45 protein-coding genes and 1 tRNA gene are annotated in these 42,488 nt (G+C 69.6%); 21 read left to right on the forward strand and 25 right to left on the reverse strand.

Translation table 11 applies throughout. The annotated features are described in order from the left end of the window. Window positions 1–4: 4 nt before the first annotated feature. Window positions 5–385 carry a nitroreductase family deazaflavin-dependent oxidoreductase gene (locus tag DQP56_RS08455; RefSeq protein WP_112684507.1) on the reverse strand — a complete coding sequence of 127 codons (381 nt, stop codon included), beginning with the start codon at window positions 383–385 and terminating at the stop codon, window positions 5–7. 2 nt (window positions 386–387) lie between these two features. Next, entirely contained in the window at window positions 388–771 is a 384-nt protein-coding gene (locus DQP56_RS08460; RefSeq protein ID WP_112684508.1) for a nitroreductase family deazaflavin-dependent oxidoreductase, read from the reverse strand. 85 nt (window positions 772–856) lie between these two features. On the opposite strand from DQP56_RS08460, the gene hemL reads away from it, so the two are divergent. The 7 genes from hemL to DQP56_RS08495 all read left to right on the forward strand — a co-directional run bounded on the left by hemL (window position 857) and on the right by DQP56_RS08495 (window position 8,272). After that, on the forward strand, window positions 857–2,185 hold the full coding sequence (hemL, locus tag DQP56_RS08465; RefSeq protein ID WP_112684548.1) for a glutamate-1-semialdehyde 2,1-aminomutase: 1,329 nt from the start codon (window positions 857–859) through the stop codon (window positions 2,183–2,185). Continuing rightward, a complete protein-coding gene (locus DQP56_RS08470) occupies window positions 2,185–2,787 on the forward strand; it encodes a histidine phosphatase family protein (protein WP_112684509.1) in 603 nt (200 codons plus the stop codon). Before hemL ends, DQP56_RS08470 begins: the two co-directional genes overlap by 1 nt. A gap of 2 nt (window positions 2,788–2,789) precedes the next feature. Continuing rightward, the gene (locus DQP56_RS08475; protein WP_112684510.1) at window positions 2,790–3,398 is read left to right on the forward strand and encodes a TlpA disulfide reductase family protein; all 609 of its coding nucleotides are present in this window, start codon (window positions 2,790–2,792) and stop codon (window positions 3,396–3,398) included. After that, a complete protein-coding gene (locus DQP56_RS08480; protein ID WP_112684511.1) occupies window positions 3,395–4,186 on the forward strand; it encodes a cytochrome c biogenesis CcdA family protein in 792 nt (263 codons plus the stop codon). The genes DQP56_RS08475 and DQP56_RS08480 overlap by 4 nt, the downstream gene beginning before the upstream one ends. Continuing rightward, entirely contained in the window at window positions 4,186–5,874 is a 1,689-nt protein-coding gene (resB, locus tag DQP56_RS08485; protein ID WP_112684512.1) for a cytochrome c biogenesis protein ResB, read from the forward strand. The genes DQP56_RS08480 and resB overlap by 1 nt, the downstream gene beginning before the upstream one ends. Continuing rightward, the gene (gene ccsB / locus DQP56_RS08490; RefSeq protein ID WP_112684513.1) at window positions 5,875–6,852 is read left to right on the forward strand and encodes a c-type cytochrome biogenesis protein CcsB; all 978 of its coding nucleotides are present in this window, start codon (window positions 5,875–5,877) and stop codon (window positions 6,850–6,852) included. 79 nt (window positions 6,853–6,931) lie between these two features. Continuing rightward, window positions 6,932–8,272 carry a MinD/ParA family ATP-binding protein gene (locus DQP56_RS08495; RefSeq protein WP_435673836.1) on the forward strand — a complete coding sequence of 447 codons (1,341 nt, stop codon included), beginning with the start codon at window positions 6,932–6,934 and terminating at the stop codon, window positions 8,270–8,272. A gap of 18 nt (window positions 8,273–8,290) precedes the next feature. On the opposite strand, the gene DQP56_RS24650 is transcribed toward DQP56_RS08495, so the two are convergent. Continuing rightward, window positions 8,291–8,440 (reverse strand): hypothetical protein, encoded by a 150-nt coding sequence (locus DQP56_RS24650; RefSeq protein ID WP_013827471.1) that lies wholly within the window; start codon window positions 8,438–8,440, stop codon window positions 8,291–8,293. A 70-nt stretch (window positions 8,441–8,510) separates the two neighbouring features. Between DQP56_RS24650 and DQP56_RS08500 the strand changes: the two genes are divergently transcribed. Then, window positions 8,511–8,813 (forward strand): DUF4229 domain-containing protein, encoded by a 303-nt coding sequence (locus DQP56_RS08500; RefSeq protein ID WP_435673834.1) that lies wholly within the window; start codon window positions 8,511–8,513, stop codon window positions 8,811–8,813. A gap of 61 nt (window positions 8,814–8,874) precedes the next feature. Here DQP56_RS08500 and DQP56_RS08505 read toward each other — a convergent pair whose 3' ends face one another. Further along, window positions 8,875–9,753 (reverse strand): 1,4-dihydroxy-2-naphthoate polyprenyltransferase, encoded by an 879-nt coding sequence (locus tag DQP56_RS08505; RefSeq protein ID WP_112684516.1) that lies wholly within the window; start codon window positions 9,751–9,753, stop codon window positions 8,875–8,877. A gap of 84 nt (window positions 9,754–9,837) precedes the next feature. On the opposite strand from DQP56_RS08505, the gene DQP56_RS08510 reads away from it, so the two are divergent. Next, window positions 9,838–10,614: an S-methyl-5'-thioadenosine phosphorylase gene (locus DQP56_RS08510; protein ID WP_112684517.1), complete on the forward strand. Its 777-nt coding sequence runs from the start codon at window positions 9,838–9,840 to the stop codon at window positions 10,612–10,614. Here the strand turns inward: DQP56_RS08510 and DQP56_RS08515 are convergent. Beyond that, a complete protein-coding gene (locus DQP56_RS08515) occupies window positions 10,578–12,059 on the reverse strand; it encodes a DUF7937 domain-containing protein (RefSeq protein ID WP_112684518.1) in 1,482 nt (493 codons plus the stop codon). The two genes, DQP56_RS08510 and DQP56_RS08515, sit on opposite strands and share 37 nt — an antisense overlap. A 120-nt stretch (window positions 12,060–12,179) precedes the next feature. Here DQP56_RS08515 and DQP56_RS08520 point away from each other — a divergent pair, with 120 nt between their 5' ends. Then, window positions 12,180–14,000 (forward strand): DUF7159 family protein, encoded by a 1,821-nt coding sequence (locus tag DQP56_RS08520; protein WP_112684519.1) that lies wholly within the window; start codon window positions 12,180–12,182, stop codon window positions 13,998–14,000. Between the two features lie 20 nt (window positions 14,001–14,020). Here DQP56_RS08520 and menE read toward each other — a convergent pair whose 3' ends face one another. The 8 genes from menE to fadD8 all read right to left on the reverse strand — a co-directional run bounded on the left by menE (window position 14,021) and on the right by fadD8 (window position 21,189). Then, window positions 14,021–15,121, reverse strand: coding sequence for an o-succinylbenzoate--CoA ligase (menE, locus tag DQP56_RS08525; protein WP_435673835.1), 1,101 nt, complete (start codon window positions 15,119–15,121; stop codon window positions 14,021–14,023). A gap of 38 nt (window positions 15,122–15,159) precedes the next feature. Beyond that, window positions 15,160–15,462, reverse strand: coding sequence for a DUF3349 domain-containing protein (locus tag DQP56_RS08530; RefSeq protein WP_112684521.1), 303 nt, complete (start codon window positions 15,460–15,462; stop codon window positions 15,160–15,162). A gap of 89 nt (window positions 15,463–15,551) precedes the next feature. Next, window positions 15,552–15,833, reverse strand: a complete 282-nt coding sequence (locus DQP56_RS08535; RefSeq protein WP_112684522.1) for a hypothetical protein — start codon at window positions 15,831–15,833, stop codon at window positions 15,552–15,554. Beyond that, window positions 15,830–17,110: an inorganic phosphate transporter gene (locus DQP56_RS08540; protein WP_112684523.1), complete on the reverse strand. Its 1,281-nt coding sequence runs from the start codon at window positions 17,108–17,110 to the stop codon at window positions 15,830–15,832. The genes DQP56_RS08535 and DQP56_RS08540 overlap by 4 nt, the downstream gene beginning before the upstream one ends. 106 nt (window positions 17,111–17,216) lie before the next feature. After that, entirely contained in the window at window positions 17,217–17,627 is a 411-nt protein-coding gene (locus DQP56_RS08545; RefSeq protein ID WP_112684524.1) for a VOC family protein, read from the reverse strand. 24 nt (window positions 17,628–17,651) lie between these two features. Further along, a complete protein-coding gene (locus tag DQP56_RS08550; RefSeq protein WP_112684525.1) occupies window positions 17,652–18,521 on the reverse strand; it encodes an SDR family oxidoreductase in 870 nt (289 codons plus the stop codon). A gap of 125 nt (window positions 18,522–18,646) precedes the next feature. Further along, window positions 18,647–19,549, reverse strand: a complete 903-nt coding sequence (locus DQP56_RS08555; protein ID WP_112684526.1) for a 1,4-dihydroxy-2-naphthoyl-CoA synthase — start codon at window positions 19,547–19,549, stop codon at window positions 18,647–18,649. Between the two features lie 35 nt (window positions 19,550–19,584). Then, window positions 19,585–21,189, reverse strand: coding sequence for a fatty-acid--CoA ligase FadD8 (gene fadD8 / locus DQP56_RS08560; RefSeq protein ID WP_112684527.1), 1,605 nt, complete (start codon window positions 21,187–21,189; stop codon window positions 19,585–19,587). 165 nt (window positions 21,190–21,354) lie between these two features. On the opposite strand from fadD8, the gene DQP56_RS08565 reads away from it, so the two are divergent. Both DQP56_RS08565 and DQP56_RS08570 read left to right on the forward strand, forming a co-directional pair. Next, complete coding sequence (locus DQP56_RS08565) at window positions 21,355–22,305, forward strand: o-succinylbenzoate synthase (RefSeq protein WP_112684528.1); 951 nt, start codon at window positions 21,355–21,357, stop codon at window positions 22,303–22,305. A 45-nt stretch (window positions 22,306–22,350) separates the two neighbouring features. Continuing rightward, the gene (locus tag DQP56_RS08570; RefSeq protein WP_112684529.1) at window positions 22,351–23,496 is read left to right on the forward strand and encodes an LLM class flavin-dependent oxidoreductase; all 1,146 of its coding nucleotides are present in this window, start codon (window positions 22,351–22,353) and stop codon (window positions 23,494–23,496) included. A 4-nt stretch (window positions 23,497–23,500) separates the two neighbouring features. Here DQP56_RS08570 and DQP56_RS08575 read toward each other — a convergent pair whose 3' ends face one another. Beyond that, the gene (locus DQP56_RS08575) at window positions 23,501–24,169 is read right to left on the reverse strand and encodes a sensor domain-containing protein (protein ID WP_112684530.1); all 669 of its coding nucleotides are present in this window, start codon (window positions 24,167–24,169) and stop codon (window positions 23,501–23,503) included. Window positions 24,170–24,257: 88 nt separating this feature from the next. Between DQP56_RS08575 and DQP56_RS08580 the strand changes: the two genes are divergently transcribed. From DQP56_RS08580 to DQP56_RS08590, 3 genes are read left to right on the forward strand one after another with little or no spacing between them, the layout of a single operon-like run. Then, the gene (locus tag DQP56_RS08580) at window positions 24,258–25,088 is read left to right on the forward strand and encodes an alpha/beta fold hydrolase (protein WP_112684531.1); all 831 of its coding nucleotides are present in this window, start codon (window positions 24,258–24,260) and stop codon (window positions 25,086–25,088) included. A gap of 10 nt (window positions 25,089–25,098) precedes the next feature. Beyond that, window positions 25,099–26,739, forward strand: coding sequence for a 2-succinyl-5-enolpyruvyl-6-hydroxy-3-cyclohexene-1-carboxylic-acid synthase (gene menD, locus DQP56_RS08585; protein ID WP_112684532.1), 1,641 nt, complete (start codon window positions 25,099–25,101; stop codon window positions 26,737–26,739). Then, the gene (locus tag DQP56_RS08590) at window positions 26,736–27,272 is read left to right on the forward strand and encodes a DUF3592 domain-containing protein (RefSeq protein ID WP_112684533.1); all 537 of its coding nucleotides are present in this window, start codon (window positions 26,736–26,738) and stop codon (window positions 27,270–27,272) included. Before menD ends, DQP56_RS08590 begins: the two co-directional genes overlap by 4 nt. A 77-nt stretch (window positions 27,273–27,349) precedes the next feature. Here the strand turns inward: DQP56_RS08590 and DQP56_RS08595 are convergent, their stop codons facing one another. Beyond that, a complete protein-coding gene (locus DQP56_RS08595; protein WP_112684534.1) occupies window positions 27,350–27,988 on the reverse strand; it encodes a DsbA family protein in 639 nt (212 codons plus the stop codon). Between the two features lie 37 nt (window positions 27,989–28,025). On the opposite strand from DQP56_RS08595, the gene DQP56_RS08600 reads away from it, so the two are divergent. Next, window positions 28,026–28,715 carry a demethylmenaquinone methyltransferase gene (locus DQP56_RS08600; protein WP_112684535.1) on the forward strand — a complete coding sequence of 230 codons (690 nt, stop codon included), beginning with the start codon at window positions 28,026–28,028 and terminating at the stop codon, window positions 28,713–28,715. 97 nt (window positions 28,716–28,812) lie between these two features. Here DQP56_RS08600 and DQP56_RS08605 read toward each other — a convergent pair whose 3' ends face one another. From DQP56_RS08605 to menJ, 3 genes are all read right to left on the reverse strand, one after another. Next, window positions 28,813–29,253 carry a nitroreductase/quinone reductase family protein gene (locus DQP56_RS08605; RefSeq protein WP_112684536.1) on the reverse strand — a complete coding sequence of 147 codons (441 nt, stop codon included), beginning with the start codon at window positions 29,251–29,253 and terminating at the stop codon, window positions 28,813–28,815. 5 nt (window positions 29,254–29,258) lie between these two features. Next, window positions 29,259–29,936: a class I SAM-dependent methyltransferase gene (locus tag DQP56_RS08610; RefSeq protein ID WP_112684537.1), complete on the reverse strand. Its 678-nt coding sequence runs from the start codon at window positions 29,934–29,936 to the stop codon at window positions 29,259–29,261. Window positions 29,937–30,060: 124 nt separating this feature from the next. After that, complete coding sequence (gene menJ, locus DQP56_RS08615) at window positions 30,061–31,287, reverse strand: menaquinone reductase MenJ (RefSeq protein WP_112684538.1); 1,227 nt, start codon at window positions 31,285–31,287, stop codon at window positions 30,061–30,063. 15 nt (window positions 31,288–31,302) lie between these two features. Here menJ and grcC1 point away from each other — a divergent pair, with 15 nt between their 5' ends. Further along, window positions 31,303–32,319, forward strand: a complete 1,017-nt coding sequence (gene grcC1, locus DQP56_RS08620; RefSeq protein ID WP_165824948.1) for a nonaprenyl/(2E,6E)-farnesyl/geranylgeranyl diphosphat synthase — start codon at window positions 31,303–31,305, stop codon at window positions 32,317–32,319. A 73-nt stretch (window positions 32,320–32,392) separates the two neighbouring features. Next, window positions 32,393–33,241 carry a zinc metalloprotease HtpX gene (gene htpX, locus DQP56_RS08625; protein WP_112684540.1) on the forward strand — a complete coding sequence of 283 codons (849 nt, stop codon included), beginning with the start codon at window positions 32,393–32,395 and terminating at the stop codon, window positions 33,239–33,241. Here the strand turns inward: htpX and DQP56_RS08630 are convergent. From DQP56_RS08630 to DQP56_RS08645, 4 genes are all read right to left on the reverse strand, one after another. After that, window positions 33,238–34,770, reverse strand: coding sequence for a SulP family inorganic anion transporter (locus DQP56_RS08630; RefSeq protein ID WP_112684541.1), 1,533 nt, complete (start codon window positions 34,768–34,770; stop codon window positions 33,238–33,240). The two genes, htpX and DQP56_RS08630, sit on opposite strands and share 4 nt — an antisense overlap. A gap of 142 nt (window positions 34,771–34,912) precedes the next feature. Further along, a complete protein-coding gene (locus tag DQP56_RS08635; protein WP_112684542.1) occupies window positions 34,913–35,938 on the reverse strand; it encodes an NAD(P)H-dependent glycerol-3-phosphate dehydrogenase in 1,026 nt (341 codons plus the stop codon). 19 nt (window positions 35,939–35,957) lie between these two features. Further along, complete coding sequence (locus tag DQP56_RS08640) at window positions 35,958–37,433, reverse strand: flavin-containing monooxygenase (RefSeq protein ID WP_112684549.1); 1,476 nt, start codon at window positions 37,431–37,433, stop codon at window positions 35,958–35,960. Window positions 37,434–37,477: 44 nt separating this feature from the next. Next, on the reverse strand, window positions 37,478–37,969 hold the full coding sequence (locus DQP56_RS08645) for a YajQ family cyclic di-GMP-binding protein (protein ID WP_112684543.1): 492 nt from the start codon (window positions 37,967–37,969) through the stop codon (window positions 37,478–37,480). A gap of 102 nt (window positions 37,970–38,071) precedes the next feature. Between DQP56_RS08645 and DQP56_RS08650 the strand changes: the two genes are divergently transcribed. Then, window positions 38,072–38,157: transfer RNA gene (locus DQP56_RS08650), tRNA-Tyr, on the forward strand. 91 nt (window positions 38,158–38,248) lie between these two features. Here the strand turns inward: DQP56_RS08650 and DQP56_RS08655 are convergent. The 3 genes from DQP56_RS08655 to DQP56_RS08665 all read right to left on the reverse strand — a co-directional run bounded on the left by DQP56_RS08655 (window position 38,249) and on the right by DQP56_RS08665 (window position 41,201). Continuing rightward, window positions 38,249–39,109: an SDR family NAD(P)-dependent oxidoreductase gene (locus tag DQP56_RS08655; protein ID WP_112684544.1), complete on the reverse strand. Its 861-nt coding sequence runs from the start codon at window positions 39,107–39,109 to the stop codon at window positions 38,249–38,251. Between the two features lie 190 nt (window positions 39,110–39,299). Further along, window positions 39,300–39,731 (reverse strand): pyridoxamine 5'-phosphate oxidase family protein, encoded by a 432-nt coding sequence (locus DQP56_RS08660; RefSeq protein WP_112684545.1) that lies wholly within the window; start codon window positions 39,729–39,731, stop codon window positions 39,300–39,302. Between the two features lie 45 nt (window positions 39,732–39,776). Further along, window positions 39,777–41,201, reverse strand: coding sequence for a serine/threonine-protein kinase (locus DQP56_RS08665; protein ID WP_112684546.1), 1,425 nt, complete (start codon window positions 41,199–41,201; stop codon window positions 39,777–39,779). A 126-nt stretch (window positions 41,202–41,327) separates the two neighbouring features. Here DQP56_RS08665 and DQP56_RS08670 point away from each other — a divergent pair, with 126 nt between their 5' ends. Both DQP56_RS08670 and DQP56_RS08675 read left to right on the forward strand, forming a co-directional pair. Next, complete coding sequence (locus DQP56_RS08670) at window positions 41,328–42,116, forward strand: class I SAM-dependent methyltransferase (protein WP_112684547.1); 789 nt, start codon at window positions 41,328–41,330, stop codon at window positions 42,114–42,116. 21 nt (window positions 42,117–42,137) lie between these two features. Continuing rightward, a partial coding sequence (locus tag DQP56_RS08675; protein ID WP_133258901.1) for a DUF309 domain-containing protein occupies window positions 42,138–42,488 on the forward strand: 351 nt, incomplete at its 3' end.

Below are 42,488 nucleotides of genomic sequence, written 5' to 3' on the forward strand. Positions count from 1 at the left end.
GGCGTCAGGCCCGGTCCAGCAGCAGGGTGTGAGCCACCCCCACCCGCCCGAGCAGTTGGCGCCACGGCGACTTCAGCAGCCCGGCGGCTTCGGCGGTCGGCACCACCCGCGGGTTGGTGACGGCAAAGGTCTTACCACCCATCTTGGCTCGCCCGCCGTTGGCCGCCCGCAGGTTCTTCACCCAGTCCCGGCCGGTGCCGTAGGGCAGCAGCACCGCGACGCCGCCGGCGGTGTGGAACATCGAGACCGGGGTGCGGTACGTCGCACCGGAGCGACGGCCGGTGTGCTCGATGATCGACCACATCGGCACGAAGCCCGAGATCGGGCGGAACAGCGGATTGGTCACCACCCGGTTGAACCGGGCGCGGCGCTCGGAGAACTGCACCCTCAGTCCTGCCTGGTCAGCAGCACCGCCTGCTCGAACGGCAGCCGCGCGAAGACCGCCTGCGCGCGGCCGCGCACGTGCGGCGCCGCCTCGGCCTTGGTGACCACCTGCGGGTTGCTCACCGCAAAGGTCTTGCCATGGCGGCGCATCTTGCCGCCACCGGCGGCGATGATGTTCTTCAGCCAGTCGCGGTCGGGGCCGTAGGTGAGCAGGATCGCGACCCCGTCATCGGTGCTGAACACGCTCAGCGGGGTGCGGTAGGCCTTGCCGGAGCGTCGCCCGACGTGCTCGAGGATGCCGAAAGAGGGCGCCCACCCGGCCCACATCCGCTGGATCGGGTTGGTGACGTGCCGGTTGAACCGGGCCAGCCGTTGCGGTAGTTGCATGATGGTCATCCAACCCCGAGCGCACCGTCACCTCAACCCCCGTCAACTACACCCTGTAGTCGGCGGAGCCGCGCGAGCTGGGACACTGGTCGTCGTGGTTAGTGCGGATCGTGTTACGGCGGCATCCGCGCGGCTGTTCGACCAGGCCTGCGCGGTCACCCCAGGCGGGGTGAACTCGCCGGTCCGCGCCTTCGCCGCCGTCGGCGGCACCCCGCCGTTCATCGAGCGGGCCCAGGGTTGCTGGCTCACCGACGCCGACGGCAACCGCTACGTCGACCTGGTCTGTTCCTGGGGTCCGATGATCCTCGGCCATGCCCATCCGGCGGTCGTCGACGCGGTGCGTGAGGCCGCCGGCGGCGGGCTGTCGTTCGGGGCGCCGACACGCACCGAGACCGAGCTGGCCGCCGAGATCATCGCCCGGATGCCGCCGGTGAGCAAGATCCGGCTGGTCAACTCCGGCACCGAGGCCACCATGAGTGCGTTGCGGCTGGCCCGCGGCTTCACCGGACGCGCCAAGGTGGTCAAGTTCTCCGGCTGCTACCACGGCCACGTTGACGCGCTGCTGGCCGACGCCGGCTCCGGGGTGGCCACCCTGGCGCTGCCGTCGTCGCCGGGCGTCACCGGTGCCACCGCCGCCGACACCATCGTGTTGCCCTACAACGACGTTGCTGCGGTGCGCGGAGCATTCAGCGAGTTCGGCGATCAGATCGCCGCGGTCATCACCGAGGCCAGCCCCGGCAACATGGGCGTGGTCGCGCCGGCGCCCGGCTTCAACGCCGAGCTGCGGGCGATCGCGAGCGAATACGGGGCGCTGCTGATCGTCGATGAGGTGATGACCGGCTTCCGGGTTAGCGCCAGTGGCTGGTACGGGCTCGATCCGGTGGACGCCGACCTGTTCACCTTCGGCAAGGTGATCAGCGGCGGGTTGCCGGCCGCGGCGTTCGGCGGCCGCGCCGAGGTGATGGACCGGCTGGCACCGCTGGGCCCGGTCTATCAGGCCGGCACGCTGTCGGGGAACCCGGTGGCCACCGCCGCCGGGTTGGCCACCCTGCGTGCCGCCGACGCCGACGTCTACGCCGCCCTCGACAAGAACGCCGACCGGCTGACCGCGCTGCTGTCGCAAGCGTTGACCGACGCCGGTGTGCCGCACCAGATTCCGCGTGCCGGCAACATGTTCAGCGTGTTCTTCGCCGAGCAGCCGGTCACCGATTTCGCCGCCGCCAAGGCCAGCCAGACCTGGCGGTTCCCGGCGTTCTTCCACGCGTTGCTGGACGCCGGCGTCTACCCGCCCTGCAGCGCCTTCGAGGCCTGGTTCGTCTCGGCGGCGCTCACCGACGACGCCTTCGAGCGGATCGCCGCGGCACTGCCGCCCGCCGCCCGCGCCGCCGCCACCACCGGAGAGCCGAAACCCTGATGCAGACCCGCGTACACCTGATCCGCCACGGCGAGGTCCACAATCCCGACGGCATTCTCTACGGCCGCATCCCCGGCTTCCGGCTCTCCGAGAAGGGCCGCGCGCAGGCCGTCGCGGCCGCCGAGATGCTGGCCGACCGCGACATCGTCGCCGTCATCGCCTCGCCGCTGCAGCGCGCCCAGGAGACCGCCGCGCCGATCGCCGCCCGACACGACCTGCCGGTCGATATCGACGACAATCTCATCGAGTCCACCAACGTCTTCGAGGGCAAACGGGTCTCGCCCGGAGACGGCGCCTGGCGCAACCCGCGGTACTGGTGGCATCTGCGCAACCCGTTCACCCCGACCTGGGGCGAGCCGTATGCCGAGATCGCCGCGCGGATGGCCACCGCGGTGGACAAGGCCCGGTCCCGTGCCGCCGGTCGTGAGGTGGTGTGCGTCAGCCACCAGCTGCCGGTGTGGACGGTGCGGCAACACCTCAGCGGCAACCGGCTCTGGCACGATCCGCGCCGGCGCCAGTGCGACGTGGGTTCGGTGACCACGCTGATCTATGACGGTGATCGGCTGGTCGACGTCGACTACCGTGTCCCGTCCGGCGGCTGACGATGCGGGCGGTGCTGATCGCCGGGGTAGTGGCGGCCGCCCTGGTCTCAGGCTGCTCGACCGGTGACGACGCCGTCACCCACGGCGGCACCTTCGAGTTCGTCTCGCCCGGCGGCAAGACCGACATCTTCTACGACCCGCCGCAGGAACGTGGGAAGCCCGGCCCGATCTCCGGGCCCGACCTGATGGACCCGTCGCGCACCATCGGCGTCGACGACTTCACCGGCAAGGTCGTGGTGCTCAACGTGTGGGGGCAGTGGTGCGGGCCGTGCCGCACCGAGATCTCCCAACTGCAGCAGGTTTACGACGAGACCCGCTCGCAAGGAGTGGCGTTCCTGGGCATCGACGTCCGCGACCCCGAACCACAGGCGCCCCGTGACTTCATCACCGACCGCAAGGTCAGCTATCCGTCGATCTACGACCCGGCGATGCGCACCATGATCGCCTTCGGCGGCCGGTTTCCGTCGTCGGTCATCCCGGCGACCATGGTGCTCGACCGGCAACACCGGGTGGCGGCGGTGTTCCTGCGCGAGGTGCTCGCCGAAGACCTGCAACCGGTGGTGGCACGGCTGGTCTCAGAAAGCGCTGAAAGCACCGGGGCGCCGCAGTGAGCAGCCTGACCGCGATCGCCACCACCGGCCCGCTGTTGCTGGCCGTCGCGGTGTCGGCGCTGGCCGGACTGGTGTCCTTCGCCTCGCCGTGCGTCGTGCCGCTGGTGCCGGGTTATCTGTCGTATCTGGCGGCGGTGGTCGGTATCGAGGAGCGAGCAGCACCACCCGCCGGCGGCGGCCCGCTGCAAGCCCCACCGGCGGCGAGGTGGCGGGTGGCGGGGTCGGCGGCACTGTTCGTCGCCGGGTTCACCGCGGTGTTCCTGCTGGGCTCGATCGCGGTGCTCGGCATGACCACCACATTGATCAGCAACCAGGTGCTGCTGGAGCGGATCGGCGGTGTGGTGACCATCGCGATGGGACTGGTGTTCATCGGCTTCGTCCCGGCGCTGCAACGCCAGGTCCGCTTCAATCCGCGGCAGCTCTCGACGGTGCTGGGCGCGCCGCTGCTGGGGGCGGTGTTCGCGCTGGGCTGGACACCATGCCTGGGGCCGACCCTGACCGGGGTAATCGCGGTCGCCTCGGCCACCGACGGCTCCGGCGTGGCCCGCGGGGTGGTGCTGGTGATCGCCTACTGCCTGGGGCTGGGCATCCCGTTCGTGGCGCTGGCCTTCGGCTCGGCCAGCGCGGTGGCCGGGCTGGGCTGGCTGCGCCGGCACACCCGGACCATCCAGATTCTGGGCGGGGTGCTGCTGATCGCGGTCGGCTTGGCGTTGGTCACCGGCGCCTGGGGCCACTTTGTGGCCGCGGTGCGTGACGGATTGGTCTCCGATGTCAGGCTGCCGATCTGATGGCTACCTCACCCCCGTCGGCGGGCACCACCACATCACCCCCGCGAGCAGACGCCAACGCCCCCCAAACACCGCGGTTCAAGGGGCTTTCGCGACTGCTCGCGCTGCTGCGCAACACCTGGCGGGCGCTGACGTCCATGGGCACCGCGCTGGTGCTGCTGTTCCTCCTCGCGCTGGCCGCCATCCCCGGGGCACTGCTGCCGCAACGCAACCTCAACGCCGCCAAGGTCGACGAGTACCTGGCGCTGCACCCGGTGATGGGACCGTGGCTGGACGAGTTGGAGGCGTTCGACGTCTTCTCCAGTTTCTGGTTCACCGCCATCTACGTGCTGCTGTGCATCTCGCTGGTCGGCTGCCTGACCCCGCGGACGCTGGAGCATCTGCGCAACCTGCGCGCCACCCCGGTCGCCGCGCCGCGCAACCTGGCCCGGCTTCCCAAGCACGCCGCGGCGCAGCTGGTCGGCGATCCCGACGAGCTCGGGGCCGAGCTGGCCGGGCGGCTGCGGGGCTGGCGGCGCATCACCCGTTCGCATGAAAGCCGTGGCGATCGCAGCGGGGCGCCACCGACAACCACCGTCGAGATCTCCGCGGAGAAGGGGTATCTGCGCGAGTTCGGGAACCTCACGTTCCATTTCGCGCTGCTGGGCCTGCTGGCCGCGGTCGCGGCCGGCCGGCTGTTCGGCTACGAGGGCAACGTGATGGTCATCGCCGACGGCGGTCCGGGGTTCTGTTCGGCGTCACCCGCGGCCTTCGACTCGTTCCGCGCCGGCACCACCGTCGACGGCACCCGGCTGCACCCGATGTGCATCCGGGTCCACGACTTCGACGCCAACTACCTGGACTCCGGGTTGGCCACCGCGTACACCGCGCACATCGAGTACCAGGTCGGCGATGATCTGAGTACCGACCAGTGGCGCCCGTACCTGCTGGAGGTCAACCATCCGCTGCGGGTGGGCGGCGTGCGGGCCTACCTGCAGGGCCACGGCTACGCGCCCACCTTCACCGTGGTCTTCCCCGACGGGCAGACCCGCACCCAGACGGTGCAGTTCCGTCCGGACAACCCGCTGACCCTGCTGTCGTCGGGCGCCATGCGCTTCGACCCGCCGGCCGGGACCTATCCCGATCCGGGCGAGCGGCGCAAACACCAGCTCGGGATCCAGGGGCTGTTCGCGCCGACCGAGGAACTCGACAACAAACTGCTGTCGTCGGCGTTCCCGGCGCTGCGCGATCCCGCGGTGGCCATCGACGTCTATCGCGGTGACACCGGCCTGGACACCGGCCGTCCGCAGGGACTGTTCACGCTGGACTCCCGGCTGATCCACCAGGGCCGGATGACCAAGGTTGCCCGGTCCAACCTGAAGGCCGGTGAACACATCCGCCTCGACGACGGCACCCTGGTGCGGTTCGACGGCGCGGTGCCGTTCGTCAACATCCAGGTGTCGCACGATCCGGCCGACATCTGGGTGCTGGTGTTCGCGATGACGATGATGGCCGGACTGGTGGTGTCGCTGGCGGTGCGCCGCCGCCGGGTCTGGATCCGGATCACCGCGGAGCCGACGCGGCAGGCCGGTACCGTCAACGTCGAGCTGGGCGGCCTGGCACGCACCGACAACTCCGGTTGGGGTGACGAGTTCGAGCGACTGACCACTCGATTGCTGGCCGGGTTCGACACCGGCAAGGAGGACTAGATGAATAGCACCCATATCGACGTCGGGCTGGCACGCTACTCCGATTGGTCGTTCACCTCGGCGCTGATCGTGCTGGTGATCGCGCTGCTGCTGTTGGCCGTCGAACTGGCCTACAGCCGCGCCCGCAGCTCCGCCGAGGCCGAGCTGGTACCGGCCGGGAAGGTCAGCGCCGACAGCGCCACCCCCGGCGTGGTGGTACCGGCGCCGCGGCGAGCGTTCGACGAGCGGGTGGGCCGGGCCGGGCTGGCCCTGGTCTACCTGGGCATCGCGCTGCTGCTGGCCTGCATCGTGTTCCGCGGCGCCGCCACGCTGCGCCCGCCGTGGGGCAACATGTACGAGTTCATCAACCTGACCTGCTTCTCGGGCCTACTGGCCGCCGCGGTCGCGCTGCGCCGCCCGCAATACCGCAGCCTGTGGGTGTTCGTGCTGCTGCCGGTGCTGATCCTGCTCACGATCTCCGGGCGCTGGCTTTATGCCACCGCCGCCCCGGTGATGCCCGCGCTGCAGTCCTACTGGCTGCCGATCCACGTCTCGGTGGTCAGCATCGGCTCCGGAATGTTCCTGGTCGCCGGGGTGGCCAGCATCCTGTTTCTGGTGCGATCGACGCGGCTGAGTGACCCGGACGCGCCCGGTGCGCTGGCCCGGATGGTGCGCCGGCTGCCGGACGCGCAGACCCTGGACCGCATCGCCTACCGGACGACCATCTTCGCGTTCCCGGTGTTCGGTTTCGGCGTGATCTTCGGCGCAATCTGGGCCGAAGGTGCCTGGGGCCGCTACTGGGGCTGGGACCCCAAGGAGACGGTCTCGTTCGTCGCCTGGATCATCTACGCCGCCTATCTGCATGCCAGATCGACGGCCGGGTGGCGCGATTACAAGGCGGCTTGGATCAACGTCGCCGGCTTCGTGGCGATGATTTTCAACCTGTTCTTCGTCAATCTGGTGACGGTGGGACTGCACTCGTATGCCGGAGTCGGCTAACACTGCTGACAGAAAGCGTTAGGGCGCCTGCGCTACCCTGCGCTTACTGCCCACCGACTCGACCCAACTGATGGGGGAGATATCAGTGTCCGACCATGCACCGGGTGACGCCACCCAGGGCCACGAGATGACGGATCATCCGACCACCCAGTTCCGGCCGTATCAGCAGGTCACCGGGGCGGACGAGGCCCCTGGCGGTGATCCGGACACCGGATCGTTGCAGCAGCAGAACGAGGGCGCCGAGGGTTCCGTGACCCGGTCCTTCGGCGGCTTCCGCACCGAACGCCGGTTCGCCGAACCGCTTGACCCGTGGCCGGCGCCCGCCGAGACCCAGTCCCAGCAACAGCAGTGGAACCCCGGACCGACGACCTGGATGCCGCAGCCGATGGAGAACCCGCCGCCGGTCTACTACGGCGGTCAGGCCGGCGGCCCCGGCGGCGCGGGAAGCGCCCCGTATCGCCCGGCCGAGCCCATCGCGCCGTTCTCGGACCTGTCCACCACCTCGCTGTTGCGGCAGGTCAAGCCGCCGCCGACGTCCGGCTGGCGCCGGCTGCTCTATGTGCTGTCCGGGCAGTTGATCAACGTCGGGGAGAGCCCGCGGACCGCCCGCTTCAACGACCTGGTGGTGCAGGTCAACCGGCCGCTGCAGGGCTGTCACCGGATCGCGGTGCTGTCGCTGAAGGGCGGCGTCGGCAAGACGACCGTCACCGCGACCCTGGGCGCCACCTTCGCCTCCATCCGCGGCGACCGGGTGGTGGCCGTGGACGCCAACCCCGACCGGGGCACGCTGAGCCAGAAGGTGCCGATGGAGACCCCGGCCACCGTGCGCCACCTGCTGCGCGACGCCGACGGCATCCAGCGCTACAGCGACGTCCGCAGCTACACCAACCAGGGGCCCAGCCGGCTGGAGGTGCTGGCCTCGGAGACCGATCCGGCGGTGTCGGAGGCGTTCAGCGCCGAGGACTACGCCCGCACCCTGCAGGTGCTGGAGCGGTTCTACAGCCTGGTCCTCACCGACTGCGGCACCGGCCTGATGCACTCGGCCATGTCGGCGGTGCTTGCCAAGGCAGACACCATGATCGTGGTCAGCTCCGGCTCGGTCGACGGCGCACGCAGCGCATCGGCGACGCTGGACTGGCTGGACGCCCACGGCCACGAGGAACTGGTGCGCAACTCGATCGCCGTCATCAACGCGGTGCGGCCGCGGTCGGGCAAGGTCGATATGCAGAAGGTGGTCGACCACTTCTCCCGGCGGTGTCGCGCGGTGCGGCTGGTGCCGTTCGACCCACACCTGGAGGAGGGCGCCGAGATCGACATGATGCGCCTCAAGCGCGAGACCCGCGAGGCCCTGGTCGAGCTGGCCGCCGTGGTCGCCGAGGCGTTCCCGGGCGACGACCGGTTCAACCAGCACTTCGTGTAGCGGGGCGCGGTCAGCGCGTTACGGCTGGTTATCGCCCTGGCTGAGTTTCCACAGGAAATCCGGATCGTCATCCGGCCCGATGACACGCGTCTTCGGCCGCGACCGGCTGGCGCGCAGACCGAGGTAGACCAGTGTCCCCAGGGCCAGGATGAGGAGCAGGTAGAGCACTCTCGACACCTCCTGGCGCCGAATATACCGTTAGCGGCTCCGAAGCCGTGCCGAGCCGACAGTAGGCTTGATGACCGTGACAGAGGATGAGCCCCGGATGGGCCGTGCAGTGATCGATGTGGCGGTGTACACGGCTGCCCGGCTGGCGCTGGTGGTGGTGCTGAGCGCGGTGATCTACGGGCTGGGGCGGCTGGTCGGCCTGAGTGACTTCCCGCCGACCATCGCGATGCTGTTGGCGCTGATCATTGCGCTGCCGCTGGGCATGTGGATCTTCACTCCGCTGCGCCGGCGCGCCACCGAGAGCATGGCCGCGGCCGGCGAGCGGCGCCGGCGCGACCGTGCGGACCTGCAGGCCCGGCTGCGCGGGGAGTGAACTGTTCGCCCTTCCCGTTGAGGCTGAACCGGTGGCGGGAAAGCGCAAGTAACGTGCGCCCTCAGCTCAGCGTCAACGCGGTTGCCTCGGCGAGCGCCCACACCAGCATCGTCAATCCGGTATCGCGCAGCACCGGGATCAGCGCCACACCGCCCTGACCCGAGCGCACCGGGGCGATGGCCCGCAGCGCAAGCGGGATGGCGACGAACCCGGCCGCACACCACGGCGTGGCCCGCATCAGCGCGAACGTCAGCACGCCGGCCAGCGCGACCAGCAGCTGAAACAGCACCCGGGTGCGGGCATCGCCCAGTCGCACCGCCAGCGTGATCTTGCCGGCCGGTTCATCGGTGGCGATGTCGCGCAGATTGTTGGCCACCAGCACCGCCGACGACAGCGCGCCGACACCGACCGCCAGCACCACCCCGACCCAGTCCACCCGCAGTGCCTGGGTGTACTGGGTGCCCAGCACCGCCACCAGGCCGAAGAACACGAACACCGCGATCTCGCCGAACCCGGCGTAGCCGTACGGCCGTGATCCGCCGGTGTAGAGCCACGCCCCGGCGATACAGGCCGCACCCACGGCCAGCAGCCACGGGGCGCTGGCCAGCGCCAGCGCCAGCCCGGCCAGCGCGCCGACCGACAGCGCGATGATCGCCGCCGTCAGCACCGCGCGCGGGCTGGCCAGCCGCGACCCCACCAGCCGCAGCGGGCCGGTCCGGTCGTCGTCGGTACCGCGGACGCCGTCGGAGTAGTCGTTGGCGAAGTTCACCCCGATGATCAGCGCCACCGCGACCGTCAGCGCCAGCAGCGCCTTCCACCACACTGCGGCGCCCAGCCAGGCCGCCGCGCCGGTTCCGGCGACCACCGGGGCGATCGCATTGGGCAGGGTGCGGGGACGGGCGCCTTCGATCCACTGTGCAAAGCTGGCCCTTTCCGACATGGGCACGATCCTTGCATGCGGGTGGGGCTGACTTGCCCGGCGCTGACGATGCAGCGCGAAGCGATGAGGAGGAAGCGGCGCAATATGCTGGGCGTGGTTGGCGGTAGCGGTTTCTACTCGTTCTTCGGTGACGACGCGCGCCGCGTGCAGTGCGACACCCCCTACGGCAAGCCCAGCGCCGAGATCGTGGTCGGCACCGTCGGCGGGCACGAGGTCGCGTTTCTGCCGCGCCACGGCGAACGACACGAGTATTCGGCGCACACCGTGCCGTATCGGGCGAACATGTGGGCGCTGCGCACGCTGGGGGTGCGGCGGATCCTCGCGCCCTGCGCGGTCGGCAGCCTGACCCCGGAGTTGCCCCCCGGCTCGGTGGTGGTGCCCGATCAGCTGGTGGACCGCACCCGGGGCCGCGCCGACACCTATTTCGACGGCGGCGGCGTGCACGTCGAGTTCGCCGACCCGTACTGCCCGACGCTGCGCTCGGTGGTGACCGGCCTGCCCGACGTCGTCGACGGCGCCACCATGGTGGTGATCCAGGGCCCCCGATTCTCCACCCGCGCCGAGAGCCAGTGGTTCGCCTCGGCCGGCTTCCGGCTGATCAACATGACCGGCTATCCCGAGGCGGTGCTGGCTCGTGAACTGGAAATGTGTTATGCCGCAATCGCTTTGGTTACCGATCTGGACGCCGGTGTCGACGTCGGCAGCGGGGTGAAGGTCGTCGACGTCTTCGCGGAGTTCCAGAAGAACATCGAGCCGTTCAAAAAGCTGGTGCACCGGGGGATCGAACAGGTCGACGAAGAGCGCACCTGCACCCACTGCCTGCCTTACGAGGGCGTTGAGCTGCCGTTCGAGCTGCCCTGAATCGACTCGTCGGCCGCCGAATCATCAGCGCCCCGGTAGATCTTCGGCCCGCCGGCTCGCACTGTGCGAGTCGATCCGGTCGACCGGAAGATCCGCGGGGTGGCGGGGTCGCCGGGTTTGGGGCGGTCGTCGGCCGGCAGCGCGAATCGGCCCGCGACGATCGTGACCAGCAGCGCACACAACGCCAGCCCGCACAGCATCACATCGAAGGTGCTGGTGATCTGCTGGGCGAGGCCGTTGCCGTACACCGGCTGCGCCAGGGAATCGGCCCGCTGCGAATCCGGCAGCCGCGGGGCCAGTCCGACACCGACCACGATGCGCGCGATCGTGAACCCGAACAGCACCGCGGCCACCGACCACAGGGCGGCCGCCGGAATCGACCGATTCGCCAGGTTGATCCGCAACCAGATCGCGACCGCCGCGGTCACCACGTCGAACGACGCCATCGCCGCGCTGTCATACGGCGAATACGGCAGACCCAGGCCGACGGCGGCGACGAGGTCGTTGATGCGCATCAAAGCCGAGCCCAGGCACCAGACGATGATGAGCAGCAAGGTATTTCGTGTCGCTCCCAGCCAGGTCGCCGGTGATGCGTCGCGCAGCGCGGCCACCGCGAAGATCGCCGCCGTGGCCACCCACACCAGGTAACCTTCGAAACCGACACCCGCGGTGGAGGTGTTCTGCGCGATACCGTGAAAGCTGTCGATGAGCCGGCCCACCGGTAACACCCACACCAGCACACCGGCCAGCAGGGCGGCTCCCCCGAGCAGCACCACGCAGAGCTGTGATGCCTTGTCGCGACGCAGAATCCACCGTGATGCGGTGGCCACCGTGATCCACGCCACCGCCCCGTAGACCAGGGCGGTCGCGATGATGGCGGCGTGTGTCCTGCCGAAGTCGCTTGCCGAGTGCACATCGGGCACGGCGTAATGCACTCGCCAGTACAGGTTGAACAGCACGCTCCAGCCGGCCCCGGCGATCGCGGCGTCGCCGAGCAGGCGGGCGCCGCGCCTCCAGTACCGGACGGGACCGGCCAGCACCGGCTGCCCGGCCAGCACTGCGCCCGCGACGCCCAGCCAGGCGCCCGGGCCCACCCCCCCGGGCGCCCGGGAGGTGCCGCCGTACTGGATGGTCTGCACCACATCGGCGACCACCACGCCCAACACCAGCAGCAGGTAGGGCGCGCTGAGCAGTCGGCGCAGCCGCCCGGCCAGTGCGGGATCGGCGTGCGTTCCCAGGATCCCCCAGGGGCCGGCATAGGTGGCGGCCACCGAACCCAGTGCGAGCACGGTTACCGCGGCGAGCACGGCGAACAACCTGGTGTCGCTGCCGGGAATCCCGGCTCCGAAGTACAAACTCCAGGGCAGCGCCGGCGCAACGCACAGCAGCACCGCGGCGGTCACATCACGGCCGATGTTCCAGCGCCGGGTCGACTCGGCGATCACCAGCTCACCTTAACCGCGCCGCGGCCGCGCACCGCTGATCAGCGGCTATCGAACCGCTTTGCTGTCGTCTTGCGCCGCTAAACTGGCTGATTGAAGCCGGTGGCGGAAGGAGGCGCGGGCATGGATGTCGCGCTGGGCGTGTCGGTCACCGGCGCGCTGGCCCGCTTGGCACTGGTGGAATCGGACGCCTACGGCGATGCCGTGCTCGACGAGTCGATGCTCGACCTCACGCAGGATCCGGTCGCAACGCTGGCCGAGACGGTGATCGGCACGCACCGCATGCTGACCGACGAAGGTCATCGTCTGGCCGCCACCCGGCTGTGCTGGTCGGATGCGGCGTTGCTGGCCGAGCTTCGCCGGGCGCTCGACGAAGCCGGGGTCGAGAACGTCTCCGAGCAGTCGCAGGCGCGTTCGGCGGTGGCGTTGGCGCGCAATGCGCAGGGCGAGGATGGCGAGACGACGATGCTGCCAGCGCCCGATGGCGATGCGACGATGGCCGCACCGGCGGCGACTGCCGGTGAGCCGACGGCGGCCGCCCCGCTGCCCGGCATCGACCCGGCGGGCGGGGCGGCCACAATGGCGGAGCCGGCGACAGCGGGCGCCGAGCCCGAACAACAGCTGGCGTACTCGATGACCGATGACGACTCCGAACTGTTGCCGGTGGAGTACGCCGAGGACGGCTACGGCGACTACGAGGCCTACGACGAATCCGGTGGCGACGACGAGCCCGAGGTGCTGCCGCCGCCGGTGGGCCGGGCCCTGCTGATCGGCAGTTCGGTCGGCGGGATTCTGGTGGCGGGGTGCGCCGCGCTGGCGGTAGCCGTCACCGTCGGCATCCGCCCGACCGCCGCGGCCACCCAGGTGGAGCCACCGGTGTTGGCGCAGCCACTGCAGCCGCAACCGGTGCCGGGCAACTTCATTCCTGCGCTGCCGGCCCCGAAGCCTCCGCCCATGCCGGCTCCGCGGGCACCCGCACCCAATCCCGTTGTTGCTCCCGTGGATCCGGTGCCGCCGGCCGCGGTTGCCCCACCCCCGGTGGTGCCCGCGCCGTCGGGCCCTGCGATGATCCCGTTCCCGATTCCGATCCCGATCATCCCCGGGCCCATTGACGGTGGCCGCGGTGGGTTGGGTGGTTCGGGTCGCGATGGTGCTGGCGCCGGCGGTACCGGCGGTATCGGCGGGGGAGACATCGGTTCCGGTGGCGGTGAAACCGGCAGCGGTCATTCCGGCGGCAGTGCCGGTTCCGGTGGAGATGCGGGCTCCGGGAGTACCGGTTCCAGCGGAGATGCCGGGTCCGGGGACACCAGCTCGGGCGGCGATGCCGGCTCCGGGGGCACCGGCTCCGGCGGTACTGGCGCCGGTGACGAGTCGGGCTCCGGCGGCACCGGCTCCGGTGGAAGCGGTTCGGGCGGAAGTGGTTCCGGGAGCAGCGATTCCGGCGCCGACGATTCCGGTGGAAGCCACTCCGGTGGTACCGGCACGGGCGGCGACGACAGTGGCTCTGGCAGCAACCCGGGCGGCTCTGGCAGTAACCCGGGCGGGTCGGGCAGTGACTCGGGTGACAGCGGGGCGGGTGGGCATAGCGGTAGTTCCGGCGGTAGCTCTTCCGGGTCAGGCGGCAACGGCTCGGGCAGCGACTCAGGCGGCACCGGGTCCGGCAGTACGGGGTCCGGCAGTACCGGGTCCGGTGGCGATGGCTCGGGCAGTAGTCCGGGTGGCTCCACCGGCGGTTCGGGTAGTGACACGGGTGGCTCGGGGAGTAGTGGTTCCGGGGGTAGCTCGGGTGGTTCGGGCAGTGGCTCCAGTGGTTCTGGGGGCGGGTCCGGTTCCTCGGGGGCGAGCGGTGGCTCCGGTGGCTCCGGGAGCAGCGCCGGCGGTTCAAGCAGCGGTTCCAGCGGTGGTTCGAGCGGTGGTTCGTCGGGCGGCAGCGGCGGCGACTGACCCCCGGTGAGCGTCCCACCTCAACGAGAGAACTGCCGCACCAACGATTTCCGATCCAGTTTTCCGATCCCGCGGCGAGGCAATGCGGCGACGATGTGCAGCTCACGCGGTGCCGCGGTGGCGTCCAGAGACCCCGCGATGTGAGCGCGCAGCGCCGCCAGCGTCGGCGGCTCGGCGCCGGCCACCACCACCGCGGCCACCACGCGCTGGCCCAACCGATCGTCGGGGACCCCGAACACCGCACAGTCGGCCACCGCGGGATGGGTCGACAGCACGGCTTCGACCGGTCCGGGCAACACGGTCAGCCCGCCGGTGCTGATCGCATCATCGGCGCGCCCGAGCACACTCAGACGTCCCGAAGAATCCAGCGCCCCAATGTCATTGGTGTGGAACCAGCCCGGCTCGGCGAACGGGTCCGGGTCGACGGGATTGCGGTAGCCGCGGGCCAGTGTCGGCCCGCCGAGCGCGATCCGGCCGTCGCCGCCGATACCCACCCGCACGCCGGACAGCGGCACGCCGTCATAGACGCAGCCGCCGGCAGTCTCGCTCATGCCGTAGGTGCGCACCACCCGCACGCCCGCGGCCGCTGCGGCATCCAGAATCGGTTGCGGCGCCGGCCCGCCGCCCAGCAGCACCGCATCGAGTTCTGCCAGCGCGGCCGTCGACGCGGGAGCCTCCAGCGCCTTGGCGAGTTGAGTCGCCACCAGCGAGGTGTAACGCCGCCCGGACCCGAGTTCGGCAACCGCGGCCGGCAACTGCTCGACATCGAAACCCGTTGCCACGTCGATCTGCACCGGCGTGGTACCGGCCAGCAGGCTGCGCACCACGACCTGGATTCCGGCGATGTGGTGCGGCGGTAACGCCAGCAGCCAGCGGCCCGGACCACCCAACCGGTTCTCGGTGGCTGTCGCGCTGGCCCGCAGCGCCGCGCCGGTCAACAGTGCTCCTTTGGGTGCCCCGGTGGTCCCCGACGTCGTCACCACCAGTGCGACATCGTCGTCGACGGGCTCACCGACCCGCAAGGCCGCCAGAATCGAGGGGTCGCCGTCGGCGGCGACCGGTGTCAGCGCGGCGCTGTGGCCGTCGAGAACGTCCTGCAGGGCGGCCAGCAGCGTCGACACCGCGTCATCGGCTGGGACGACCAGCGCACGCAGGACGGCTATGGCGTGCCTCCGCCGCTGGCGGCGTCATCGAGCAGCCAGCCCTTGGCGGCCAACCGCTCCCGCACCCGCTCCACATCTTCTTGGGCGGGCAGTTCGTTGGTGAGTCGGGCGATCAGCACCCCGATGTCGATGTGGTCGAATTCGCCCCGCCCGATCAGCTCGCCGGCGACGGCCTTGACCTCGTCGTTGGTCAGCCGCCGTGACAGCAGTGCCAGCAGCGGGATGTAGTCGGTCTGCGGGACACCGTCGGGATATCCGGCGCGCAGCCAGGCGACGATCGAGGTGAGAAATTTGTTCATCTCGCGTCACCTTTCCCGCGTCGCCGATCGAACATGTCCGCGACCGATATTACGGGTACCAAGCCAGGGAAGGCGGCGCGCGAGCCGGGCTACTGGGGCTTGGCTCCCAGCAGGTACCAACCGAAGTGATGACCCAGAAAGTCGCGGGCGACGAACAGCACCCCGACGACCGCCACGACCAACACCAGCAGGAAGATCGCCCAGCTGACCGCGATCAGCAGCGGCCGCCGGACGCCGACCTCGCCGGCGCCACCGTGGGCGGCGACATTGATTCGCGTGGCGACTGCGAACAGCGCGGGCAGCGCGGCGCCGACCAGCAGCCCGAAGACCAGAATCTTCAGGGTGGCGGCGTAGTTGAACCACTCGCTCATGAGCGGATGGTTTCGCGCGTGCTGGCGTCGCCGGCCGGGACGATGGTCAGCTGCGGCGCCTGGGGCCCGGTCTCGAATGCCGACCGCAGGGCCTGCTCGACCAGCGGGGCGTCCGCGGGAAGTGGCACATGGCTGGGCGCGGACAGGCCGCCGGTCAGGCTGCCCTCCCATTCGGCGTTGACGTTGTGGTGGTCGATGCGTGCTCGGCGCGACCGCAGCCAGATCGCCAGCACCACGGTGATCAGCAGCGTCACGCCGACGCCGATCCCGAGGTAGCCGCCGATGCCGTGCACGATGCCGTAGGCGCCTGCGCCGACACCGCCGGCCATCGGCAGCGTCACCAGCCACGCCGACACCATTCGTCCGGCGACACTCCAACGCACCTGGGCGCCCGGCTTACCGACACCGCTGCCCAGCACCGACCCGGTGGCGACCTGAGTGGTCGACAGCGAGTACCCGAAGTGGCTGGACAACAAGATGACCGAGGCGGCGGCCGACTCGGCGGCCATGCCCTGCGGCGGCTTGATCTCGACCAGGCCCTTGCCCAGCGTGCGGATGATGCGCCAGCCTCCGGTGTAGGTGCCGGCCGCCATCGCGAGCGCACAGCTGACGATCACCCACAGCGGCGGCAGCGTCGCCGACGTGCTGACCGCGCCGTAGGACATCAGGGCCAGGAAGATCACGCCCATGGTCTTCTGGGCGTCGTTGGTGCCGTGCGCCAACGACACCAACGCGGCCGAGCCGATCTGGCCGCGCTGAAACACCTTCTCGGACTTGCGCTCGTCGACGCCGCGGGTGATGCGGTACACCAGCCAGGTGCCGACGGAGGCGATCACGGTGGCGATCACGGTGGCCACCACGGCCGGAATCAGCACCTTGGACACCACGCCGCTCCAGATCACCCCGTGCGCGCCTACGGCGGCGATCATCGCACCCACGATGCCGCCGATCAGGGCGTGCGAGGAGCTGGACGGAATGCCCAGCAGCCAGGTCAGCAGGTTCCACACGATGCCGCCGACCAGGCCGGCGAAAACCAGTTCCAGGGTCACCAGGTGGGCGTCCACCAGTCCTTTGGCAATCGTCGCCGCCACCGCGGTCGACAGGAAGGCGCCGATCAGGTTCAGGCAGGCCGACATGGTGACGGCGGCCTTGGGCTTGAGCGCCCCGCTGGCGATCGACGTCGCCATGGCGTTGCCGGTGTCATGAAATCCGTTGGTGAAGTCGAAGCCGAGCGCCGTGATCACCACGATGATCAAAAGGAACAGATCAAGGCTCACCAGAGCATCACAGCGTCAATTCTGGCGGCCGCTTGGGTCGTTGTCGAACGTTCACGCTGGCGAAATGCGGGTGTACGCCGAGACGTTTCGAAGTGTTTGCCTGCCGTTAACCTTCGGATTCGGCGCGGTTGTCCTGGCGGGTGTCGCGGCGCAGCGGGTGATTGGCGGGCACCTCCACGAAAATCAGCGTGACGCCGTCGGGGTCGGTGACATGCATCTCATGCAGCCCCCACGGCTCCCGGCGTGCTTCGCGGGCGATCGGCACGCCCCGGCCCTCCAGTTCGGCCTGGGTGGCCGCGACGTCGCGCACCTGCAGCCACAGCGCGCCGGGAAACGACGCCCCCGGACGTTCCGGGCCGCCGTGACCGGCCAGCTCGATCAGTGACTGCCCGGCGTAGAACACCATCCCGGCGCCGTAATCACGCGCGATCGCCAGTCCGATCTCGTCGCGGTAGAACCGCAGCGAACGCTGGTAGTCGGCCGGTCGCAGCAGCACCCGGCTGGCTAGGACCTCCACGAGCTCTCCATGGCCTCGTGTCTATCACGTTCCGCGCTGCATCACCGTGGTCACCAGGCCCGGCGCCATCACGTCCAGTGCCCGGGCGGTCACCGCGATCCGCGGGGCGATCCGGACCGGCCGGCTGCGCGCCGCGGTGATCATCCACTCGGCGGCTTCGTGTGCGGTCAACGCCGGGCGGTTCCGGAAGGCCTTGGTCGGCGCGATCATCGGGGTGGCCACCAGCGGGTAGTACAGCGTGGTGGAATGCACGCCCTTTTGTGCCCATTCGGTTTCGATGACGCGGCTGACCGCCGACAGCGCGGTTTTGGAGGCGTTGTACACCGCGAACAACGGTGAGGCTTCGGTCATCACGCCCCAGGTGGCGACGTTGATGATGTGCCCGTCGCCGCGCTCGAACATGCCGGGGGCGATCGCGCGGATCAGCCGCAGCGGCGAGTAGTAGTTCAGCGTCATGGTCCGCTCGACGTCGTGCCAGCGGTCCAGGGATTCGGCCAGCGGCCGCCGGATGGAGCGGCCGGCGTTGTTGACCAGGATGTCCACCCCGCCCAGCCGCTGCTGTACGTCGGCGGCCAGCGCGTCCACGGCGTCCATGTCGGACAGGTCGCACGCGATGGCGGTCGCGTCGCCGCCGGCGGCGGTGATCCGCCCCGCGACCGCGTCGAGCAGATCCTTGCGTCGGGCCACCGCCACCACGGTGGCGCCGGCGTCGGCGAACAGTTCGGCGGCGGCCTCACCGATGCCCGACGACGCGCCGGTGAGCAGCACCCGCTTGCCGCTCAGGTCGACCGGTTTGGCCAGCGGCCGATACGCCAGCAGTTGCGGTGCGACGGGCGGGCGCATCGCGGCCAGGGTGACCGCCTCGGTCAGGCGGCGTAGGGGGCTCTTGCTCATGGATAGCCACTCTATGCGGGGCTCAGAACGCGCCGAAACTGTCGTTACCGTGAACGCCACTCGCACTTTTCCGCGCTAACTACAGCCTCGGCGAACCCCGCCCGCCCAGAACGAACCCCGCCCGCTCAGAAATAGCGGGGGAAGCGGCTCCAGTCGGGGTCGCGCTTCTCCAGGAACGAATCCCGGCCCTCCACGGCCTCGTCGGTCATGTAGGCCAGCCGGGTGGCCTCGCCGGCGAACAGTTGCTGACCCACCAGGCCGTCGTCGAGCAGGTTGAAGGCGAACTTCAGCATGCGCTGCGCCTGAGGGGATTTGCCGTTGATCTGACGCGCCCAGTCCACGCCGACGCTCTCCAGCTCGGCGTGGTCGACGACCTCGTTGACCGCACCCATGTGGTGCATCTGCTCAGCGGTGTAGGCCCGGCCCAGAAAGAAGATCTCCCGGGCGAATTTCTGGCCTACCTGGCGGGCCAGATACGCGCTGCCGTAGCCGCCGTCGAAGCTGCCGACGTCGGCGTCGGTCTGCTTGAACTTCGCGTGCTCGCGGCTGGCCAGCGTCAGGTCGCACACCACATGCAGGCTGTGCCCGCCGCCGGCGGCCCAGCCGTTGACCAGGGCGATCACCGGCTTGGGCATGAACCGGATCAGCCGCTGCACCTCCAGAATGTGCAGTCGCCCGGCGCGGGCGGCGTCGACGGTGTCCGCGGTCTCCCCGCTGGCGTACTGGTAGCCGCTGCGGCCGCGGATGCGCTGATCGCCACCGGAGCAGAACGCCCAGCCGCCGTCTTTGGCCGACGGCCCGTTGCCGGTCAGCAGCACCACCCCGACGTCCGGGGACATCCGGGCGTGATCGAGTACCTGATACAGCTCGTCGACGGTGTGGGGGCGAAACGCGTTGCGCACCTCGGGGCGATCGAACGCCACCCGCACCGTGGCGTCGGTGACGTGGCGGTGGTAGGTGATGTCGGTCAGGCCGTCGAAGCCGTCGACCGCTCGCCAGATGCTCTTGTCAAAGGGGTTGCTGCTCACGCCTGCGACGCTACCGGGGCGCTCCGCATCAGCCGCTACCCGATGGCCCGCTCGGCGCCTTCCCAGAACTGGGCGCGGACGGCCTTCTTGTCCGGCTTGCCCAGCGCGGTCACCGGCAGGGCGTCGACCACGATCACCCGCTTCGGCGATTGCACCGAGCCCTTGCGCTGCTTGACCGCGTCCTGGATCTCGGCGGTCATCGCCGCGATCGCCTCATCGTCGCGGGGCGCCTCGGGACGCAACACCACCACCGCGGTCACCGCCTCGCCCCACTTGTCGTCCGGAGTGCCGATGACACACACCTGCGCCACCGCGGCGTGCTCGGCCACCACGTCCTCGACTTCGCGGGGGAACACGTTGAAGCCGCCGGTGACGATCATGTCCTTGACCCGGTCGACGATGAACCAGAAGCCGTCCTCGTCCTCGCGGGCCATGTCGCCGGTGTGCATCCAGCCGTCCCGGAACGTCTCCGCGGTCGCCTCCGGCAGATTCCAGTACCCGCCGGACAGCAGCGGCCCGCCGACGCAGATCTCGCCGACCTCGCCCTGGGGCACCGGTTGGCCGTCCGCGCCCAGCAGGGCGGTGCGCGCGAACAGCGTCGGGCGCCCGCAGGAGGTGAGCCGCTTCTCGTCGTGGTCACCCTTGGCCAGGTAGGTGATCACCATCGGGGCTTCGGACTGGCCGTAGTACTGGGCGAAGATCGGCCCGAACCGCTCGATCGCCTCGGCCAGCCGCACCGGGTTGATCGCCGACGCGCCGTAGTACACCGTCTCCAGCGACGACAGATCCCGGGTGCGTGAATCCGGGTGGTCCATCAGCGCATACAGCATCGACGGCACCAGCATCGTCGCGGTGATCCGCTGTTCCTCAATGGTTTTCAGGATCTCGGCGGGATCGAACTTCGCCGCCACCACCATCTGGCCGCCCTTGATCAGCGTCGGGGCGAAAAACGCCGCCCCGGCATGCGACAGCGGGGTGCACATCAGAAACTTCGGATTGGCGGGCCACTCCCACTCGGCCAGCTGAATCTGGGTCATGGTGGTGATCGACTCCACGGTGCCGATCACGCCCTTGGGCTTCCCGGTCGTCCCACCGGTGTAGGTCAGCCCGCCGATGTGGTCGGGGGCCAGATCGGCGGCCACCAGTGGGCGCACCGGGTACTTCGCCGCCTCGGCGGACAGATCGCTCGCCACGTCGGCCAGTTCGGCGGGGACCGGTCCGATGGTCAAGATCTGGCGCAGCGACTCGACCTTCTCCAGCAGGCCCAGCGCGCGCTGCACGAACGCCGGATTCGGGTCGATGATCAGCGTGGAGATCCCGGCGTCGGCCAGCACGTAGGCGTGGTCGTCCAGCGAACCCAGCGGATGCAGCGCGGTACGCCGGTAGCCCATGGTCTGCCCGGCGCCGATGATCATCAGCACCTCGGGGCGGTTCAGCGACAGCAGCCCGACCGCGGTGCCGGTGCCGGCGCCCAGCGCCTCGAAGGCCTGGATGTACTGGCTGATCTTGTCGGCGAGTTCCCCGCCGGTCAGCGTGGTGTCGCCGAGGAACAGCACCGGGGTGTCGCGGTGGCGTTTCAGCGCGCCGGCCAGCAGGTGGCCCATGTGAACGGGATTGCGCAACGGTGGGTGGTCGTCCATCTGGCCAGACTAGAACGTGTTGTAATTCCGCCCGGCCGCGCCCACCGTAACCACGTCGATCATCGCCTCGAAGGCGGTGGCCATGCGGAGCGGACCGACGGTTGTCGTGCCGGGTCCCGGTGAGAGGGTTCCGCGCCAGTCCGCATGATCTGAGAACCTACCTCTATGCCCCCGCAAATCGAGGACATCCTCGACCGGTTGCACGTGGTGGCGCTGCCGATGCGCGTCAAATTCCGCGGCATCACCGTTCGCGAACTGGCGTTGATCGACGGCCCGGCCGGCTGGGGGGAGTTCGGGGCGTTCGCCGAGTACGAACCGCCTGAGGCCGCGCACTGGCTGGCCGCTGCCATCGAGGGTGCCTACCAGCAGCCGCCGCCGGCCCGCCGCGACCGCATCCCGATCAACGCCACCGTGCCCGCCGTGGCCGCCGAGCAGGTGCGCGAGGTGCTGGCACGGTTTCCCGGCGCCCACACCGCCAAGGTGAAGGTCGCCGAACCCGGCCAGTCGCTGGCCGACGACGTCGCCCGCGTGGCGGCGGTCCGTGCGCTGGTCCCCACCGTGCGGGTCGACGCCAACGGCGGCTGGAGCGTGGCGCAAGCCGTGCAGGCGGCAACGGCGCTGGGCCCCCTGGAGTACCTGGAACAACCCTGCGCCACCGTCGCCGAACTCGCCGAGCTGCGCCGCCGCATCGACGTCCCGATCGCGGCCGACGAGAGCATCCGCAAAGCTGATGACCCATTGGCCGTCGCCAAAGCCGGCGCCGCCGATATCGCGGTACTCAAAGTCGCTCCGCTGGGCGGGATTTCGGTGCTGCTGGCGATCGCCGACCAGATCGGCATCCCGGTGGTGATCTCCAGCGCGATCGACTCCGCGGTCGGCATCGCGGCCGGTCTGCATGCGGCGGCGGCACTGCCGGAGTTGCCGCACGCCTGCGGGCTGGGCACCGGGTCGCTGTTCGTCGAAGACATCGCCGAGACGCCGCCACAAACTGACGGCTACTTGCCGGTGCGGCCCGTCACCCCGGACCCGGCCCGGCTACACGCGCTGGCCGCCCCGGCGCGACGGCGGCAGTGGTGGATCGAGCGGATCAAGGCCTGCTACGTGCATTTAGGGTAGGCGCTTACTCTTGGCAGGCCGACGCTGGTGGAGCACAGTGCGCCAATGGCCGGATTCGGTGTGGGTGTCCAAGATCCCGTCATGGCCGCGCGCCCGGTCGTCGACACCCTCACCAGGGTCAACTACCTGAGTGCGGTGGCCGGCCGAGCCGACTCGCTCTGGGCGCCCGACCACCTCAACGCGCTGTTCCCGCGGGCGCTGTGGCAGCCCAAATACGTCGGCGTGACCAAGATCATGCCGTCGGTGGACGCCTACCTGGAGCCGTGGACCATGCTCGGGCACATCGCCGCCCGCAACCGCGTGGCCCGGCTGCGGCTGGGCACCTCGGTGACCGACACCGGCCGGCGCAATCCGGCGGTCACCGCCCAAGCCGCGGCGACCCTGCACCTGCTCACCCGGGGCCGGGCCATCCTCGGTATCGGCACCGGCGAGCGGGAGGGCAACGAACCCTACGGAGTGGAGTGGTCCAAGCCGGTCGCCCGGTTCGAAGAGGCCATCGCGACCATCCGGGCATTGTGGGATTCCGGTGGGGCACTGGTCAACCGGGACTCACCGTATTTCCCGTTGCGCAACGCGCTGTTCGACCTGCCGCCCTACCGCGGCACGTGGCCGCCGATCTGGATCGCCGCGCACGGGCCGCGCATGCTGCGCGCGGTGGGCCGCTACGGCGACGGCTTCTTGCCGGCCTCGCCGCACCAACCACACCAGTACGCGGAGCGGCTGGACGCCGTTCGTGCCGCGGCCTCGGATGCCGGACGCGATCCGCTGTCCATCGTCCCGGCGCTGTGGATCGGGGTGGTGACCGGCCGCAGCGCAGCCGAGGTGGACGAGGCGCTGGACTCGGAGATGATCAAGGCGTGGGTGCTGAACGCCAACGACGAGTTCTTCGCTCACCACGGAGCGCAGCACCCACTGGGGGTTGGCTTCGCCGGAGGGCAAGACCTGCTACCGCATGGCTGGGACGAGCAGACCGCACTCTCGCACATCAAAGGCATTACCCCGGAAATGGTTCGGGGCACGGCGTTGGTCGGTACTCCCGGCGAGATCATCGACCAGGTTGCGGTGTGGCGAGACTGCGGGGTGCGCTACATCGTGTTGGCGAATTTGAGTGCCCTGCAACGCAGCCTGCGCAGCGGCCTGACCGCCGTGGTCCCGTTCCACCGGATCGTCCGTGGCATCAAAAAGCTCTGAGGGCTCACACGCTGGGTAGCCGTGCGTCAATGCCGTTGGCGATCGTGACGGCCTCGTCGCCGACGTAGAGCTTGCACGCCAGCACATCGATCGCGATGTTGTTGGAGACTCGCAGCGCCCGTTGGCATGACCAGCCCGCGTTGTCGTCCTGGTGTTGGGTCATCCACACCGTGGAGTCGATGTCGACGACGGTGTCGAACGTCCACGGCGTCTCGGCGTCGTCGCCCTTGCTGGTCGTGAAGGACCGCTCGCCGCAGGGTGACCACCGCCGGGCGGTCGCGTCGAAGAAGCTCTGTGCGTCGTCGCGGCTCACGAACATCGTCACCGCCTGGATCACGAAGTGGTCCAGCGAGGATTCGGAGAGGGTCTGGATGAACGTCGCAGTCCACTCGCTGGCGGCGTAGACCGACTGCTCGACGGGCATCCACGCCGCCAGGCAGGAGCGGTCGGGGAACTGCCGGACGGAGTCGAACATCCGTGACCGGGAATCTTTGACCCGCATGTCGGCGGAGCCCATGATGTCGCTGACGGTGGAGGCCTCCAGCAGCAGATCCGGCAGCGCCGACGCCGCCACCGGCCGGGGCCCCTCGTGGTCGGCAGGCACAGCGAGGCCGACGGTGACCCTCGAGCAACCGGTCAGCAGGGCGCAGGCCAGCACCAGCCCTGATGCCATCCCCGCGGTCCCGCTCCGCATCACCGTCCCCAGCTGCGCAGTTGCTCCTGACACCTTAAGGTGTCGGCGGGTCGCGTACCTTCACACCGTGACCAACCTTGCTTACGACGACCGTAATCAGGATGGCGATCCGGTGCTGTTCATCGCCGGGCGTGGCGGCGCGGGACGCGGCTGGCACCTGCACCAGGTGCGCGACTTCCAACTCGCCCGCTACCGCCCGATCACCTTCGACAACCGCGGCATCGGCGCCACCGAGAACGCCTCGGGGTTCACCACCGCGACCATGGTGGCCGACACCGCGCAGCTGATCGAAACCCTCGACGTCGGCCCGGTGCGCATCGTCGCGGTGTCGATGGGCTCGTTCATCGCCCAGGAACTGATGCTGGCCCGCCCCGAACTGGTGAAATCCGCCGTGTTGATGGCCACCCGGGGCCGCCACGACCGCACCCGGGACTTCTTCTATCAAGCCGACGTGAAGCTCGCCGAGTCCGGAATCGACCTGCCCGCCGAATACGAAGCGAAAGTGCGGATGCTGGAAAGCTTTTCGCCGAAGACCCTCAGCGACGACGCCGCGATCAGGGACTGGATCGCGATGTTCACGATGTGGCCGGTCAAGAACACCCCGGGCCTGCGCTGCCAGCTGGACGTGGCGCCGCTGACCAACCGCCTTCCGGCCTACGCCAGCATCACCCAACCGGTGCTGGTGATCGGGTTCGGCGACGACGTCGTCACCCCGGCTCACCTGAGTCGCGAGGTCGCCGACGCCATCCCGGGGGCCCGCTACCTGGAGATTCCCGACGCCGGGCACCTCGGGTTCATCGAGCGACCCGACGAGGTCAACAAGGCGGCGCTGGAGTTCCTGACCGAGGTCGACGGCCGGCCCTTCCGCTGGACGCCCGCGCCCCCGACACACGACTAACCTCATAACAATGACCAACCCCTCGACGGCACAGGCCCGCATCGTCGTCGACGAGCTGATCCGCGGCGGTGTCCGCGACGTGGTGCTGTGCCCGGGGTCGCGCAACGCACCGCTGGCGTTCGCGCTGCACGACGCCGACCGGGCCGGCCGACTGCGGTTGCACGTCCGCATCGACGAGCGCACCGCCGGCTACCTGGCGATCGGGTTGGCGGTGGGCGGGGGCGCACCGGTGTGCGTGGCGATGACCTCGGGCACCGCGGTGGCCAATCTGGGGCCCGCGGTGGTGGAGGCCAACTACGCGCGGGTGCCGCTGATCGTGCTGTCCGCCAACCGGCCTTATGAGCTGCTGGGCACCGGCGCCAACCAGACCATGGAGCAGCTCGGCTACTTCGGCACCCAGGTACGCGCCACCATCAGCCTGGGGCTGGCCGAGGACGCGCCGGAGCGCATCGATGCCCTCAACGCCACCTGGCGCTCGGCGGTGTGCCGGGTGTTGGCCGCCGCCAACGGATCTCGCACCGCCAACGCGGGACCGGTGCAGTTCGACATCCCGCTGCGTGAGCCGCTGGTGCCCGAGGCTGACGATGGTGGGTCGGTGCTGCCCGGCCGCCGGGACGGCAGGCCGTGGACCTATACCCCGCCGGTCACCTTCGACCAGCCGTTGGACATCGACTTGACCCCCGACACCGTGGTGATCGCCGGACATGGCGCCGGGGCGCACCCGAACCTGGCGGCGCTGCCCACCGTCGCCGAACCGACAGCTCCGACGCCGCAGAATCCACTGCACCCGCTGGCGTTGCCGTTGCTGCGTCCGCAGCAGGTCATCATGGCCGGCCGGCCGACCCTGCACCGGCCGGTGTCGGCGTTGCTGGCCGATCCCTCGGTGCCGGTGTTCGCGCTGACCACCGGGCCGCGCTGGCCGGACGTGTCGGGAAACTCCCAGGCCACCGGCACCCGGGCCGTCACCACCGGGCAACCGGATGCGGCCTGGCTGCGCCGCTGCGCGGAGCTGAACGCCGGCGCCAACGCCGCCGTACGCGACCAGTTGGCCGCCCACCCGCTCACCACGGGCCTGCATGTGGCCGCCGCCGTCGTCGACGCGCTGCGGCCCGGTGATCAGCTGGTGCTGGGCGCCTCCAACCCGGTCCGCGACGCCGCGCTGGTGGGCTTCGCCGCCGACGGCGTGGCGGTGCGGTCCAACCGCGGGGTCGCCGGTATCGACGGCACGGTGTCCACCGCGATCGGCGCGGCGCTGGCCTTCGAACGCGGGTCCGATCCCGGCCGCACCATCGCCCTGATCGGGGATCTGACGTTCGTGCACGACAGCTCCGGGCTGCTGATCGGGCCCACCGAGCCGACGCCCCGGCAGCTGACCATCGTGGTCTCCAACGACAACGGCGGCGGCATCTTCGAGCTGCTGGAACAGGGCGATCCCCGGTTCGCCGACGTGTCGTCGCGGATCTTCGGCACCCCGCACGACGTCGACGTCGGCGCGTTGTGCCGCGCCTATCACGTCGAGTCCCGCCAGATCGAGGTCGGGGAGCTGGCCGCCGCACTGGCCGAACCCGCCGGCGGGATGCGGGTGCTCGAGGTCAAAGCCGACCGCTCCTCGCTGCGGGCGCTGCACGCCGCGATCAAGGCCGCGCTGTGAGATCGCCTCGCCTCACTTCGTTGAAGTCGTTGCTGCGCAGACTGATTCACGGCGAGGGCACCGTGCCGCGCAATAGCCCGGCTGGACGCCTGCTGCGCTGGTCGCGGATGGCGGTGCTGATCATGATGATCGTGGTCACCATGCAGTCGTTGTTGTTGGTGGCGGGGGCCTGGCGCAACGACATCGCCATCGAGCGTGACATGGGCGTGGCCGAGGCCGAGGTTCTCAACGCGGGTTTCCGCCGCTCCACCATCGAGTTCGTCACCCCGGAGCGAATCACCTACCGTCCCGAGCTCGGCGTGCTCTACCCGTCCGAACTGGCAACCGGGATGCGCATTTATGTCGAATACGACAAGAGCGACCCCGACCTGGTGCGGGTGCAGCACCGCACCGCGGTCCTGGCGATCATCCCCGCCGGCTCGATCGTGGTGATCGCCTTGCTGGTCGGCGCCGTGGCGCTGGCGGGGCTGGCCGTCGTCGAACGGCGGTTGGGGCGGTCGGCCCGCACACTCAACGCCGCCGACGCACCATGAACGCCCACCACTGACGCGCCCCGGGAGGGTGACGGCGCGTTGAGTGTGCACCCAGGGCGTTGATTGTGCGGGTCGCGCTAACGCTGTTCCACCAGACGGTCCAGCCAGCCGGCCTCATCGGTGTCGACGACCGTTCTGGTGCCAAGGTCGTAAACCGTGGGCGTGCCGGGACTCTCCGGATTGGCCGCCAGCAGTTGCACCCGGTTGAAGGCGTTCATCGAGGTGGGGTCGACCGCGAACTCCCCGGCCGCGATCCGGTCCACGACGTGGGCGGGCAGGCCGCTGTCCCGCGCGGTGGTCGCGATCTCCTCGAGGTTCGGGGTGCCGCCCTTGCGGTACAGCTCGTTGACGAACGTCTGGTAGGTCGACGCCGAGGTGGCCGGATCGGCGGCTGCCATCAGCGCGTTGCCGACCCGCGCGGAGGTGTCATTGCCGCGGCGGGCGTCCAGAAACGTCATCCAGCGGTAGGTCACCGCGACGTCGCTGGCCGCCAGGTGCCGGCTCAGCTCACCGCCGGAGTCCGCCACGAATTTCGCGCACTCGGAGCACTGCGGATCGCAGAACAGCTCCAGCTGCACGGGGGCGTCCGCTGATCCGGCGAGCACCCCGAAGTGATCGGGCGCCCGCGTCGTGCCGGGCGGTTCGGCCATCGCCGGAGCCGCCAACGCCACGCCGAACGTCACCAGTGCCACCAATGTGCCCAGCCAAGACCGCATTCCACGAACCCTATCGGAGGCGAGTAGCGTCGACCCGGTGAGCCGCGCCCACCTGGACAAAGATCCCCATGCCGTGGCGTCGATGTTCGACGGTGTCGCGCGCCGCTACGACCTGACCAACACGGTGATGTCGCTGGGCCGCGATCGTGCCTGGCGCCGGGCCACCCGCAAGGCGCTCGGACTGCGGCCCGGCGAGACGGTGCTGGACCTGGCCGCCGGCACCGCGGTGTCGACGGTCGAACTGGCGAAGTCGGGTGCGTGGTGTGTGGCCGCGGACTTCTCGGTCGCCATGCTGGCCGCCGGCCACAAACGCGACGTGCCCAAGGTGGCCGGGGATGCCACCAAACTGCCGTTCGGCGACGCGGTGTTTGACGCGGTGACGATCAGCTTCGGGCTGCGCAATGTCGTCGACCCCGTGGCGGGCCTGCGCGAGATGGCCCGGGTGACCAAACCCGGTGGGCGGCTGGTGGTCTGTGAGTTCTCCACCCCGACCGTGCCGGTGTTCGCCACCGCCTACAAGGAGTACCTGATGCGGGCGCTGCCGGGGGTGGCCCGCGCGGTGTCGTCCAATCCGGAGGCCTACGTCTATCTGGCCGAGTCGATTCGCGCCTGGCCGGATCAGGCCGCGCTGGCCGAGCAGATCGGGCAGGCGGGCTGGTCGGATGTCAACTGGCGCAACCTCACCGGCGGCATCGTCGCGCTGCACTCGGCGATCAAGCCCGGTTAATTCATTTCGCCGAGCAGACGTGAAGGCCCCCAAAACGCGCTCGATTTGGGGGGCCTACGCTGGGGGCACCTCCCGCGTGCGGGGGACTGCTCGCGCGTCAGGTCGCCGGGTCGAACCGGAAGACCGCGCAGCGGCCGGCGAGCGCTTCGACCTCCTCGGGGGTGCCGTGCGGCGCCAGGCCGGTGCGCTTCATGAAGCCCACACCGACCGGAACCTCGGAGTGAAACGCCCGTAGCACCGGGCGTGCCTCGGCGGCGGACAGTTCGACGATCTGCACCGGTCGCGTCTTGCGTCCGCGGGTCAACGTGCCCACTCGGGCGGCGCGGGCATTGCTCGCCCAGTCCGCACCGGGAAACGCCACGCCGTGCACGCTGCCGTTGACGGTGAACGGTGTCATCGGCGTGCTGCGCGGCCGGCCGGACTTGCGGCCCGGCACCGTCAGCACGGTGACCGGGCCGGCGGTGATGCCGAGCTTTTGCATCGCCACCATGACCTTGTTCATCGGCTTGAGCCAGCCGGGCAGCTTCCCCTCGGACATGGCATTCAGCCCAGGTGCGCCGAGAGCAGCCAGCCCGCCGCCGACTTGCGCCCATTGCCCTCGTCGCGCAGCGGAACGCCGCCGAAGCCGGGGAAGTCGTCGGGGAACACCGCGTGCAGCCGGGCCGGTTTGATCTCGTCGATCACCCAGTACTTCGACACGATGTCGCGCAGTTCGTCGTCGGTCACCGCGAACGGCGGGCCCTCCGGGACCGCGGCCTTGTCGAAGACCAGCACGAAGTACGACGCCCCCGGCGCGGCGGCGCGCACGATGGAACGCTGGTAGCCGTCGCGTGCCTCCACCGGGATGGAGTGGAACAGCGTGCTGTCGACGATGGTGCCGAACCGGCCGTCGTAGCCGGTGAAGTTGCTGATGTCGGCGACCTCGAAGGTGGCGTTGGTCAGACCGCGCTTGGCGGCCTCGGCGCGCGCCAGGTCGATGGCGGTCGGCGACAGGTCGATGCCAACGGTGGTGTGGCCCCGCTCGGCCATGTGCAGCGAGATGGCGGCCTCGCCGCAGCCGACGTCGAGGATGTCGCCGTGGAACTTGCCCTGCTCGATCAGGGTGGCCAGCTCGGGCTGAGGCTCCCCGATGCTCCACGGTGGTTTAGCGCCCAAGCCCATCTGCTCGGACTCGCCGCGGTAGGCGGCGTCGAACTGGAAATCCAGTGGTTCTTCGCTCATCACCCCGGTATATCAAGGCGCCTGATATATGTCAATGGTCCTGACATTGCGGCGAGCAGACACGTAGGCCCCCTAGATGGCGTGGTTCTAGGGGCCTTTGCGTCTGCTCGCGGGGGAAAACGGGCTAGGAGAATGGCCGGCGGCGGTCGATCAGCCGGGACAGCCGCCCCCCGCCGCGCCAGGCGCGCGCCACGAAGTCCGCGTCCTCATCGGTGACCAGGTTGGCCATCACCCGCACCGCCACCCGCATCAGCATCGTCGAGCGCATCGCCACCGGGCCGGTGGCCGGCAGGAACCGCGGGAACGTCAGCAGCAGCGCCAGCCGCCGGGCCACCGAGAACCCGCGGGCGTAGCGGGCGGCCAGCAACTCCGGCCAGGCATGGGTCAGATCCGGGCAGTCGAGCATCTCGGCCGCCAGCTGCCCGGTCTCCATCCCGTAGTCGATGCCCTCGCCGTTGAGCGGGTTGACGCACGCGGCGGCGTCACCGATCAGCATCCAGTTCGGCCCGGCGATCCCGGAGACCGCACCGCCCATCGGCAACAGTGCGCTGGCCGGCGCGCGCACCGGGCCCTCGAACCCCCACTCGTCGCGGCGCAGGTCGGCGTAGTAGGACATCAGCGGCCGCAACGCCACGTCGGCGGGCCGCTTGACGGTGGCCAGCGCGCCGACGCCGATGTTCACCTCGCCGTTGCCCAGCGGGAAGATCCACCCGTAGCCCGGCAGCACTGCGCCGTCGGGGGAGCGCAGCTCCAGGTGCGAGGTCAGCCAGGGTTCGTCGGCGCGCGGCGAAGCCAGGTATCCGCGCGCAGCCACGCCGTAGACCGTCTCCTGATGCCATTGCCGGCCCAGCACCCGGCCCAGTGTGGAGCGGGCCCCGTCGGCGACGATCAGCTGCCGGCAGCGCACCTCGGTGCCGTCGGCCAGCACCACCGAACGCACCCGCCCCGACGAATCGTGGTGGGCGCCGACGGCCTTGGCGCCCAACAGCATCCGCGCACCCGATTCCTCGGCCACCTTGCGGATGCGGTCGTCGAGCTCGGTGCGCGGCGCGGCGCTGCCGGTCGACGGGAACGACGGCCCTGGCCAGTCCACCTGCACGTCGCCGCCGAACCCCGACATCCGCAGGCCGCGGTGCCGGATGTGGCTGTCGAGCCAGTCGCCCAGGCCCAACAACTCGAGCTGCTCGACGGCCCTGGGGGTCAGCCCGTCGCCGCAGGGCTTGTCGCGGGGGAAGGTGGCCCGGTCGACCACCAGCACGTCCAGGCCAGCCCGCGCCGCCCAGGCGGCGGCCGCCGACCCCGACGGACCGGCACCCACGACCACCACATCAGCCTGCGAATTCACACTCACAAGTATGTTGGAGCCGTGAGGACACCGGCGAGTGTGGTGGCGGGGCTGGATTTCAGCGGGTTGGGTGACCCGGCGTTCGCGGGCAGTGTGCGCGACGGGGTGGCGCGCATCGAAGAGCTGATGGACACCGAGTTGCGTGGCGGCGACGCGCTGATGACCGAGGCCGTCACCCATCTGTTCGACGCCGGCGGCAAGCGCTTCCGGCCGTTGTTCACGGTGCTGTCGGCCCAGCTGGGCCCCGAACCCGACGCCTGGCAGGTGACCGTGGCCGGCGCGGTGATCGAGCTGGTGCACCTGGCCACGCTGTATCACGACGACGTGATGGACGAGGCGCAGATCCGCCGCGGGGCGCCGAGCGCCAACGCGCGGTGGGGCAACAACATCGCGATCCTGGCCGGTGACTATCTGTTCGCGACGGCCTCCCGGCTGGTGTCGCGGCTCGGGCCGGAGGCGGTGCGCATCATCGCCGAGACCTTCGCCCAACTGGTGACCGGCCAGATGCGCGAGACCCGCGGCGCCGACGAGGGCGTGGACGCCATCGAGCACTACCTCAAGGTGGTCTACGAGAAGACGGCCTGCCTGATCTCGGCGTCCGGACGGTTCGGCGCGACGTTCTCCGGCGCCGACGGCGAACAGATCGAGCGGCTGGCCCGCCTCGGCGGCATCGTCGGCACCGCGTTCCAGATCTCCGACGACATCATCGACATCGATTCCGACCCCGACGAGTCCGGCAAGCTGCCCGGTACCGACCTGCGCGAAGGCGTGCACACCCTGCCGGTGCTCTACGCGCTGGCCGAGACCGGCCCGGACGCCGAGCGGCTGCGCACCTTGCTGGCCGAGCCGGTCACCGACGATGCGGTGCTGGCCGAGGCGCTGGGGTTGCTGCGGGCCTCGGCGGGCATGGCCAGGGCCAAGGAGACGGTGGCCGACTACGCCGCGCAGGCCCGCGCGGAGCTGGCCTCGCTGCCCGACTGTGTCGGCCGTGCGGCACTGGCCGGCCTGGTCGACTACACCGTCAACCGGCACGGCTGATCGCAATGCCGGAACCCGGGCGGTGTCCGCGGCGTTTAATGAGCAAGACCGCGGATCTCCGAGGAGGAAGTCGATGACCTGGCACCCGCATCGCAACACGGCGAAGACGTTCTTGCTGCTGCTCGTCATGTCGGGGCTGATCGTCTTGGTGGGCCGGGCGTTCGGGCCGGAGATGATGTGGCTGGCGGTGCTGTTCGCCGTGGGGATGAACGTCTACACCTATTTCAACAGCGACAAGCTCGCGTTGCGGGCGATGCACGCCCAGCCGGTCACCGAGGTCCAGGCGCCGCAGATGTACCGGATCGTGCGTGAGCTGGCCACCGCCGCCCACCAGCCGATGCCGCGGCTGTACGTCAGCGACACCAATGCCCCCAACGCGTTCGCCACCGGCCGCAACCCGCGCCACGCCGCGGTGTGTTGCACCAGCGGAATCCTGCGGCTGCTCAACGAGCGCGAGCTACGCGCGGTGCTGGGCCACGAGCTGTCGCACGTCTACAACCGCGACATCCTGATCTCGTGTGTGGCCGGTGCGCTGGCCTCGGTGATCACCGGGTTGGCCAACATGGCGATGTTCATGGGCAACCGTCGCGACGGCAACCCGCTGGCGATGCTGCTGGTCGCGCTGGTGGGGCCGCTGGCGGCGTCGATCGTGCGGTTGGCGGTGTCGCGGTCGCGCGAGTATCAGGCCGATCAGTCCGGTGCCGTGTTGACCGGTGACCCGCTGGCGCTGGCGTCGGCGCTGCGCAAGATCTCCGACGGGGTGCAGGCCGCGCCGCTGCCGCCCGAACCGCAGCTGGCCAGCCAGTCGCACCTGATGATCGCCAACCCGTTCCGGGTCGGGGAGAAGGTCGGCCAGCTGTTCTCCACCCACCCGCCGATGGCAGACCGGATTCGCCGGCTCGAGGAGATGGCCCGGGGCTAAGGCGCTTCCGCGCGCTGCGGCACCTGGTCAGCCGGTGTGGTTGCGTCGGCCGCCGAGTCCGCCGTGGTGTCGCCGGGGGCGTATACCGTGCCGCCGGTGGCGCAATGCTGACGCCGCCAGTCCTCGAGAGCCTGCTCGGCCGCGTGGTCGAGGTAGGTGGTCGAGACGTCGAGGGTGACATGCGTGCCGGCCGGGATCGCCGCCAGCACGCCCGTCAGCCGGGGCAGCGCCAGGAAGGTGCACGCGCCCGAGACACTCACCAACCACTCGTCGCCGATGTGCTCGGCGACGATCTGCACCCGGATCACCCGCCAGCCGGTCAACACCATCGCCAGGGCCAGCCCGATCAGCACCCCGTGCAGCAGGTTGAGGAACACCACGCCCAGCACCGTCACCAGGTACACCGCGAGATCGCCGCTGCGCCAAGCGGCTTCGATGTGAACCGTTTTGATCAGCTGGAACCCGACGGTGATCAGCAGGCCGGCCAGTGCCGCACTGGGAATCTGCTGAACCAGCCCCGCGAACGGCAGGGCGAACAACAGGATCCACACGCCGTGCAGGACCGCCGACGCTCGCGACTTCGCGCCCGAATTGACGTTGGTGGCGCTGCGGACGATCACCCCGGTGATCGGCAGGCCGCCCAGCATGCCGGAGGTGACGTTGGCGGCGCCCTGACCGATCAGTTCGCGGTTGAAGTCGGTGCGCGCCCCGGTGTGCATCCGGTCCACCGACACCGCCGAGAGCAGGCTCTCCACGCTGGCGATCAACGCCACGATGACCACGCCGATGAAGGCGCCAGTCCAGTTGCCGTGCGGCAGCCCGGGCAGTTGCACGGCGTCCAGCAGTGACCCGTCCAGGCTGATGCGACGCACGTCGAGGGAGAACACCACGGTCAGCACCGTCGCCCCGACGATCGCGACCAGCGGCCCGGGGATTCGGCCCAGCGCGCCGGGCACCGACCGCCAGGCGAGCATGGTGATGATGACCAGGATGCCCAGCACCGGCTCGGTGCCGTGTGCCTCGATCAGCCCGTCGGGCAGGCCGGCCAGGTTCTCCCACGCCGAACTCGCCGACTGACCGCCCAGCAGCACGTGAAGTTGTTGCAGGGTGATCGTGATGCCGATGCCGGCCAGCATGGCGTGCACCACCACCGGTGAGATCGCCAGCGCGGCCCGCGCCACCCGGCTCAGCCCCAGCACCATCTGCAGCACACCCGCGCCGACGGTGATCGCGCACGTCACCTTCCAGCCGAAGCGGCTCACCAGATCGGCGACGACGACGGTCAACCCGGCCGCCGGCCCGCTCACCTGCAGTGGTGACCCGCCCAGCGCGCCAACGACGATGCCGCCGACGATGGCGGCGATCAGTCCGGCGAGCACCGGGGCGCCGGAGGCGATGGCGATGCCCAGCGACAGCGGCAGCGCGACCAGGAACACCACCAGGGATGCCGGCAGGTCGTAGCGCAGGATCGTGCGTGGTCGGTCTGATCGTCGGTCGACGTCGGTGCCGGCTTTACGCGCGGTCAGCATCGTGGTTGGTTCCCCTGCCCTCATCAGTGTTGCCGAGATGCGGGAAAACTATTGATCTTGTATTTCCGGACCAGGAATATGACGTGTCGGGAAAGTAAACATCGGTTACACACTCAACGTGAATCCCACAGCGATCACACAGTCAGAACCCGGTTCCCTCCACCTCGTGGCCGGGGGTTTCGGCGATCAGCCCGCGGTAGGCCTGCTCGACGGTGGAGCCGTGGTTGATCACGCCGTCGACCTCGCGCGCGATCGGCATGTTCAGCCCGTACTGCGAGGCGAACTTCATGATCACGCTGGCTGCGCGTACCCCCTCGGCGACCTGGTTCATCGACGCGATGATCTCGTCGATCGGTTTGCCCGCGCCCAGCTGTTCGCCGACGAAGCGGTTGCGGCTGCGCTGGCTGGTGCAGGTGACGATCAGATCGCCCATGCCGGCCAGACCGGAGAACGTGTCGCGGGCCCCGCCCATCGCCTCGCCGAGCTTGGACATCTCCCGCACCGAACGTGCCATCACCATGGCCCGGGTGTTCTCGCCGATCCCCAGCGAGTAGCCCATCCCGACCGCGATGGCATAGACGTTCTTGAGCGCTCCGGCCATCTCGACACCGGTCACGTCATCGCTGGTGTAGACCCGGAACCGTTTGGTGCGGAACAGCAACGCCAGCTCCGCGGCCAGGTACGGGTCGGGCATGGCCAGTACCGCCGCGGCGGCGTAGCCCTCGGCGACCTCGCGGGCGATGTTCGGCCCGGCCAGGATGCCGGCGGGATGCCCGGGCAGCACCTCGGCGACGATCTGCGACATCCGCATGTTGGTGCCCTGCTCCAGGCCCTTGACCAGCGACACCACCGGCACCCAGGGCCGCAGCTCGCTGGCGAGCTCGGTGAGCACGCCCCGGAAGCCGTGCGAGGGCACCGCCATCACGATGACGTCGGCGCTGTGGGCGGCTTCGGCGAAATCGGTAGTGGCGCGCAAGGTCTCGCTGAGCACCACCTCGTTGCCCAGGTAGCGGCTGTTGCGCCGGTTGGTGTTGATGTCGTCGGCGGTCGATTCGGATCGCACCCATTGCAGTGTCGGGGCGCGCCGCGAGCAGATGGAGGCCACCGTGGTGCCGAACGATCCGCCGCCGAGCACGACGACCTTGGGGGTGCGGGTAGCTGCTGCCATGCGGCGAAGTTACCCCGGCTCACCCCGCCAGTGGTTCGCTTTCGCCGGCCCGACCGAACACCATCGACTCGTCGATCCGGTCGAAGCGGTAGTCCACGGCGTCGGCGAAGTAGTTCTGCCGGACGTTCCACGGCCGTTTGGTGCCGGATTTGGGCAGCGCGTGCAGGGAGCGCAGCACGTAGCCGGCCTGAATGTCCCAGGCGGGCTTCTCGGTGAGCGGTTCATCGCCCAGATGCGGGTAGGCGTGGGTGTAGCCGCGGGAGTTCATGTAGTCGATCAGCTTGGCGGTGGCCCGCGCGGTCATGTCGGCGCGCAGCGTCCAGGAGGCGTTGGTGTAGCCGACGCACCAGAACAGGTTCGGCACGTCGTCGAGCATGTGCGCCTTGTAGACGAACCGGTCGGCCGGCTTGATCTCGGTGCCGTCCAGGCTGATCCGGACACCGCCCAGTGCCTGCAGCTGCAGGCCGGTGGCGGTGATGATGACGTCGGCGTCGAGGTGCTGGCCGGATTGCAGCGCGATACCGGAGGTGTCGAAGTGATCGATCCGGTCGGTGACCATCTCCAGTCGCCCAGCGCTGATCTCGCCGTAGAGATCGGCGTCCAGGATCAGGCAGAGCCGCTGATCCCACGGCTGGTACGGCGGCTTGAAGTGGACGTCGACGGGGTACCCGGGCGGCAGGTTTTTGACTGCCTGGCGGCGCAGCATCCATTTCAGGATCGGCGGCGTCTTGCGGGCCAGGAACCAGACCCAGCCCTCGAACAGTGCCATGGTCATCCGGATGATCGGGTGGGCCACCTTGCGGGGCAACAGCTTTGCCACCACGTCGACGAACTTGCTGTACTTCGACGCCGAGATCAGATACGTCGGCGTGCGCTGCAGCAAGGTGACCTTCCCGGCCCGCTGTGTCAGTGCCGGCACCAGTGACATCGCGGTGGCGCCGCTGCCGATCACCACCACCTTCTTGCCGGTGTAGTCCAGGTCCTCGGGCCAGTGCTGCGGGTGCACCACTGTGCCGGTGAAGGTCTCGACACCCGGGAACTCCGGCGTGTAGCCATCGTCGTAGTTGTAGTAGCCGGACCCGAAGAACACGAATCGGCTGCGGTAGCGCCGGGTGGTGCCCCCCTCGTCGACGGTGACCGTCCAGGTGTCGCTCGACGAATCCCAGTCCGCGGCGGTCACGTGGCTGTTGAACCGGATGTGGGAGTCGATGCCGTGCTTGCGTGCGGCGTCGGTCAGGTATTCGCGGATCTCGTGGCCCTCGGCCACCCGTTCCCGGCCGGTCCACGGCTCGTAGGGCAGACACAGCGTGAAGATGCTGCTGTCCGAGCGCACCCCGGGATAGCGGAACAGGTCCCAGGTGCCGCCGATGCGTTGACGGCGCTCCAGGATGACGTAGCTGGTGCCGGGATTTCGCTCGGTGATGCGGTAGGCCGCGCCGATACCCGAGATCCCGGCTCCGACGATGACGACGTCGACGACATCCTGTGTGTTCACGGTCACCAGCCTAGGCACTTGGCGGGCCGGTGGGCAGGGTCTTTCTACCTGTAGTTGACAAACTGCAGTGCAATGTCCAAATCGGCGCCCTTGAGCAGCGAGATGACGGCCTGCAGGTCGTCGCGTTTCTTGGACGACACCCGGATCTCGTCGCCCTGGATCTGGGTCTTGACGCCCTTGGGGCCCTCGTCGCGGACCAGCTTGTTGATCTTCTTGGCCTGCTCGGCGTTGATGCCCTGCTTGAGGCCGCCACTGACCTTGTAGGTCTTGCCCGAGGGCTGCGGGTCGCCGGCGTCGAATGCCTTCATCGAGATGTCGCGCCGGATCAGCTTCTCCTTGAACACCTCGACGGCGGCCTTGACCCGCTCCTCGGTGGAGCTGACCAACTCGATGGTCTCCTCACCCTTCCAGGCGATGGTGGTGTCGGTGCCGCGGAAGTCGAACCGCGTGGCCAGCTCCTTGGCGGCCTGGTTCAACGCGTTGTCGACCTCCTGTCGGTCGACCTTGCTGACGATGTCGAACGATGAGTCCGCCACGAACCTGTCCTCTCTTTGGTGCTGTGCTGTGCTGCGCTGTGGTGCTGTGCTGCCCGTTTGTGTCCCGGGTCCATCCTCGTTGTAGTCTGCTAGGCGCGATACGGCAGGTTGCCCGAGCGGCCAATGGGAGCGGACTGTAAATCCGTCGGCGCAAGCCTACGCAGGTTCGAATCCTGCACCTGCCACCACAGGTCGGGCCTCCTTTCGAGGGGGCCTGATTGGTTTGGGCAGGTGCGCGGCCGGTTGGCCCGGATGCGATCTTTTCGCTCGGCGACCGGCTCAGGCGTTCTCGTGGAACATCGTGTTCTGCAGCCGGCGCACGGTGTCGGGGGCCACCGTGTGTGCTGCGAGGTACATCGAGCCCAGCGGATTGTTGACCGCCCGCGGCCGGCGCCTGATCGCGTCGACCAACATATCGGCCGCCTGATCGACGGTCAGCGATGCGAAGCCGCTCCAGTCGGTGGGAGCGATCATCTCGGTGTCGACCAGCGGGAGGTGCACGTTGGTGAACTTGACGCCGTCGCGCAGGCTCTCGATCGCGGCGACGCCGAAGAAGGCGTCCAGCGCGGCCTTCGATCCGATGTACGCCGAGAACGTCGGGAGGTTCGACAGCACCCCGATCGAGGAACTGTGCACGATGTGACCGCTTCGGCGCCTACGCATTTCGGGGAGAAGCCGCAGTGTCAGGCCCACACCGGCCAGGTAGTTCAGCCGCATGGTGCGCTCATAGTCGTGGAGTCGGTGTTCGGACTCCGCGACGGAGCGCATGATGGATCGTCCGGCATTACTGACGAAAACATCTGGTGCGCCGAATCGTTCGAGCACCGTTTCGGCGACCTCGTTGATGCCGTCCTCGCTGGACAGATCCCCGACTACCGCGTGTGCAGTTCCGCCGGCGGCCTCGATCGCCTGCACCAGGCGGTCGAGCTCATCGGCTCGGCGGGCCGTGACGACGGCCGTGGCCCCCGCCGCCGCAACCCGCTCGGCCAGCCGCCTACCGATGCCGCTGGAGGCGCCGGTGATGAGAACGACGCGTCCGGCGACACGGCTGGACAGCGAGCGGGTCCCCCAGCGTGGAACGGGCACCGGATTCGTCAGGATGTTGATCGAATGGCGCATCGCGCTGCGCAGCGGTGTCATATCGTGCGAATCCTTTGGTCAGGACGCTGGATGCCGCCGGATCGGCGGCTTCTCCCCGTAACCGCAGAGATGGCCAATTCACCTGAGCGGCTCGGCATCACAGCTGTGCTCGAGAACAGCTACCTCAAGTTATCAGACCTGGTTGACCGTGTTCGGGCGGAACCATGTGGATTCGCAGGGGGCTGGCCCCCTACAGGTCCCCGGAGAAATCCGCGCTGAACCAGCGGTCGGGCCGGATGGTGAACAGCACGCTGGAAGCGCCGTCCATGTTCGCAGCGAAGGCGCGCCCGCCTTCCTCGCCGAGATAGCGGACTGCGATCGCCTCCCGGGGTTCGCGCGGCGCCGGTGTGGTGGCATCGACGACGGTGCCTTCGACGATCACGTACTGGTAGGGCAGGTCTTCGCGCTGCACCACCAGGGTCACCGCGCCGGCCCGCTCGATGAGCCGAGCTTTGCGGTTGCCGGCGCCGGTGTTGACCAGAATGTCGCCGCCGGGGCGGTAGTCGTACCAGATCGGGACACTCGCCGGCGGTCGGCCGTTGTCGGCGGCGACCGACAGCACCGCGACGTGCTTGTCGGCGAGGAATTGCTGACGTTCGGTTTCGGTGAAGGGTTTGGGCATGTCGGCTCGAACGACGGCGGACGGCGAGCTATTCCGGCGGCCGGATCACCAGTCGCCGGGCAGCGGTTTGGTCCGCGCCCACGGGGTGCAGCCGTAGCTGACGAACATGCCGTGCTCGGCGCGCGGGTCGATCTCGACCGTCGGTGTGCCCAGCGTGATCAGCCGCGAGCCCGTGTTGACGACCCGGCCGTACCGGTCGAAGACGGTGAAGGTGCACGACCCGGTCGGGCCCACCCCGGCGCCGTAGGTGCCGTAGGGCATGTAGTCGGGGATGGTGTAGGTGCCCGGCGGGAACACCGGTCCGGTGCTGTCCGGCGATCCGGCGATCTGGGCGGCGGCGGCCACGCAGTCGGCACGCGGGTAGCGGGCCAGGCAGTTGCTCCAGCCGATCTGGCCGACGATCGCCGAATCGACCCGGGTGCCGCCGGGATCGGCTTGCCAGGAGTCGCGCAGTGGGGCCGCGCGCGTCACGGTTGCGGTCGGGCTGCTCGGTGGTGGTGTTGTGGTGGTCGGCGGCTGGATGACCTGCGGGGGCGGCGGTGCCGTCACGGTCGTCGTCGATGTGGTGGTCGTGGCCGGGGCAGCGGCCGGCACCGACGGTTCCGGTTGCGAGGTGTTGCCGAGTAGGTACAGCGCCAAAAACGCCGCGGCGGACAGCCCCCACCCCTTGGTAATCCGGCGCCGGCGCTTCGGTGGTGACAACGGCGCGGGTGCGGCCGTGTGCAGCGCAGCGGCGAACTCGGCGCAGCTGGCGTACCGGTCGGCCGGATTCTCGGCCAGCGCCCGGGCCAGCGCCGCCTCCAGCCGGGCCGGGTCGGGGTGCACCGGCGGCTTGCCGGTCAGCAGGTGATAGGCGGTGGCGGCCAGCGCGTACTGATCGGCCCGGTGGTCGATCGCCTCACCGCGCAGCTGTTCGGGAGCGGCGTAGCGCAGCGTGCCGACCGCCATGTTGGTGGCGGTCAGGCCGCTGACCTCGTCGACCCGCAGTCCGATCCCGAAGTCTGCCAAGATGATTCGGTCGCCGGACTCGCCCGGCTTGGTCAGCAGGATATTCGCCGGCTTGACGTCGCGGTGCAGCAGACCGCGCTGATGGGCGTAATCGAGCGCCTGCGCGACGGCCGTGACGATCTCGACCACCTGCTCGCGCGGCAGCCCGCCCGGGTGGTGTTGCAGCAGCGCGTCGGCGTCGGGTCCGTCAACATAGTCCATCGCGATCCAGAGCTGGCCGGCGTGCTCGCCGCGGTCGTGCACGCCGACGATGTGCGGATGCCACAGCGACGCCGCCAGGTCGGCCTCCCGGTTGAACCGCTCCCGGAAATTCGGGTCGGCCGAGACCTGGCCGGGCAGCACCTTCAGCGCGTCGCGGCGCGGCAACCGCGGGTGCTCGGCCAGGTAGACCTCACCCATGCCGCCCGACCCGAGCTGCCGCACGATGCGGTAGCCGGCGAACGTCGAGCCTGCGGTGAGCATGGCGCGACCGTATCGCCGGGCACCGACACCGAGCGCCGGCCCGAACCGCCCGCCCAGGAATAAAAGGAAAATTAGGGTCTAAAGTCCCCTGGCGAATGTAGGGCTGGTAAGGCTAACCTTCCTCGCATGACTCTTCCGATGCCCGACCGCAAGACCGCTGACCTGCCCGGCCACTGGCTCTTCGCCCGGCTCGGCAAACGGGTGCTGCGGCCCGGCGGGCTCGAGCTGACCCACCGGATGCTCACCGACGCGAACCTGGCCGGTGCCGACGTCGTCGAACTCGCCCCCGGCATGGGCCGCACCGCACGGGACATCCTGGCGCACTCGCCCGGCAGCTACACCGGAGTCGAGGCCGACGACCACGCCGCCGGTGTGGTCCGCTCGGTGGTCGGCGACAAGGGCCGGGTCGTGACCGGTGAGGCGTCGCAGACCGGGCTGGCCGCCGGCAGTGCCGACGTGGTGATCGGCGAGGCGATGCTGACCATGCAGACCAACACGCACAAGTTCGAGATCATGCGCGAGGCCTTCCGGGTGCTGCGGCCGGGCGGCCGCTATGCCATCCACGAGATGATGCTGCAGCCCACCGACGTGCCCGAAACCGTCAAGGACGAGGTGCGCACCGCGCTGGCGCGCTCCATCAAGGTCAACGCCCGCCCGCTGACCGCTACGGAGTGGTCCGAGCTGCTCACCGAGGCCGGTTTCGAGGTGGAGAAGATCTCTTATGCGCCGATGGCGCTGCTGGAGCCGCACCGGCTGATCGCCGACGAGGGCCTGTTCGGGGCGCTGCGGTTCGTGTTCAACGTGATCCGTGACTCCGACGCGCGGGCCCGGGTGCTCAACATGCGCGCGACGTTCCGCCGCCACCGCAAGAACATGGCCGCCATCGAGGTCATCGCCGCCAAACCGGCGGCGTGACGCACTTGTCATGATGGACGGGTGACAACCCGCGACCGCGACGAGTCGGGCCGGCCTCGCAACGCCCGCCCGCGCGACCGGCTGGGACGGCCGCTGCCACGCGGCAGCAAGGGCGGCGTCGAGGGTGTGCCCGACGATCTCGACCTGCCGCCGGCGCAGACCTTGGCCTACGCGCAGCTGTTGCTCGACGACGGGCTGGCGTTCAACGCCCACGAAGTGCTCGAAGCCGCCTGGAAACACCGGCCCGACGACGAACGCGATCTGTGGCAGGGCTTGGCGCAGCTGGCCGTTGGTGTCACCCATGTGCAGCGCGGCAACGTCATCGGCGCGGTGAGCCTGCTGCGCCGCGGCGCCGACCGGCTGGCGACGGTG

Source organism: Mycolicibacter senuensis, from assembly GCF_003284925.1.
Lineage (GTDB): Bacteria > Actinomycetota > Actinomycetes > Mycobacteriales > Mycobacteriaceae > Mycobacterium > Mycobacterium algericum_A.

Bases quoted from the DNA above. Each gene is read 5' to 3' on its own strand.
- menD (WP_112684532.1), top strand. From the start codon at position 25,099: ATGACCAACCCCTCGACGGCACAGGCCCGCATCGTCGTCGACGAGCTG.
- DQP56_RS08570 (WP_112684529.1), top strand. From the start codon at position 22,351: ATGGCCGGATTCGGTGTGGGTGTCCAAGATCCCGTCATGGCCGCGCGC.
- DQP56_RS08575 (WP_112684530.1), bottom strand. From the start codon at position 24,169: ATGGCATCAGGGCTGGTGCTGGCCTGCGCCCTGCTGACCGGTTGCTCG.
- htpX (WP_112684540.1), top strand. From the start codon at position 32,393: ATGACCTGGCACCCGCATCGCAACACGGCGAAGACGTTCTTGCTGCTG.
- DQP56_RS08635 (WP_112684542.1), bottom strand. From the start codon at position 35,938: ATGGCAGCAGCTACCCGCACCCCCAAGGTCGTCGTGCTCGGCGGCGGA.
- DQP56_RS08550 (WP_112684525.1), bottom strand. From the start codon at position 18,521: ATGAGCAAGAGCCCCCTACGCCGCCTGACCGAGGCGGTCACCCTGGCC.
- DQP56_RS08500 (WP_435673834.1), top strand. From the start codon at position 8,511: ATGACCGTGACAGAGGATGAGCCCCGGATGGGCCGTGCAGTGATCGAT.
- DQP56_RS08530 (WP_112684521.1), bottom strand. From the start codon at position 15,462: ATGAACAAATTTCTCACCTCGATCGTCGCCTGGCTGCGCGCCGGATAT.
- ccsB (WP_112684513.1), top strand. From the start codon at position 5,875: ATGAATAGCACCCATATCGACGTCGGGCTGGCACGCTACTCCGATTGG.
- DQP56_RS08605 (WP_112684536.1), bottom strand. From the start codon at position 29,253: ATGTCCGAGGGGAAGCTGCCCGGCTGGCTCAAGCCGATGAACAAGGTC.
- fadD8 (WP_112684527.1), bottom strand. From the start codon at position 21,189: ATGGACGACCACCCACCGTTGCGCAATCCCGTTCACATGGGCCACCTG.
- DQP56_RS08565 (WP_112684528.1), top strand. From the start codon at position 21,355: ATGCCCCCGCAAATCGAGGACATCCTCGACCGGTTGCACGTGGTGGCG.
- DQP56_RS08665 (WP_112684546.1), bottom strand. From the start codon at position 41,201: ATGCTCACCGCAGGCTCGACGTTCGCCGGCTACCGCATCGTGCGGCAG.
- DQP56_RS08655 (WP_112684544.1), bottom strand. From the start codon at position 39,109: ATGACACCGCTGCGCAGCGCGATGCGCCATTCGATCAACATCCTGACG.
- resB (WP_112684512.1), top strand. From the start codon at position 4,186: ATGGCTACCTCACCCCCGTCGGCGGGCACCACCACATCACCCCCGCGA.
- DQP56_RS08630 (WP_112684541.1), bottom strand. From the start codon at position 34,770: ATGCTGACCGCGCGTAAAGCCGGCACCGACGTCGACCGACGATCAGAC.
- DQP56_RS08670 (WP_112684547.1), top strand. From the start codon at position 41,328: ATGACTCTTCCGATGCCCGACCGCAAGACCGCTGACCTGCCCGGCCAC.
- DQP56_RS08460 (WP_112684508.1), bottom strand. From the start codon at position 771: ATGCAACTACCGCAACGGCTGGCCCGGTTCAACCGGCACGTCACCAAC.
- DQP56_RS08520 (WP_112684519.1), top strand. From the start codon at position 12,180: ATGGATGTCGCGCTGGGCGTGTCGGTCACCGGCGCGCTGGCCCGCTTG.
- DQP56_RS08535 (WP_112684522.1), bottom strand. From the start codon at position 15,833: ATGAGCGAGTGGTTCAACTACGCCGCCACCCTGAAGATTCTGGTCTTC.
- DQP56_RS08505 (WP_112684516.1), bottom strand. From the start codon at position 9,753: ATGTCGGAAAGGGCCAGCTTTGCACAGTGGATCGAAGGCGCCCGTCCC.
- DQP56_RS08475 (WP_112684510.1), top strand. From the start codon at position 2,790: ATGCGGGCGGTGCTGATCGCCGGGGTAGTGGCGGCCGCCCTGGTCTCA.
- DQP56_RS08510 (WP_112684517.1), top strand. From the start codon at position 9,838: ATGCTGGGCGTGGTTGGCGGTAGCGGTTTCTACTCGTTCTTCGGTGAC.
- DQP56_RS08660 (WP_112684545.1), bottom strand. From the start codon at position 39,731: ATGCCCAAACCCTTCACCGAAACCGAACGTCAGCAATTCCTCGCCGAC.
- DQP56_RS08470 (WP_112684509.1), top strand. From the start codon at position 2,185: ATGCAGACCCGCGTACACCTGATCCGCCACGGCGAGGTCCACAATCCC.
- DQP56_RS08610 (WP_112684537.1), bottom strand. From the start codon at position 29,936: ATGAGCGAAGAACCACTGGATTTCCAGTTCGACGCCGCCTACCGCGGC.
- DQP56_RS08595 (WP_112684534.1), bottom strand. From the start codon at position 27,988: ATGCGGTCTTGGCTGGGCACATTGGTGGCACTGGTGACGTTCGGCGTG.